This is a genomic window from Brevibacillus brevis (assembly GCF_031583145.1).
Classification (GTDB): Bacteria; Bacillota; Bacilli; order Brevibacillales; family Brevibacillaceae; genus Brevibacillus; species Brevibacillus brevis_E.
Map to the genome: position 1 here is coordinate 5,828,185 of NZ_CP134050.1, position 57,319 is coordinate 5,885,503.

At 56.6% G+C, this 57,319-nt stretch carries 54 protein-coding genes and 1 riboswitch (2 of these 55 running past the window's edge); of the genes, 11 read left to right on the plus strand and 43 right to left on the minus strand.

Translation table 11 applies throughout. From position 1 onward, the window contains the following. From RGB73_RS28680 to mnmH, 8 genes are all read right to left on the minus strand, one after another. Positions 1–970, minus strand: the 5' portion of a protein-coding gene (locus RGB73_RS28680) for an efflux RND transporter periplasmic adaptor subunit (RefSeq protein WP_310766922.1). It extends 263 nt beyond the left edge of the window; only the first 970 of its 1,233 coding nucleotides appear in the window; the start codon lies at positions 968–970; the stop codon falls past the left edge of the window. Between the two features lie 22 nt (positions 971–992). Beyond that, positions 993–1,628, minus strand: a complete 636-nt coding sequence (locus RGB73_RS28685; protein WP_310766925.1) for a TetR/AcrR family transcriptional regulator — start codon at positions 1,626–1,628, stop codon at positions 993–995. 188 nt (positions 1,629–1,816) lie between these two features. Further along, a complete protein-coding gene (locus RGB73_RS28690; protein ID WP_310766927.1) occupies positions 1,817–2,539 on the minus strand; it encodes a polymer-forming cytoskeletal protein in 723 nt (240 codons plus the stop codon). 19 nt (positions 2,540–2,558) lie between these two features. Then, complete coding sequence (locus tag RGB73_RS28695; RefSeq protein ID WP_310766928.1) at positions 2,559–3,182, minus strand: YhbD family protein; 624 nt, start codon at positions 3,180–3,182, stop codon at positions 2,559–2,561. Between the two features lie 251 nt (positions 3,183–3,433). Next, positions 3,434–4,408 carry an RluA family pseudouridine synthase gene (locus RGB73_RS28700; RefSeq protein WP_310766931.1) on the minus strand — a complete coding sequence of 325 codons (975 nt, stop codon included), beginning with the start codon at positions 4,406–4,408 and terminating at the stop codon, positions 3,434–3,436. A 74-nt stretch (positions 4,409–4,482) separates the two neighbouring features. Next, entirely contained in the window at positions 4,483–4,653 is a 171-nt protein-coding gene (locus RGB73_RS28705) for a hypothetical protein (RefSeq protein ID WP_310766933.1), read from the minus strand. A gap of 136 nt (positions 4,654–4,789) precedes the next feature. Continuing rightward, positions 4,790–5,902 (minus strand): aminopeptidase, encoded by a 1,113-nt coding sequence (locus RGB73_RS28710; protein WP_310766935.1) that lies wholly within the window; start codon positions 5,900–5,902, stop codon positions 4,790–4,792. Positions 5,903–5,944: 42 nt separating this feature from the next. Further along, entirely contained in the window at positions 5,945–6,991 is a 1,047-nt protein-coding gene (gene mnmH / locus RGB73_RS28715; protein ID WP_310766936.1) for a tRNA 2-selenouridine(34) synthase MnmH, read from the minus strand. 107 nt (positions 6,992–7,098) lie between these two features. Here mnmH and selD point away from each other — a divergent pair, with 107 nt between their 5' ends. The 3 genes from selD (at position 7,099) to RGB73_RS28730 (ending at position 10,645) form a co-directional block, all read left to right on the plus strand. Beyond that, the gene (gene selD, locus RGB73_RS28720; protein WP_310766937.1) at positions 7,099–8,160 is read left to right on the plus strand and encodes a selenide, water dikinase SelD; all 1,062 of its coding nucleotides are present in this window, start codon (positions 7,099–7,101) and stop codon (positions 8,158–8,160) included. A 437-nt stretch (positions 8,161–8,597) separates the two neighbouring features. After that, a complete protein-coding gene (locus RGB73_RS28725; RefSeq protein WP_310766939.1) occupies positions 8,598–9,848 on the plus strand; it encodes an MDR family MFS transporter in 1,251 nt (416 codons plus the stop codon). 161 nt (positions 9,849–10,009) lie between these two features. Further along, positions 10,010–10,645 (plus strand): hypothetical protein, encoded by a 636-nt coding sequence (locus RGB73_RS28730; protein ID WP_310766942.1) that lies wholly within the window; start codon positions 10,010–10,012, stop codon positions 10,643–10,645. A 72-nt stretch (positions 10,646–10,717) separates the two neighbouring features. On the opposite strand, the gene RGB73_RS28735 is transcribed toward RGB73_RS28730, so the two are convergent. Together RGB73_RS28735 and RGB73_RS28740 are read right to left on the minus strand one after the other, a co-directional pair. After that, on the minus strand, positions 10,718–13,468 hold the full coding sequence (locus RGB73_RS28735; RefSeq protein ID WP_310766945.1) for a DUF4855 domain-containing protein: 2,751 nt from the start codon (positions 13,466–13,468) through the stop codon (positions 10,718–10,720). A gap of 48 nt (positions 13,469–13,516) precedes the next feature. Next, positions 13,517–14,674, minus strand: a complete 1,158-nt coding sequence (locus RGB73_RS28740) for a THUMP domain-containing class I SAM-dependent RNA methyltransferase (RefSeq protein WP_310766948.1) — start codon at positions 14,672–14,674, stop codon at positions 13,517–13,519. Positions 14,675–14,872: 198 nt separating this feature from the next. Between RGB73_RS28740 and RGB73_RS28745 the strand changes: the two genes are divergently transcribed. Further along, positions 14,873–15,682: an Fpg/Nei family DNA glycosylase gene (locus tag RGB73_RS28745; RefSeq protein ID WP_310766951.1), complete on the plus strand. Its 810-nt coding sequence runs from the start codon at positions 14,873–14,875 to the stop codon at positions 15,680–15,682. Between the two features lies 1 nt (position 15,683). Here the strand turns inward: RGB73_RS28745 and RGB73_RS28750 are convergent, their stop codons facing one another. Then, positions 15,684–16,604, minus strand: coding sequence for a GNAT family N-acetyltransferase (locus tag RGB73_RS28750; protein ID WP_310766953.1), 921 nt, complete (start codon positions 16,602–16,604; stop codon positions 15,684–15,686). A gap of 146 nt (positions 16,605–16,750) precedes the next feature. Here RGB73_RS28750 and RGB73_RS28755 point away from each other — a divergent pair, with 146 nt between their 5' ends. Together RGB73_RS28755 and RGB73_RS28760 are read left to right on the plus strand one after the other, a co-directional pair. Further along, the gene (locus tag RGB73_RS28755) at positions 16,751–17,164 is read left to right on the plus strand and encodes a 2Fe-2S iron-sulfur cluster-binding protein (RefSeq protein ID WP_310766956.1); all 414 of its coding nucleotides are present in this window, start codon (positions 16,751–16,753) and stop codon (positions 17,162–17,164) included. Between the two features lie 14 nt (positions 17,165–17,178). Further along, positions 17,179–17,820, plus strand: a complete 642-nt coding sequence (locus RGB73_RS28760; RefSeq protein ID WP_310766959.1) for a thiamine diphosphokinase — start codon at positions 17,179–17,181, stop codon at positions 17,818–17,820. 19 nt (positions 17,821–17,839) lie between these two features. Here the strand turns inward: RGB73_RS28760 and RGB73_RS28765 are convergent, their stop codons facing one another. After that, on the minus strand, positions 17,840–18,526 hold the full coding sequence (locus RGB73_RS28765; protein WP_310766962.1) for a uracil-DNA glycosylase: 687 nt from the start codon (positions 18,524–18,526) through the stop codon (positions 17,840–17,842). 284 nt (positions 18,527–18,810) lie between these two features. On the opposite strand from RGB73_RS28765, the gene RGB73_RS28770 reads away from it, so the two are divergent. Continuing rightward, positions 18,811–19,326: a stalk domain-containing protein gene (locus RGB73_RS28770; protein WP_310766965.1), complete on the plus strand. Its 516-nt coding sequence runs from the start codon at positions 18,811–18,813 to the stop codon at positions 19,324–19,326. A 56-nt stretch (positions 19,327–19,382) separates the two neighbouring features. On the opposite strand, the gene RGB73_RS28775 is transcribed toward RGB73_RS28770, so the two are convergent. From RGB73_RS28775 to RGB73_RS28805, 7 genes are all read right to left on the minus strand, one after another. Beyond that, on the minus strand, positions 19,383–20,366 hold the full coding sequence (locus tag RGB73_RS28775) for an ABC transporter ATP-binding protein (protein ID WP_310766967.1): 984 nt from the start codon (positions 20,364–20,366) through the stop codon (positions 19,383–19,385). Between the two features lie 15 nt (positions 20,367–20,381). Next, a complete protein-coding gene (locus RGB73_RS28780; protein WP_310766969.1) occupies positions 20,382–21,344 on the minus strand; it encodes an ABC transporter ATP-binding protein in 963 nt (320 codons plus the stop codon). A gap of 12 nt (positions 21,345–21,356) precedes the next feature. Continuing rightward, positions 21,357–22,283, minus strand: a complete 927-nt coding sequence (locus RGB73_RS28785) for an ABC transporter permease (protein WP_310766971.1) — start codon at positions 22,281–22,283, stop codon at positions 21,357–21,359. A 15-nt stretch (positions 22,284–22,298) separates the two neighbouring features. Continuing rightward, positions 22,299–23,216 (minus strand): ABC transporter permease, encoded by a 918-nt coding sequence (locus tag RGB73_RS28790; RefSeq protein ID WP_310766974.1) that lies wholly within the window; start codon positions 23,214–23,216, stop codon positions 22,299–22,301. 83 nt (positions 23,217–23,299) lie between these two features. Continuing rightward, a complete protein-coding gene (locus RGB73_RS28795; RefSeq protein WP_310766977.1) occupies positions 23,300–24,892 on the minus strand; it encodes an ABC transporter substrate-binding protein in 1,593 nt (530 codons plus the stop codon). A gap of 46 nt (positions 24,893–24,938) precedes the next feature. After that, positions 24,939–26,144, minus strand: a complete 1,206-nt coding sequence (locus RGB73_RS28800; RefSeq protein ID WP_310766983.1) for a M20 metallopeptidase family protein — start codon at positions 26,142–26,144, stop codon at positions 24,939–24,941. Between the two features lie 4 nt (positions 26,145–26,148). Beyond that, positions 26,149–27,507: a M20 family metallopeptidase gene (locus RGB73_RS28805; protein WP_310766986.1), complete on the minus strand. Its 1,359-nt coding sequence runs from the start codon at positions 27,505–27,507 to the stop codon at positions 26,149–26,151. A 210-nt stretch (positions 27,508–27,717) separates the two neighbouring features. Between RGB73_RS28805 and RGB73_RS28810 the strand changes: the two genes are divergently transcribed. Beyond that, positions 27,718–29,046, plus strand: a complete 1,329-nt coding sequence (locus tag RGB73_RS28810; RefSeq protein WP_310766989.1) for a M20 family metallo-hydrolase — start codon at positions 27,718–27,720, stop codon at positions 29,044–29,046. A 29-nt stretch (positions 29,047–29,075) separates the two neighbouring features. Beyond that, entirely contained in the window at positions 29,076–30,200 is a 1,125-nt protein-coding gene (locus RGB73_RS28815; RefSeq protein WP_310766992.1) for a M20 family metallopeptidase, read from the plus strand. 83 nt (positions 30,201–30,283) lie between these two features. Here RGB73_RS28815 and RGB73_RS28820 read toward each other — a convergent pair whose 3' ends face one another. The 3 genes from RGB73_RS28820 to RGB73_RS28830 form a co-directional block, all read right to left on the minus strand. Then, positions 30,284–31,735 (minus strand): sigma-54 interaction domain-containing protein, encoded by a 1,452-nt coding sequence (locus RGB73_RS28820; protein ID WP_310766995.1) that lies wholly within the window; start codon positions 31,733–31,735, stop codon positions 30,284–30,286. A 24-nt stretch (positions 31,736–31,759) separates the two neighbouring features. After that, positions 31,760–32,971, minus strand: coding sequence for a trans-sulfuration enzyme family protein (locus tag RGB73_RS28825; RefSeq protein WP_310766998.1), 1,212 nt, complete (start codon positions 32,969–32,971; stop codon positions 31,760–31,762). 286 nt (positions 32,972–33,257) lie between these two features. After that, entirely contained in the window at positions 33,258–34,016 is a 759-nt protein-coding gene (locus tag RGB73_RS28830) for an SDR family NAD(P)-dependent oxidoreductase (protein WP_310767001.1), read from the minus strand. Between the two features lie 186 nt (positions 34,017–34,202). Here RGB73_RS28830 and RGB73_RS28835 point away from each other — a divergent pair, with 186 nt between their 5' ends. Beyond that, complete coding sequence (locus tag RGB73_RS28835; protein ID WP_310767003.1) at positions 34,203–34,796, plus strand: TetR family transcriptional regulator; 594 nt, start codon at positions 34,203–34,205, stop codon at positions 34,794–34,796. Between the two features lie 199 nt (positions 34,797–34,995). On the opposite strand, the gene RGB73_RS28840 is transcribed toward RGB73_RS28835, so the two are convergent. Both RGB73_RS28840 and RGB73_RS28845 read right to left on the minus strand, forming a co-directional pair. Further along, entirely contained in the window at positions 34,996–36,714 is a 1,719-nt protein-coding gene (locus tag RGB73_RS28840; RefSeq protein ID WP_310767006.1) for a GMC family oxidoreductase, read from the minus strand. Positions 36,715–36,729: 15 nt separating this feature from the next. Further along, complete coding sequence (locus tag RGB73_RS28845; RefSeq protein ID WP_396136152.1) at positions 36,730–37,491, minus strand: gluconate 2-dehydrogenase subunit 3 family protein; 762 nt, start codon at positions 37,489–37,491, stop codon at positions 36,730–36,732. A 141-nt stretch (positions 37,492–37,632) separates the two neighbouring features. Here RGB73_RS28845 and RGB73_RS28850 point away from each other — a divergent pair, with 141 nt between their 5' ends. Next, positions 37,633–38,424 (plus strand): hypothetical protein, encoded by a 792-nt coding sequence (locus tag RGB73_RS28850; RefSeq protein WP_310767013.1) that lies wholly within the window; start codon positions 37,633–37,635, stop codon positions 38,422–38,424. A 46-nt stretch (positions 38,425–38,470) separates the two neighbouring features. On the opposite strand, the gene RGB73_RS28855 is transcribed toward RGB73_RS28850, so the two are convergent. From RGB73_RS28855 to RGB73_RS28945, 19 genes are all read right to left on the minus strand, one after another. After that, positions 38,471–39,268 carry an alpha/beta fold hydrolase gene (locus RGB73_RS28855; protein WP_310767016.1) on the minus strand — a complete coding sequence of 266 codons (798 nt, stop codon included), beginning with the start codon at positions 39,266–39,268 and terminating at the stop codon, positions 38,471–38,473. A 46-nt stretch (positions 39,269–39,314) separates the two neighbouring features. Beyond that, complete coding sequence (locus RGB73_RS28860; RefSeq protein ID WP_310767019.1) at positions 39,315–40,649, minus strand: APC family permease; 1,335 nt, start codon at positions 40,647–40,649, stop codon at positions 39,315–39,317. 154 nt (positions 40,650–40,803) lie between these two features. Beyond that, the gene (locus RGB73_RS28865; protein ID WP_310767022.1) at positions 40,804–41,229 is read right to left on the minus strand and encodes a universal stress protein; all 426 of its coding nucleotides are present in this window, start codon (positions 41,227–41,229) and stop codon (positions 40,804–40,806) included. A gap of 159 nt (positions 41,230–41,388) precedes the next feature. Further along, on the minus strand, positions 41,389–43,056 hold the full coding sequence (locus tag RGB73_RS28870; RefSeq protein WP_396136153.1) for a glutamine--tRNA ligase/YqeY domain fusion protein: 1,668 nt from the start codon (positions 43,054–43,056) through the stop codon (positions 41,389–41,391). A gap of 98 nt (positions 43,057–43,154) precedes the next feature. Beyond that, the gene (locus RGB73_RS28875) at positions 43,155–43,754 is read right to left on the minus strand and encodes an SET domain-containing protein (protein WP_310767024.1); all 600 of its coding nucleotides are present in this window, start codon (positions 43,752–43,754) and stop codon (positions 43,155–43,157) included. Positions 43,755–43,956: 202 nt separating this feature from the next. Then, complete coding sequence (locus RGB73_RS28880; protein ID WP_310767028.1) at positions 43,957–44,676, minus strand: glycerophosphodiester phosphodiesterase; 720 nt, start codon at positions 44,674–44,676, stop codon at positions 43,957–43,959. Positions 44,677–44,706: 30 nt separating this feature from the next. Continuing rightward, positions 44,707–46,035, minus strand: a complete 1,329-nt coding sequence (locus RGB73_RS28885; RefSeq protein WP_310767031.1) for an ABC transporter substrate-binding protein — start codon at positions 46,033–46,035, stop codon at positions 44,707–44,709. 29 nt (positions 46,036–46,064) lie between these two features. Next, on the minus strand, positions 46,065–46,892 hold the full coding sequence (locus RGB73_RS28890) for a carbohydrate ABC transporter permease (RefSeq protein ID WP_310767033.1): 828 nt from the start codon (positions 46,890–46,892) through the stop codon (positions 46,065–46,067). A 28-nt stretch (positions 46,893–46,920) separates the two neighbouring features. Beyond that, positions 46,921–47,877 carry a carbohydrate ABC transporter permease gene (locus tag RGB73_RS28895; protein ID WP_310767035.1) on the minus strand — a complete coding sequence of 319 codons (957 nt, stop codon included), beginning with the start codon at positions 47,875–47,877 and terminating at the stop codon, positions 46,921–46,923. Then, positions 47,877–48,944 carry an ABC transporter ATP-binding protein gene (locus tag RGB73_RS28900; protein WP_310767038.1) on the minus strand — a complete coding sequence of 356 codons (1,068 nt, stop codon included), beginning with the start codon at positions 48,942–48,944 and terminating at the stop codon, positions 47,877–47,879. Before RGB73_RS28900 ends, RGB73_RS28895 begins: the two co-directional genes overlap by 1 nt. A 4-nt stretch (positions 48,945–48,948) precedes the next feature. Next, positions 48,949–49,614: an HAD-IA family hydrolase gene (locus tag RGB73_RS28905; RefSeq protein WP_310767039.1), complete on the minus strand. Its 666-nt coding sequence runs from the start codon at positions 49,612–49,614 to the stop codon at positions 48,949–48,951. Beyond that, positions 49,592–50,191: a glycerol-3-phosphate responsive antiterminator gene (locus RGB73_RS28910; RefSeq protein WP_310767043.1), complete on the minus strand. Its 600-nt coding sequence runs from the start codon at positions 50,189–50,191 to the stop codon at positions 49,592–49,594. The genes RGB73_RS28905 and RGB73_RS28910 overlap by 23 nt, the downstream gene beginning before the upstream one ends. 320 nt (positions 50,192–50,511) lie before the next feature. Continuing rightward, on the minus strand, positions 50,512–51,231 hold the full coding sequence (locus tag RGB73_RS28915) for a nucleoside phosphorylase (RefSeq protein WP_310767046.1): 720 nt from the start codon (positions 51,229–51,231) through the stop codon (positions 50,512–50,514). A 1-nt stretch (position 51,232) separates the two neighbouring features. Next, entirely contained in the window at positions 51,233–51,895 is a 663-nt protein-coding gene (locus RGB73_RS28920) for a sulfite oxidase-like oxidoreductase (RefSeq protein WP_310767049.1), read from the minus strand. Positions 51,896–51,939: 44 nt separating this feature from the next. Beyond that, entirely contained in the window at positions 51,940–52,851 is a 912-nt protein-coding gene (locus RGB73_RS28925; RefSeq protein WP_310767052.1) for an ABC transporter permease, read from the minus strand. Next, positions 52,838–53,908 (minus strand): ABC transporter permease, encoded by a 1,071-nt coding sequence (locus RGB73_RS28930; RefSeq protein ID WP_310767055.1) that lies wholly within the window; start codon positions 53,906–53,908, stop codon positions 52,838–52,840. Before RGB73_RS28930 ends, RGB73_RS28925 begins: the two co-directional genes overlap by 14 nt. Further along, positions 53,883–55,412, minus strand: coding sequence for an ABC transporter ATP-binding protein (locus RGB73_RS28935; protein ID WP_310767058.1), 1,530 nt, complete (start codon positions 55,410–55,412; stop codon positions 53,883–53,885). The genes RGB73_RS28930 and RGB73_RS28935 overlap by 26 nt, the downstream gene beginning before the upstream one ends. Positions 55,413–55,504: 92 nt before the next feature. Next, complete coding sequence (locus RGB73_RS28940) at positions 55,505–56,536, minus strand: BMP family lipoprotein (RefSeq protein WP_310767061.1); 1,032 nt, start codon at positions 56,534–56,536, stop codon at positions 55,505–55,507. Between the two features lie 189 nt (positions 56,537–56,725). After that, a riboswitch (SAM riboswitch) is annotated at positions 56,726–56,837 on the minus strand. A gap of 83 nt (positions 56,838–56,920) precedes the next feature. Further along, a protein-coding gene (locus tag RGB73_RS28945; protein ID WP_310767064.1) for a methyl-accepting chemotaxis protein crosses the window boundary here: on the minus strand, positions 56,921–57,319 show its end. 1,074 nt of this gene lie beyond the right edge of the window; only the last 399 of its 1,473 coding nucleotides appear in the window; the start codon falls outside the window, past its right edge; it ends in the stop codon at positions 56,921–56,923.

A 57,319-nucleotide genomic window follows, 5' to 3' on the forward strand; every position in this document is an offset into this window, starting at 1 on the left:
CTACCTGCCCGGCGAACCAATCGTGCCGCGGATTCGCCACCTGCACTTCCACCCCGATCGTACCCGTGCTCTGATTGGTGGCAGGGAAGATTTTGCTGACCTTTGCATCCCGCTTTTGCCCGTACAGATCGAGGGAAACGGTCTCCCCTTCCTTCCAGGAGGAAATTTCGCGGTCCGGCACAGGCAGAACAACTTTCAACGTATCAATATTCCCCACCTGATACACCGGAGCGCCCGGGCTGACCAGCGTGCCTGTCGACGACAGCTTCGCCAGGATGGTCCCGGTGAACGGAGCGCGGAGCTGTGCCTTTGCCAGTGTCGTCGCTGCCAGTTCCTTGGCTACGACGGCCTGATTGTAGCTGGCGCGAGACAATTCCTTGTCCTCTGCCCGCGCTCCCTCGGTGACGAGCGAGTAGGCTTGCTTGGCGTTTTGCAAATCCTTCTCCGCCAGCGTCAGCCCGTTTTGCACGTTTTCAAAATCGCTTTTGGAGATGGCATTTTCCTTGTACAGCTGTTCGATTCGCTTGAAGTCATCCAGCGCTTTCTGATACGCTGTCTGAGCCTTCTCGACCAGAAGGCGGGCTTGCACGACCTCCTCGTCACGGGCCCCGTTGTTGACCTTGCTCAGACTCGCCGCCGTTTGCTGGACGACGGCGTTCGAAGAGGCTACCTGCAGCGAATAGTCCTGTGCATTGAGCCGGGCGAGGACGTCCCCTGCCTTGACGTTGTCGCCTTCGTTTCGGTTCAATTCGACGACACGGCCGCCCACTTCAAAGGAAACGACAGCTTCCTCCAGCGGCTGCAGGGTGCCGGAAAGTTCCGACACAAACACAGCTTGCTCCTGCTTCACCGTTTCCATCCCGACCTGCTTGACTTCTTTGACTGGCTCTGCTGCCTGCTTTTCCTGGCTGCAAGCCGATGTTGCCAACAAAACGATCATCATTGCAGAAACAAGCCATTTCTTTTTCATGACGCCCTCCGCTCCTATTTGCCTAGCGATGTGAATTCATTTTCCCCATGATCCCGTTGATCAGGACCTCTGACGCATCTTCAAACAGCTGGTCTTCCGTAAATTCGAGCTCGAGATTGGCCCGGTATTTCGCCATAAACGCATAAAAGCACGTGGAGACAAACATCAGCGCCGCTACGCAAGCGTCTTTCCTCGGTAAATGGCCCTCATCCTGGAACGCCTGGAGCTTGTTGCAGAGGACCTCGACCGCTGTCATCGGCAAGCTGCTGATCAGCTTCATCACTTCCGGGTGATTGTCTGCCTCGATCATGCAGATCATCATGATTTCCTTTCGCTCGACGAGCATTTCGTAGTACGCCCGCGCGTAGCGAAGCAGCATGTCTTTCAGCTCGGAAAAATCCCCGTGAAGACTGTCCTCCAGCTGCTGGCGGACGTTCATGATTCCTTTCAGCAGCTCCTCGAGAATCGCATCCTTGTTTTTGAAGTGGCGAAAGATCGTGACTTCATTGACGCCTGCAAGCTCGGAAATTTTGCGCGTCGTCGCCCCCTTGTACCCCTTTTGGGCCATGAGCTGGCTGGCCGCTGCCAATATGCGCTCCCGCGTCTCCTGCTCTTCCCCTTTTCCCCCTACTGACGTTTCTCTGTCTGAATGATCCATGCCGCTCCTCCTTTCCATGCAAGTGCTTGCTAACACCCCTTCTTTTTCCAAGGAAATTATATCCTGCACCCCTCTGCATGTAAACACTTGCATGCGCTTTCAGAAAAAATATTTTGAAAAGCTCCCCATTTGCGCCAGCTACGAACAAAGACCCAAGCAATTCTGCCGGGTCTTTGTTCATGAGTCGCTTACCGCTTCGTATGCTCTTTTACTTGCGCGCCATTGTCCTGTCGATACTCTCCCGTGTATTCCACGAGGTCGATTTCGCATCCAGGGCCGATTGCGATATTGTTTCCGCGCACCACCTTGGCCCTCGTGTACTCCAAATAAATCTCGTCGCCTTCGACCGTGTCGACGGTCAGCGTGGTATTGAAAATGTGCTTCAAAATCTTGTTCAAAGTGCTGCTGCCGGCCTTGCGCACCTCGATATGCTCCCCGCCAATCTCTCTCGCCTGGCAGTTTCCATGCAATTGAATTTCGACCTGGCCCGCATTGAGCAGGCCTCCAATGGTGAACGCTCCTTCAGCCTTGAACACTTCGGCCTCGCAATCGCCTGAGGACTTGAAGAAGCCTTTGACCTGGATCTCATCGCTCGTCAGGCTGCCGTGCACCTTCGCGTTACCTTTCACGAGCAAGCTGGTAGTCTTCACATCGCCGTTGACGTCGATCTGGCCGTAGATCTCCATCGTATCGGCTTTGACCCCTCCACGCACGGAAGCATTTCCGTCTACCCTGACCGAAGTCGCCAGCATGCTGCCGTCAATGCTGACGTGGCCCCCGCATTGCAGCTCATGACATTCCAAGTCTCCCTTGATTTTGCCGAGCCCCTGTACGTTTACTTCCCGGTAGACGCCTCCCGACGCATTTACCGAGCCTTGAATGACCAGATCTGGCCGATTGTCCTGATTCATCGCCGCAATCCTCCTTGCGTTACTTGAGTTTTGTTTTCAACTCTTCCAGACAGGCGGCTACGTTCAGCCTGCTGACTACTTTCACACTGCCCTCGAAATACAGCTCAGCCGAACTCGAAGCCAGGGCAAATGCGGAAATCCCCATTTTCCGGATGAAAATCAGCTCGCACGGCTTTCCTTGAAATTTGGGGTAGTGGCTCTCCATCGCGTGCAGCAGCCCTTTGCCTTCTTCCAGGCTCATTTCCCCCGTCGCCAGCAAACGCTCCGCCATGTAGGCGTACAGCACGTGCTCAAACGGGTACGCCTCTTCGTCGCCGAAGTGCTGGACAAACAAATCAAACGTCGGAATCGAAACAATGTTTTGTTCGACAAGCTCCTCCCGTTTGACCATCGACCCGAAGACCTGGGGGGAAAACACATCCGCCAGCTCATCCAGGGACAGATCGTCCTTCATGTGTATGATCTTGTCGATCCGGGCCAGTATTTGCTCTCGCGGAAAAAAGGTCTCCTGCCCCGTGTACGTGGAGCGGCGAATAAACCAATCCTCGGGTATCAGGTTTTTCCTTTTCCAACGGTACAGCTGGCCGTAGGATATGCCGGTAAGCTCCAGCAGCTCCTTTTTCGAGATGAAATCGCGGTCCATGAAAAGCACCTCCGAAAACAATGTAACATAACACTGTTACGTTATCAAGCGGTAAAAAAACCGAGGCGCGCCCTTTTTGACAGAGACTGCCTCGTGACAAGTATGGCGAGATTTCCTGCGGGGAAGCTTTGGGCACGAACGCTTGGCGCAAGGGCTTTTGCCAGAAGCGCGAGCATCCGTGTGGAGGTCCCGAACATGAATCCCTGTACGAAAAAAGACTGCTCGCGGCAGTCTCTTCCTTTTGAATCCGGTCAGTTATCCTCAAACTCCGCCTGGACCAGCCGCCGAAGATCGGTCGGCATCGGCGCTTCTATACGAAGCTCCTTTTCCAGGAGCGGGTGGCGAAATGCAAGGGAAGATGCGTGAAGTGCCTGTCTGCGCAAAAGTCCCCTCGCTCCCCCGTACAAAGTATCTCCGGCGAGCGGGTGGCCGATGTGGGCAAAGTGAACCCGAATTTGATGGGTGCGCCCGGTCTCCAGCCAGACACGGACCATCGTCATGTAAGGGGAGCGCGCCATCACCTCGTAATGGGTAAGAGCCGCATCCCCTCCTTCCGTCACCCGCCGCCTCGTCGGATGGTTCGGATCCCGCCCGATCGCCGCGTCGATCATTCCGCGTTCATCAGCCAGCCGTCCCCCGACGACGGCGACGTATTCCCGGTGAAGCCCTCCTTCCCGTAGAAGTCGGTCAGCGAGCTGGTGGCCGTAGCTGCTCTTGGCCACCAAAATGGCCCCGGAGGTGTCCTTGTCCAGACGATGCACCGGGTGGACTCCTGCCCTCTCCCCTCTTTGGGCGAACATCTCCGCTAGCGCATGAACGAGCGTGCCGTCCTGTTCCTGCTTGACCGGGTGCACCATCATGCCCGCCGGTTTGTTGGCAACGAGCAAATGGTCGTCTTCGTACAACAATTCAATGGGCAAAGCCAGCCCCGATTGGCTCATCCGTCCACCGGCTGCGGATGCTTGAGCTTGCCGCTTTTCCCCGGGCGCATCATGCCGCGGCTGTCTGTCCGGCTGTCGCTGTGCGACTCGGACAGCGATCTGATCGCCCGTTTTTACCTGGCGCTGCAAAAACGGCTGCTTCCGGTTGAGCAGGATGCCTTTGCTTCTCGTCAGCCGCTGCATCATACGCCCGGATACGTTCAGCCTTTGCCGAACGATCTGCTCTACGTTCAGCCCCGCATCTTCTTCTTTGACGATGTATTCCATCCATTCTTTGCCGCTCACGTCTGATCCCTCTGTTCCATGCTTTTTTCCTATTGTAGCAAATTGCGGGCCGACATGCCGGACTGGTATGCCTGCTATCGGCAGATCCACAGCTCGTTCACGCTTTGGTCGAAATCGGCAACTGCCGAATGCTGCCCCATCTCCAGCAGCTGCGTCACGAAGCCTTCATCGGCCAAATACTCGCATCCGAGCAATCTCCCTGCGAAAAAGGCGTGCAAACGATGCTTCCATCCCAAGCGAATCATGATCCATTCCCCCCAGCTACTTTTTAAACTTATTTGTATAATAAGTATATGGTAAGGAGTGGCATTTTGTAAACATTTTTGTTTAGAAAATAAAAAAACCACCACGCTAGGCATGATGGCTTTTCTGATGGGCGGTTTACCCTTTTAATTGTTCCGGATTCAATCCTTGCAGCTCCGGCAGGACGAAGAGGCCGTCTTTGCGGATCAGCACGTCGTCGAACCAGATTTCACCGCCGCCGTACTCTGGGCGCTGGATGTTCACCATGTCCCAGTGGATTTGGCTGCGGTTGCCGTTGTCCGCGTTGTCGTACGCGCGGCCCGGCGTGAAGTGGAAGCTTCCCGCGATTTTTTCATCGAACAAAATATCGTTCATCGGATGCAAAATGTAAGGGTGGACGCCGATGGCAAACTCCCCGATGTAGCGCGCCCCTTCATCCGTATCGAAGATTTGGTTGAGCTTTTCGGTGTTATTGGCCGTCGCCTTCACGATCTTGCCGTTTTCGAAGGTCAGGCAGACGTTTTCAAATCGGGTGCCCATGTAGCTGGTCGCCGTGTTGAACGCGATCGTCCCGTTAACAGAATCACGGACAGGAGCGGTAAAGATCTCTCCGTCGGGAATATTGCGCAGTCCCGAGCAAATGATGTTCGGAATGTCCTTGATGGAAAAGCGAAGGTCGGTACCCGGGCCGACGAGCCGTACCTGGTCCGTGCGATCCATCAGTTCCTTCAGCGGCAGGAACGCCTGATGCATCTTTTCGTAATCGACAGAGCAGACATCGAAGTAAAAGTCTTCAAACGCTTCCGTAGACATGTTTGCGCTCTGCGCCATCGCGGCAGTCGGATAGTTGAGGAGAGTCCAGCGCACGTTCGCGATCAAATAGTCGTTGAGCTCTTGCATCACCCTTTGATGGGCGCGGCGACGCTCCACGGGCACGTCTGCCATCTCGCTGTCGTTGGCCGGGCCATTGATGACGATGTACGCATCGAGATTTTTGAACATCGGCTCTTCCCATTTCGCCAGATGGGCTGCCCGCTCTTCGCTTGCTCCCATCATCAGCTCGCGCTGGATCGTCTGATCGATGATGCGGACAAAGGGAAACGCCCCCTTGGCGTAAGCTTGCTTCACCAGCTCCTTGGCCAGCGCATGGCCCTCTCCCCGCACCTCAATCAGCAGCGTATCCTTCTCTTTCAGGCGAACCGAATGACCTAGCAAATTCCCGGCAAGTTTGACCAATCGCAAATCCAGCATGCGTTTCTCCCCCCACGTTCGAAAATATAAGTAAAATATATTTTACCGAATGGGCAGACTTTTTTCAATTATCGCCTCGATTTCACTTGCCGCCTTTTCCAGGTCCGACGCATCCACGAGATGTTCCCATCGATCCACGTATTCGTCTTGCTTGTTCTGGTAACGCGGATCGTAATAATGAACGAGCAGCGAAGCGATCGCCGACCGATAGTCTCTTTCTGCGAGGGCCGACCGCAGTAGTGCAGCCTGCTCCGTCGGCATCCTTCTGGCGATCGACGCATACGCCTGCTCGACTTTTTCGGCGAAGTCCGGTCGCCACGAAAACGGAACGACGTATTCCTCGTACACCCTTTGTACGCGTACCTCGAGCGATGCCGTGAGCTGGATGTGGACCGCCTGCCGCTTGGCGTCCATCAGAAAGGACGGCAGCACTGCATTGCCGATCCGCTTGCTCTCTGCCTCCATGATGAAAAAGGGGGCGTCCTGGTTTTTTCGGAGCGTTTCAAACAGCCTCGCGTCAAACATCTTTTGGTTGGCCGGCTTGCCTTTGCCGATATGCCCGAAAACCGAGCCCCGATGCCCAGCCATCCGCTCCAGGTCGAGGACCGGATAGCCTCGGTTTTCCAGCTTTCTGAGCAGTTCTGTTTTCCCCACGCCGGTCATACCGTGTAACAAGTACACAGGGACACGCAGTTCGTACGGCTCGATCGTCTCCAGCACGTGCTGGCGGTAGGCTCGATACCCGCCCTGCAAGCGGCGGACACGCAGTCCCGAGAACGTGGCAAACGTGGCCATTGCCCGGCTGCGCATCCCGCCCCTCCAGCAAAAGATCGTGGGCGGCTCCCCCAAATCTTCCGCTCGTTGCCGAATCGCCTGCATCAACGTCTCCATTTTTGGGGAAACCAGCTGCATACCCAGCCATTGCGCTGCCGGCTGTCCTTCCCGCTTGTAGGCCGTCCCTACCTTGGCCCGTTCTTCGTCGCTAAACAGCGGGATGTTCACCGCTCCCGGAATCGATTCCCTGGCGAACTCTCCCGGTGAGCGAACGTCTATCAAATTCGCGTACCCTTTGACCAACAATTCCTGCACAGTTATCTCTTGCAATGTTATGTCACCCTTACATCTGTTATGCTAGAACTATCTATTTTCATTTTCTGTATTCTATCATTATTCCTCACAAGTCAGGAGGCCATAACATGTCAGAGAGTGTAAAGCTTACTTCCTACACGACGAAAGGCGGATGCGGATGCAAGATCAGCCCGGATGCCCTGTCCTCGGTCCTGAAGAACTTGCCCGCTCCTGCTTCGCGCGACCCGCGCCTGCTCGTAGGCGTAGAAACGTCGGATGACGCCGGCGTGTTTCAGTTGACGGACGATCTGGCACTTGTGCAGACCCTCGACTTTTTTACGCCGATCGTGGATGATCCGTACTGGTTCGGCCAGATCGCAGCGGCCAATGCGATTAGCGATGTTTTTGCCATGGGCGGAAAACCGGTCACGGTGCTCAACATCGTCGGCTTTCCCATCACCAAGCTGGATCCGGGCATCCTGACGGAGATTTTGCGCGGAGCTGCGGACAAAGTGGCGGAAGCAGGCGCTGTACTGGTCGGCGGACACTCCATCGACGATCCCGAGCCAAAGTTCGGGCTGGCTGTGACCGGCACCGTTCACCCGTCGCGGGTCCTCACCAATGCAGGGGCAAAACCGGGAGATTTGCTGATCTTGACCAAGCCGATCGGTGTCGGCATCCAGACGACGGCGATCAAGCGGGATGCCTTGTCGCCGGAAAAAACCGAGCGGGTCATGACCGTCATGGCGACATTGAACAAATACGCGGCCGAATGTATGGAGGGATATCCGGTCCATGCCTGCACGGACGTCACGGGCTTTGGCCTGTTGGGGCATGCGCTGGAAATGGCAGAAGGCAGTCAGGCTGGCATCCGCATCTTTGCGGACGAGGTCCCCGTTCTCGACGGAACTCGCGAGTTGGCGAAGCAGGGAATCATTCCCGGCGGCAGCAAGTCCAATTTCCGCTGGGTATCGGATCGCGTGCAGTTTCCGGATGAACTGGATGAGGTCGGCCGCCTGATCTTGTGCGATGCCGTGACCTCCGGCGGGCTTTTGATCAGCCTCCCCGCAGAGGAAGCGCCTCGCCTGCTGGATGCTTTGCACGGCCAAGGAATCTCATGGGCGCGGATCATTGGGGAAGTCGTTTCCGACCATCCCGGAACCATTCAGGTTGTTTCCAAAAAATCGTAAAATTCTCTTGCATCGCCAGCGTTGTTTGAAGTATCCTAGTCAACAAGAGTTGATCCTTACAAAAATTTTGAAAGACGGGAGTGTAGGTTCATGGTGTTTTCTGTAGTTATCTTCGCCTAGGTGGGCCTCTGATAAGAGGCGCTGCCTCTTTCAAACCCCATCGTAAGCAAGTAGCTGCAGGACGCCAATAACCGCTTCCGTCTTTTTCCCGATCGGATTTTTGGGCACCCGTCTTCGAGGACCCTACTTTCCCAGGTAGGATGGCCGTTTTTTGGCCTCTCGACACAACGGCGGATTTTCGCCCTCTCCGTATATCGTCAGGCAAAGCGCAAGCGGAAGAGCTGCTGTCTCTCCCCGTTTGCGCTTTTTCTTGTGCAGCAGTGGCAGGCAAGGCTCCTGCAGACAAAGAAGCAGATCGGAATGGAGGATTTCTTGTCATGTACTGGCGTTCGTGGGATACCAACCTGAAAGTGCGCCTCTTCGGCGAACTGATCACACACACGTTTTTCTGGATGTACTTTCCCTTTATGGCCTTGTATTTCAGCGATTCATTCGGAAAGGACGTCGCAGGGATTCTCCTGATGGTTCCACCGCTTTTGGGCATGCTGTCCAACCTGTTCGGGGGCTATCTGGCGGACAAAGTCGGACGAAAGGCGACGATGCTGCTTTCGCTCTGCACATCGTCCACCATGTTTGCCATCTTTGCCTTCTCGGGCTCCCCGTTCATTGACTATCTGGCATTCATCGGCATCGGCATTGCCAGCTCGCTTTACTGGCCGGCCAGCTCCGCGATGGTGGCGGACCTTACGACGGAGGAAGACAGACGTATCGTCTTTGCCACGTTTTACACGGCGATGAATATCGGGGTCGTGGCAGGACCGGTGCTAGGCTCGTTCTTTTTTGTGCATTACCGCTTTGAGCTGCTGCTTTTCTGTACGGCAGTCGAGCTTTTGTTCGCCTGTGCGGTCTTTTTCCTGATCAGGGAGACCTTGCCTGCCGAGGTACGGGCGCAGAAGGCACAGGAGCGTTTCTCGATCTCCCAGCAGTTCAAGAGCTACTCGGTTATCTTCCGCGACAAGGTGTTCGCTCTGTACATCGGCGCGGGCATTCTGGTGGCCATCGCCTTCATGCAGCTCGATTTGTACATGTCGCTGTACGTAAAAGAATACGTGCACAATCAACGGCTCATTTGGTGGGGAGACTGGTCCCTGAGCGTCGGAGGCACCAGCGCATTCGGCTGGCTGATGGGGCTCAACGGCTTGCTCGTCGTCCTGCTCACCCTCCCTGTGACTCGATGGTTCCAGCACTGGAGCGACCGCAACAGCCTGGTCATCTCCTCGGTCCTGTACGGGTTTGGCATGTTCCTGATGGCGTTTACGGCGAATATCTGGCTCTTGTTTGGCTGCATGGCCATCCTGACGCTGGGCGAGCTGATTCGCACGCCGGTCGCGCAGAGCTTCATCAGCAAATACTCGCCGGAAGATGCCCGCGGACAGTACATGGGTGCTTCCTCCCTGCAGTTTTCAATCGGGCGCTTCATCGCACCCTTGGCCATCGGAGCTTCCCAGTGGCTTTCGCCGGTTGGCGTATTTGGCATTATCTTCGCGGTAACGCTAATCAGCGCAGCTTTGTACGTCCGCTTGTTCCGCATGATCCCGCAAGAGGAACAAACCCCTTCCCAACCGTAAAACGTATAAAGACGACCCGCACACCTGTATGTGGGTCGTCTTTTTTTTACAAGCCTCTCCCTGCCTCACCGGGTACTCTCGCTCCGTTCGTACTAGCCAGCCAACTCTAGCATATAGTGAATAGTAGCAAGGAGAGTGACGCGCCAGAAGGAGGCCAAGCCATGTACCAACCCGCCGCATATGCCACGTTTCAAGCAAAGGGGGAGCACGTCTACCGGACTTCCGCCTACATCCAATGGGGGACGTCGCCCGTCTCCCTGGGCAGCTGTCTGCTGTTGAACCCGGGAGCAGCCACCTACTTCCGGGAAAGGCCAGCCCCCCATCATGCTACGATGGCTCAGGCCACGCTCGATCCGGCCATGCGTCAGCTGATCAAGCTGACCGAGGCCATATACGCAGACGAAGCCGCCGACGGGAAGCTGGAGGGAAGACTGCATATTTACAATCTGTTTTCCTTGCAGCATCCGCAAGCCAGGGAAGCGATTCGGCTGTTCGAAGGGCTCCTGAAAGACGGTAAAACGACGCTGGAGGAACAGGTCACTCCGGCCCGCCAGCTGCGCGACCATCCGTGGATGCTGCTCGGATGGGGCTGTGTGGCCCAATCGTCACGGCCGCTTGCTACCCTCAAAAACATGTGGCAGAAGCAAATCTCGGCCGCCGGCATCCCGACGTTCGGCAAACCTTGCGCGACCGGGAAAAACTACTACCATCCTTGCCCGCAATTGCAGGCCATGAGAGAGATGGTTCTCCGGGACCTGATCCTTCTTTGCGAAAAGTGTCGCCACCATGCAGGATAGCCTTTCTGCGAAAAAGAGCCCGTCTCCCCGTGTCTGGGAAACAGGCTCTCTTCTTTCGCTTGCCAATGGCCCTTACGGCAGTTCGTTCGCCTCGTAATACTCTTCTCGATCGAACTTGCCGCGCATCCATTTGTACGTATCGTCGTAAATGGCCCGTACCACCGGATCCGTGCTGGTTGCTGACTGGATCAGTGTCTTGGAACCGTAGTAATACGCGTGGACGTTGTTTTTGTCCATTCCCAGCTTGTGGGCGGCCACGAGCTGGTTGTAGTACGTCTGGTAGAACTTCGGATCGCGGTACATCCGCTCGTCACCTTCGATTTCGACGCCCATTCCGTATTTGCGGATGGTGTCCATGACACCTTCGATGCGATCGAGCTGTACCGGCTTGTCGCTGTAATAGTTCGGCTGCAGGAACGCGTAGTCAAAGTACATGGATTTCCACTCCCCGGCACCTGGTGCGCCGTAGTACGGGATCCAGTAGAAGCGCAAAGCCTCGTCGTGTACCATGCTGGCCATGCTTTGAATCAAGTCGCGCTCTTTGGGAGCAGCGTCCTCGATCAGCTCGTGGAACCAGTAAATCCCCTCCAGCTGCAAATACTGGAAGTCGGCCTTTTTCCAGCGCTTCTGCAGCTCCTGGAAATACCACTCCAGGGCCTTCTTGCGATTCTGGTACGCTTGCTCCTCGCCGACCCCTGCCGGGTTGAACGAAAGCGACGGCTGATTGTCCGCCAGCTTGCCGAAGCTGGTCTGGTTCATATTCGGATACGGCAGCGCCAGGACGACCTTTTCCTGTGTAGGCGTAGTGTACAAGGTCCCTCTCAGGCGATTGTACTCCCGCATCGCCTTGTTCAATGCGTCGAGCTGGCGGTCCGTCCCGAACTGATCGTTCAGATAGCCCTGCCAGCCTTCCTTGGTAGCCGGCATATCCTGGTACGGCAAAAAGAGGATCGTGTCAAACATCTGATCGCGCATATAGCCGTCTACGGTACGGTAGCCGACCATCGGCAGGAAGTCGTCTTTCGTCCAGTTGCCGCGGTCCCCGTACGCCCCGGAATACGCGAGCAGCATGTTTTCCACGCGATTGCCCGCTTTTTTGTCTTCCATCATCTGCGTCGGGCTAGGCGGCGGAAGCAGCACCGGTCCGCCTTCCCACTGGCCGTCCTCATTCGCCCACACTTCGAGCTGCCTTGCAAAAGCGAACACCTTGACCGGGAAAGAGACGCGAACGTAGCGAGCCTCCACATCCGGCAACGTCACGGCCAGCGTGCGAATGACCTGCTTTTCCTCGGAGGCAGGGACGTCGTGGAGCGCCTTGCCCGCATAGGACCAGGCCTTTCCGTCGCGCGACACCTCTACGTCCATGTATTCCGGAAGCGTAATGCCGGACGTCTTTTGCTGTCTGAAAGTCAAGGCCACTCTTTCCAGCGGCTTTTCTTCAGACAGCGTGACCGTCACCTTCCGGCCAAACTGGCGGTTGTAGCCTGTCCACTCTTCCGACGGCGTGACCAACCCGCCTACCGGGCCAGGATATTGCTTTTCCACCGTCTGAAAGTAGGAGTCCGGAGGCCCAAACGTCTTGACCGAGGTAAAGCTGCCGGGGGCTACGTTGACCAGGTCATCCTGCTCGGCTGATGCTTCCCCTTTTGCTTCCTCATCCGCCTGTTGCTTATCTCCAGTCGCGGAGCCCTGACTGTCCACCGAAGACGCATCTGTGCCAGCTGCATCCTGGCCTGCTGTGGCAGGCGCATGCGCCGCATCTGCGTTTTGCGAAGCGGTGTCATCTTCGGACGACTGGTCCTTCGGCTCTTCCTGCGGCGTCGCATTGGTGATTTCGACCGGAATGGTCTCGGTGTGGTATCCCAATGTCACCGTCACATTCCCTTTGCCAGGCGTGGGACCGGCAACGAACGTACCGTCTGGCAGAATCATCCCCAGCTCCGGTCGGTCAAAGGCAAAGATCGGGGTGAATGCGAGCTTTTGCCCATCCGCGCCAGTCACTTTCACTTGTTGGCTGTCTCCTGCCATCACGCTGAGCGTTTTGGTGCTCAAAACAAATTTCGCTTGTTCCGCTTGCTGGTAACGGGCGTTCAGCACGCGCTCGGCGATCACGGCCGCTTCCGCGCGCGTCACGGTACCGAGTGGATTGAATTTTCCATTCGCTCCCTGCATCCACCGTTGGCTGGACACTTCCGCGATCGCGTCGCGGGCGTAATCCGCCATATCCTGCTCGTCACTGTACTCCACCGCATTCGAGCTTGCCGCTTTGGCCACGTGGCTCGCGTTCATCAGGCGGGAGAGCAATACAGCCAGCTCCTGTCTCGTGAGTGGATCCGTCGCTCCCACCGTGTTGTCGCTGCGGCCGTTCATCACCCCCAGCTCGGACAATCCGTACACATAGGGTGCGTAGGGGCTGCCGGCCGGAACATCCTCAAATTTCCCCTCTTCTGCGGTCTTCGGCTGCAGGCCGACCACTTTGCTCAGCAGGACGGCAATGTCCTGGCGGGAAATCGTATTTTGCGGGTGAAAGAGTCCGTCTCCCTGGCCGTTGATCAGTTGAAGAGAGGCCAATCGGTTGATGGAATCCTTCGCGTAGCTGTTTCCCAGATCGGTGAATGTGACAGTTTCGTCCTGTTGCTGGGTTTGACTCTGGGATTCGGCCTGCGGTGCAACCTGGGATGGCTCCTGGACAGGCGTCTGGTTTTTCATCTCGCTGCTGCCCGCTCCTGATGCTGCGCCAGCCATCGGGGCCGCTGCCGTCAACAGTGTTGCAAACGCCAGACAAGCAACCGCGACCCGTCCTCCCATTCTCTTCTTGCTCATTCGTATTCTCCTCCAATTACCCCTTCTCTTTTTCCTCGGCAGAGGCTGTTATTCGGCAGGGGAAACCTTCGTCGGGCGAGGCGGCTTCGGCCCGAAAAACTGATAGTAGTCGACCTTGATATTTCCGTTGTACAGCTTCCGTTTTTTGCTCGCCGTCCGTCCAAAATGCTCTTCAAACAGTTCGTCTGACGTGATGATGTAGAAAGACCACGTGTCCATGGCGGCAAAGGTCTGGCCCATTTCCCGGTACAGCCTGCTCACCTGCTTCCACTCGCCCAAGCGCTCCCCATACGGCGGATTGCAGATCAGGTATCCGTACTTTTTCTTGGTGCGGACATCGCGGACATCCATGCGCTGAAAGTGAATCAGGTCATCGACGCCAGCTTCTGCCGCATTTCTGCGGGCGACCTTCAAGATCTCCTCATCCGCATCCGTACCGATGATCTCCAGCTTCTGGTCGTACCGGGCAAGATCGTGCGTCTCCGCGCGCGCCTCCCTCCAGACCGACTTGGGAATCACCGGCCAGCTCTCCGACACGAACTCGCGGTTCATGCCCGGCGCGATGTTTTGGCCGATCAATGCGGCTTCGATCGGGATGGTGCCGGAGCCGCAAAACGGGTCCATGAACACCCGGTCGGGCTTCCAGCGGGACAGCAGGATCATCGCCGCAGCCATGGTCTCCTTGAGCGGAGCGGTACCGATCAGGCCGCGATAGCCGCGTTTATGTAATCCCGGTCCGGACGTGTCGATGGTCAGCGTGGCCACATCCTTATGTAGGGCTACCTCAATCTTGTACATCGGTCCTTTTTCCTCGAACCAGTCCCGTTTGTACGTCTTCTTCAGACTTTCCACCACGGCTTTTTTCACGATGGCCTGGCAGTCGGGCACGCTGTACAAGGTCGACTTGACGGACTTGCCCTCTACGGGAAACGTCGCGTCCTCCGTGACCCAGTCCGCCCACGGCAAGGCTTTGGTCTTTTCAAACAGCTCGTCAAACGTAGTCGCTTTGAACTCCCCAATCTTTAGACGCACCCGGTCGGCCGTTCGTAACCACAAATTTGTGCGGGCAATCGAAGAAATATCGGCGGAAAAGGTCACCTTGCCGTTTTCCACCTGCACATCGGTGTATCCGAGTCCTTTTACCTCTTCCGCTACCACCGATTCCAATCCAAATGTCGCCGTCGCGATCAATTCCACTTTTTGCATCCTGTAATCTCCTGTCCGTACGTATGGCTTGGGGCTACACCCTTATACTATATTACCCGATTTCGGCATGGCGTTGGAAATCATGTCCGCAAATCGGAAAACGCTGCCGGGGCTGATAGGGCCGCCCCCAGCATGCTTGCGGGATCTTCTGGAAAACCTATGTGAAGAAAGCACAACCGCCAAAAGGAGGACAGCGCCATGCCGGAACTGCCGGAAATGGAGACCTACCGCCGCCTGCTTCAGCAGCAAATCCAGGGCAAGATTATTGCCGACGCCCTCGTCGAGCGGGAAAAGACGATCAATATGCCGCCGCAGCGCTTTGCCCAGATCCTGCAGGGCAATCGGCTCACACTCATCGACAGGCGCGGAAAGCATCTGCTGTTTCATCTGGAAAACCGCTATGTCCTGCTGCTCCATCTCATGCTGGGCGGCTTTCTCTACCTGGGTGCCTCCGAGGACAGATTGCCTCGCACTGCCCAGGTGACGCTTTCATTTGGTGACCGAATCCTGTATTTTCACGGCTTGCGACTGGGCTACCTGCACTTGCTGACCCCGGATCAGCTGGACGAGCGCCTCGGAGAACTGGGGCCGGAACCACTGGCACCTGCTTTCACGGCATCCCAGCTCAGCCAGATGCTGGCAGGCAAACGCGGCATCCTCAAGACCGCATTGGTCGACCAGCACTGGCTCGCCGGAATCGGGAACTGCTACTCCGATGAAATTTGCTTTCGCGCCCGAATCATGCCCACACGGCGCATCCCGGCGCTTGCTCCCGGCGAGATCGCCCGACTCTACGATTCCATGCAAACGGTGCTAAACGAAGCTGTGGCCCACGGCGGATACATGGAAACCCCGCTCTACCAAGGCGACCGACTCACGGGCGGCTTCGACGAACGCTGCCTGGTCTACGACAGAGGAGGAGAGCCTTGCCCACGCTGCGGACACGCAATCGTAGGGGACAGGCTCTCCTCCCGCAAAGTCTTCTACTGCACCAGCTGCCAATCGTAATTCAGGACGGCTTGATCGAAGCCGAGCTCTCCGACGCATTCATTTTTTTGACCATGTACACTTGCTCCGTCCCCGACGAACTGAATCCCGCTTCCTCCAGAATGCCCAGCAGTCTCTCTTGGGAAGCCGGCAGATTGAAGGTCGAGCGACGGCATTCCAGCTCGCTTGGCCCGTACAGCTCGCGCAGAGCCGCTCGCAGGATCGCCTCCTCGTCGCCGTGTCCGGGCTGGGCCTCGCATTGGCGCAAGACGATGGCCGCGATTTTCCCTTCCTCGTTCACCGCCCGCTTGTACATGGCGTAACCCACAGCCTGCCCCCGTTCGTCCTCGACCAGGAGAGCCTCGCCGTCCCGCATGCTCTGCCACTGGTTTTGCCAAGGAGCATCCGTTCGGTAAAAGGGCAGGACAGATACTTCCTGGGCGAGGATCGGCCGTACGCGGTACGCTGACTCCCTTCCCGTTCCGAACAGGTCGCCGGGCAAGGCATCTGTCCGCTGCCAAAACACAAGTCGATCCACGATCTCATAGCCCAGCTGGCGGTAGAGTGCAATGGCTTTGTCATTTTGGCTGATGGCCTCCAGGATGGCGTCGTCCACTCCTGCTTCCCGGTACAGCTCCAACGTCGCCGCCATCAGCTGGCGTCCCACACCTTGCCTTCGGTATGCGGTGGCTACCCCAGTGCCGCCATTCCATGCGATCTTCCGTCCATTGACCGTGCGCAGGCCGCTGGCGACCAGACCGATGGGCTCCTCGCCGTCAAAGGCGACGACGGACAATCCGAGCGAATACCCTTCCGCTCCCAGACGCTGCACCAACAGCTCTTCCGTCAGGGCGACCGGGAAAAAATAGCCTTCAAAACCTCTGTTCCAAGCCTTGGTCACTTCCGCAAACGTGCAGTCACTCATCCGCTTGATGGCAATCATGGAATCACCTTCCAGGGTTATTTGATAAAAATATTTTAATCGATAAAAACTAAAAATTCAATCACTTTTCTGAAAGAATCCCCTTCTCTGTCCCGAAGTTCCCGGGCATGGTAAGATGAAAAAAAGTTTGTACCCTGGAGGTTCCCATGCGCAAACCGCTCACAGTCGGTTCATTGATTGCCGGGCGCACCGGCTCCGTCCCTATGCAGACAGCTCCCCTGCCAGTAAAAGCGGAAGCTCCAAAACCGCAGATGGCCAGCCGGCCGGTCGCACGCCCGCAAGAAAGCACTCCAGTCGTATTGGTGCGGCAGAACGGCAGACAGTTCGCCGTGAAGGCCGTGCCTTCCCAGACGCTTTTGTCTGCTGCCCTCGCTCAGGGAGCAAATCTTGCTTACAAATGCCAGCAAGGATCTTGCGGAAAATGCACCGTGCAGCTGCTCGCAGGCGGCACCTGTCTGGCCGCTCCCACGACCCAGGAGCAGGACAGGCTGGGCGGCAAGCTGGTCCAAGGCTATCGCCTCGCGTGCCAAAGCAGCTTTCGCTCTACGATACCGAAATAAAAGGTGGCTACATCATGAATCCGATTCGCATCTTACTGTTTGCCGGCGGCAGTCTGGGGCCCTGGGCATTGCGTCAGATCCGTCCCGACGATTGGCTGGTCGGCGTCGACCGCGGGGCTCTGTATCTCGTTCAGCAAGGCTATTCCCCCAAGCTCGCCATCGGAGACTTTGACTCTGTGAGCCTCGCGGAAAAAGAGGAAATCGAGCGGCATAGCCAGCTCGTCTCCTCCTGTGATCCGGTCATGAAGGATTTGACCGACACGGAAATGGCGCTCGCCTGGGCGCTGGAGCAGCACCCCGCCGAAATCGTGCTGCTGGGGGCATTGGGCTCTCGCTTCGACCATACGCTAGCCAACGTGCACCTTCTGAGGAAAGCGCTGAAAGCCGGTGTCCCTTGCAAAATCGTCGATGAAACCAACGAAATCCATCTGACAAGCAGCACCCTGAAGGTAAGCCGGGATCATTTTTCCCATCTGTCTCTGCTTCCTTTGACCGCTGAAGTGACCGGCATTACCTTGGATGGCTTTCAGTATCCGCTGGACAATGCCACGCTCACCATCGGAGATACGCTTGGGATCAGCAACGTGCTTACAGCCGAAACCGGAACCATTTCCGTTCGCTCCGGACAGCTGCTCGTCATCAAAAGCAAAGATTGACCGAAGCCCCCGTGCTCCATTACGCTTCTTCCGGGTCAAGCGGCAGCTGCCAGTCGATTTCCGCGATACCCCTGGATCGCAAAAACGCATTCGCCCGCGAGAATGGTCGGCTGCCGAAGAAGCCACGGTTGGCGGAAAATGGGCTGGGGTGCGGGGACTGGATGATGAAGTGCTTTCGGGTATCGATGAACGATGCCTTCTCCTGGGCATGCTTGCCCCACAGAATAAACACCAGCGGCGTTTCCCGCTCATTGAGAAGCGTGATGATCCGGTCGGTAAACATCTCCCATCCCAGGCCTTTGTGCGAGTTGGGCATGCCGCTTCGCACCGTCAGCACCGTGTTGAGCATCATCACGCCTTGCTTCGCCCAGTGAGTCAGATAGCCGTGTTCCGGAATCGTGCAGTTCAAGTCGCTTTGCAGTTCCTTGTAAATGTTTTGCAGGGAGGGCGGCGGCTTGATGCCCGGCTTGACCGAAAAGCTGAGGCCGTGGGCTTGTCCCGGCCCGTGATACGGGTCTTGGCCCAAAATAACGACTTTGGCATTTTCGTACCCGGTCAAATGCAGTGCCGTGAAAATATCGTACATATCGGGATAGATCGTCTTCGTCTGATACTCTTCCTTCAGCGTTTGCCGCAGCTGCAAGTAGTACGGCTTCTGAAATTCCTCTGCCAGCACCTCGGCCCAATCATTGTGCAGAATTGCCATTCACTCTCACCTTGTCTGATAGTTTTGCTTCTACCTTATCATACTGGCTGCCTTCCCTGATGGAAAGTCTGCATCCTTCGACTCTCGCATCACTTCGTTCTCCGGTGCCCCGGATCCCTCGAACCAAGACAGTACGCCTACTGTGCCATTCCTGTCCAGTCCCATTTTTACATCTTTTTCTAGTCTTTGTTTCCTAGTACCCTTGCTTGATAGCTGATCCCGTCGAATTTTGCCATAATATGTCCTGGGAAGATATAGATAAAGAAAGGGAAGAGGATTGCTACATGAAATGGGATATCAAGTCATTCATCGGGGGCATCGTCGTAGGTTCGGTGCTTTTCTCCGGGATTGCCATCGCCGCTCCCGCTTTTCCAGATGTGGCGGAAGGAACGAAGACGCCGTTTACCTACTACTTTGAAGGAGTGCCGAAATCTCCCCAGAGTGACGTGCAAGGCATTATGTACAAAAATTCTGTATACGTACCCATCCGCTTCGTCGCGGAAAATCTGAACAAGCCTGTCATCTACGACGCGAAGACGAAGTCCATCTTCATCGGCAAGCTGCCGGTATCCAAGATGTACTCCAAAATGGAAGCCGTAGAGCTCGTGAAAAAGAAACTGGCAGGCAGCCTCACTCCCTCGCACGTAGTCGAGTATGATCACGACGACGAAAAAGGCCATTATGTGATCCAAGTTTATCAAACCGTCGTGAACAACTTCCAATCTGGCGACAGCTACACAAACACGTATGGCTGGTTCGTGGTGAATCCGAATACAGGCGAAGTCAAATCGTTGCTATAATCGGCAAAAAAGAACAGCAGGCATAGGGAGCCCGCTGTTCTTTTTTCTTGGACCGCTCACACATTCAACGGAAAGTGGCAGACAGCGACATGGCCGTTCGCCCCCTGCTGCACGGGCGGTTCCGCTGTGCGGCAGATGTCCTGCACATACGGGCAGCGCGTGTGGAAATGGCAGCCGGACGGCGGATTGGCCGGATTCGGCAAATCCCCTTGCAGGACGATCCGCTCTTTGCGCTGCGTCGGGTCAGGAATGGGGACTGCGGACAGCAGAGCCTCCGTATACGGGTGCATCGGTCTGGCGAACAGCTCGTCGCGCTCGGCCATTTCCACGACTTTCCCCAGGTACATGACGGCGATCCGGTCGCTGATGTGCTTGACTGCAGGAAGCCCGTGGGAAATGAAAATGTACGTCAGCTGCAGCTCTTTTTGCAGCTTCTTGAGCAGATTCAGGATTTGCGATTGAATGGAAACGTCCAGCGCAGACACCGCCTCGTCGCAGACGATCAGACTGGGGTGCAGCGCGAGTGCCCTCGCGATCCCGATGCGCTGCCGTTGACCGCCGCTAAACTCGTGCGGATGCCGGCTCAGGTGATGGGCATCCAGCCCGACGAGCCGAAGCAGCTCCACGACCTTTTCCCGGATTTCCCCGCCCCGTCCGATGCCGTGCACGCGCAGCGGCTCGGCCACGATGTCCTCTACCCGCATCCTTGGATTCAGCGAGGAGTACGGGTCCTGGAAAATCATCTGCATGTTCCGGCGAACGGCCTTTTCCTCCTCCTTGGACAAGTTGGCCAGCCGTTTGCCCTCAAACCAGATTTCCCCCTCCGTCGGCTCGAGCAGGTGGAGGATCATCTGCCCGGTCGTCGATTTGCCGCAGCCCGATTCTCCCACGATTCCCAGCGTTTCCCCGCGATATACCGTAAAGGTGACCCCATCCACTGCGCGCACGTGGCCCGTTTGCTTGGAAAACATGCCTTGCTTGTACGGAAAGTACTTTTTCAGCCCCTTTACCTCCAGGAGCGCCTCTTTTGTCTGATTCATGGTCCCGTCTCCTCCTTAGGCATATAAGCAACGCGCAAGATGGTCCGCCGCCACTTCGACGAGGGCCGGATTTCTTTCCCGGCATTGTTCGGTTGCCACGGGGCAGCGGGGATGAAACTTGCAGCCTGCCGGCATGTCCAGCGGATTGGGTACGGCTCCCGGTATCGATTCCAGCTCCTCCCGCACCTCGTCCAGCTTGGGCAACGAGCCGAGCAAGCCTTTTGTGTACGGGTGCTTGGGGTTGGCAAACAGCTCGAACACATTGGCCTGCTCCACGATTTCTCCCGCGTACATGACGACGACCCGATCCGCCATTTCCGCCACGACTCCGAGGTCATGGGTAATCAGGATGACACCTGTCTCGTACTCTTGGTTCAGCTTTTTCAACAGCTCCAATATTTGCGCCTGGATCGTGACGTCGAGGGCTGTGGTCGGCTCGTCGGCAATCAGAAGAGCCGGATTGCACGCCAAAGCCATCGCGATCATGACCCGTTGCCGCATTCCTCCCGAGAGCTGATGAGGAAAGGAATCGACCACCTTATCGGCGCGGGGAATCCCTACCGTCTCCAGCATCTCGATGCTTTTTGCCCGGGCCTGCTGCTTGTCCAGCTGCTGGTGCAGGCGGAACACTTCGCCCAGCTGGTTGCCCACCGTGAAGACGGGATTGAGCGAGGTCATCGGCTCCTGGAAAATCATCGACATCTTGTTGCCGCGCAGCTTGCGGAGCTCTTTTTTGCTCATACCCAGCAGGTTTTGGCCATCCAGCAAAATTTCTCCGCCCACGACCTGGCCCGGCGGAGCGACCAGCCCCATGATGGAAAGGGAAGTGACGCTTTTGCCGCAGCCGGATTCGCCCACGATCGCCAGCGTCTCTCCCTTGGCGACCGAAAAGGAAATGCCATTGACGGATGGAGCGACGCCATCTTCAGTTTTAAAGTGCGTTTGCAGGTTTTTTACCTCGAGCAATTTGGCTTCCATTGGGCCACCTCCCTACTTTCTTGCCTTCATCCGCGGATCCAGCACATCGCGCAGCCAGTCCCCCAGGAACATGATCCCCAGCACCGTGACCGTGATCGCGATTCCGGGAAAGGTGGCGATCCACCAGCTTGTCGCCAAGTACTGCCGGCCATCGCTGAGCATGCCGCCCCACGAAACGGTCGGCGGCTGGATGCCCAGGCCGAGAAAGCTGAGCGAGGCTTCGGCGATGATGGTGGTAGCGACGCTCAAGGTGGATACGACGATAAACGAAGAAATGACGTTGGGTAAAATGTGGGTCAGGATGATTCTCCGGTTGCTTGCGCCTACGGTACGGGCCGCTTTGACATAGTCCCGCTCCTTTACCCCCAGCACTTCGCTGCGGATGATCCGCGCGTATTTCACCCAGTTGGTGAAGCCAAGCACGAGAATCAGGGTCATCAGGCTCGGTCCCAATACGGCCAGGATGACGAGCATGAACAGGATGTTGGGGATCGCCAGGAAAGCGTCGACGGTCCGCATGATCACACTGTCAATCCATCCTCCGTAATAGCCCGATGCCAGCCCGAGAATGACCCCGATCAGCCCGGCCAGGATTACGGCGCACACTCCGACCAGGAGCGATACCTGCGAGCCGTAAATGATCCGGCTGAGCACATCCCGTCCGAGGTTGTCCGTACCCAGCGGATTCGCGGAGGAGCCTCCCTCCATCCACATCGGCGGTTTCAGGCGCTTGGCCGCTTGTGTCTTCGCGGGGTCATGCGGAGCGATCGCGCCCGCGAAGACCGCCATGAACGTGACGGCGATGACGATAATGAATCCGATCGTCCCGGTTTTGCTCTTGAAGAGTAACCGGGCAAAGCGCCCGAGCCGTCCCGTCTGCCGTGCCGTTTTTCCCATCCCCTGCAGCTGCGGGGCTTGCGTTTCCAATGATGCCGACACATGGATCACCTCCGTTTAGTTGTACTTGATGCGTGGGTCCAACACCCGGTACAGGATATCCGCGATCAGATTGCTGATAATGACGAGAAAGGCGACCACGAACACGGCTGCCTGTACGATCGCCATGTCCCGGGCATTGACCGCTTGAATGATCAATTGTCCCATCCCCGGCCAGGAAAAAATCGTTTCCGTGATCAACGTGCCGCCGATCAAGGTAGAGGTCTGCAGCGCCATGATCGTGACCACGGGAATCATCGAGTTGCGCAGGGCGTGCTTGTAGACGACGATGCTCTCCAACAGCCCTTTGCTGCGTGCCGTCCGAATGTAGTCCTGATTCAAAATCTCGAGCATGCTGGAGCGGATCAGGCGTGTCATCTCCGCAGCAATCCCTGTACCCAGCGTAAAGGCAGGCAGCACCAGATTCTCGAAGGAGCCCCGGCCGGAGACCGGCAGGGCCTTCATTTCCACCGCGAACAACAGGATCAGCATGATTCCGAGCCAAAAATGCGGCATCGCTTTGCCCAGCACCGAACAGCCGGAAAAGAAAATGTCGAGAAAGGAATTGCGCTTCGTAGCAGAGAGGATGCCGAGCGGAATGGAAATGACGGTCGCGACCAGCATGGAGGCAATCGCGAGCTCAAAGGTCGCGGGAAGCCGCTCCAATACGATCGGGAGGGCCGGCATATCGTAGCGGAACGAGGTCCCGAAGTCCCCTTGAAGCATGTGGCCGATGAAGGTGAAGTACTGGACGTACAGCGGCTGGTCCAACCCAAGCGCCGCGATCAGGATGGCCCGGTCTTCGTCCGTCGCCGTATCGGCAAGCATCAGGGAGACGGGATCTCCGGTGCAATAGACGAGGACAAACACGATGATCGAGATCAGAAACAGGACAGGGATGATCTGAAGCAACGACTTCAGCAAATACTGCCTCATGGTGTCACCTCCGGATATGTCTTTGTAGCAGGAAGAGGTCTCGCCTTGAAGAGACCTCTCCTGGGAAATATTCGAGTTTTTCGTTACTTCAGGGTGATCTCGTCGGCGAACAGCATTTCGTCGAGACGCGGTTCAAAATTGATTTTGTCGCTGACTCCGTAGTTGGCGTTCATTTGGTACATGTAAATGTGCGGGCGTTCTTCCGCGACGATTTTCTGCACCTGTTGGTATTGCTTCGCGCGCTCTTCCAGGTTCATGTTCTTTTCTGCTTCCTTCAAAAGCTTGTCGACTTCCGGATTGGAGTAGTCGGACTCGCCTTTGGCGCGTTCCGTGGTCAGGCGGTCGAACGCCAAGGAGCCGTCAAACATCGAGTTTGCGTACGAAATCATGAACATCTCGCCAAACTTTTTCGCCTTGTACGTCTCATTGAATTTGCTCCACTCCATCAGGTCCAGCTTCGCACGGATTCCCACCTCGGCCAGCATCGCCTGGATCAGCTCGGCGGTCTCCTTGTCTTTCAAATAGCGGCCGCTCGTCGCGCTGAAGTTGATGTCGATGCCGTTCGGATAGCCGGCTTCCGCCAAGAGCTGCTTCGCCCGCTCGGGGTCGTACAGGGAGGTGTTGTAAAGCGATGGCTCCGCCCCGAAGTTTCCTGGCGTCACGCGCGTACGAGTCGGCGTGCCGCCTCCGGCCAGGATGCTGTCTACGATGGCCTTTTCGTCGATTGCCAGATCGATTGCCTCGCGCACCTTCGGATTCTCCGTCACGGTTCCTGGCGTCATTCTTAGCGTGAGCTGCATGACCCGCTGGGTAGGGCCTGTCGCCGTATGCGTGCCTTCGTTGCTGTCGATTCGCTCCAGATCGCTCGGCGGGATATTGACCGCGATGTCCACTCCTCCGGTCAAAAGCTCGGCCACGCGAGTCGCATCCTCCGGAATGGCCCGGAATACGAGCTTGTCCCACTTCGGCTTGTCCCCGAAGTACTGATCGTTTTTCACCATGATCAGACGATCGTCGCGCTCCCATTTCTCAAACTTGTACGGCCCGGTTCCCACCGGATTTTTGAGAAACTCATCCCAGCCTTTTTCTTTGATGTATTTCGAGGGCAGCATCCCCGAGCCCAGGCGGGACAGCCTGTTTAAGAGGACCGGCTCCGATTCGTTCGTGACGATCTCGATCGTATGCGGGTCGACCACTTTCACTTCTTGTATCTGCTTGTAGTTCCCGTATTCGAGGAGCTTCTGGTCTTTGGCGACCCGCTCCAGCGTAAATTTCACATCATCGGCGGTAAACGGGTCGCCGTTGTGGAAGGTGACGCCTTCACGCAGCTTGAAGCGCCAGGTCTTGTCGTTGACGATCTCCCACGACGTGGCCAGATCAGGCTGCACTTTCTGGTTTCTGTCCTTTTTCACCAAATAGTTGAACATGTTGACGTGGACCGCTTCCGTCGACGTGTTGTTGTGGTCGTGGATGTCGAAGCTGACGATGTCGTTGCCGCTTGCGATGGTCAATACTTTCTCGCCGGAATTGCCGCCCGATGCAGGAGCCGTGCCTGATGCCGCTTCCTGCTGCTTCGGTGCCGGTGTCGTCGTCGAGGACTGGCTGCTGCAGCCGACGAGCGCCGCCGACAGAGCCAGCACGGCAGCAAGTCCCATACCCGCCAAACGCTTTTTCATGGATGAATCCCCCTCTTCTATTCTCTCGTAGATCTATCTTTTGTCCTCAGTTGCTGCTCAGGTAGTTCAAGGCAAACGCAGACAGCATAGCGATCCCGATAGGAAGCGCATCTTCGTCGACATCGAACATGGGGTGGTGCAGCGGATACGTCGTCTGCTTGTCCGTATTGCCCACTCCCAGGCGGAAAAACACACCGGGCACATGCTCCGTGTAATACGAAAAGTCTTCGCCGCCCATCGACGGCTTGGTCAGCTCGTGCTTGTCCCCGCCCAGCACCTGATCCGCTGTCGCCAATAGCTGGTCTACCATCCGATCGTCATTGACGATGGAAGGATAGCCGAAATGGTAGTCAAATTCGTACGAGGCTCCCAGGGCCATCGTCACTCCTTTGACGACAGTCTCGATCCGCTGCGGCATCTGCTCCCTGAGCGCCGGATTCAGCGTCCGCACGGTTCCGAGCAGCTCTACCTCGGGAGCGATGACGTTGCTGGCGCTTCCTCCCTGGATCTTCCCGATGGTGATCACCACCGAATCGAGAGGATCGACTTGCCGGCTGGCGATATGCTGCAGCGCAGACAGCACTTCAGCTGTGACCGAGACGGAATCGATCGCCTGGTGCGGATGCGCCGCATGGCCGCCCCGTCCGATAATATTGATCCGGATCCGGTCGGCTGCCGCACAGCTAACACCGCGCACCGCCGTGATGCGCCCGGTAGGTACGCCGGGATAGACGTGGAGCCCCGCCATTGCGCCTATGCCAAAGTCCGTCAAAAGGCCGTCCTTGATCATCTCGTTCGCCCCTCCGAGCCCTTCTTCGGCAGGCTGGAAGACGAACGCGACATTGCCCCTCTCCGGCTGTCCCAGGCCGCTCAGAAACTGGGCCGCCCCCATCAGGATGCTGGTATGGGCGTCGTGGCCGCACGCATGCATTTTTCCTGCTACCGTGGAGCGGTACGGCGAGTCCTTTTGCTCGTGAATCGGCAAGGCGTCCATATCGGCCCGCAGGCCAATCGTCGGGCCCGGATTCTTGCCTCGCAAAAGGCCGACGACTCCGGTCCTTCCTACACCACGCTTTACCTCCAGCCCCAGCCTTTCCAGATGCCGAGCGACGATGTCCGATGTGCGCACTTCTTCAAAGCCGAGCTCCGGATTTTGGTGAAAGTCCCGGCGCCAGGCGGTCACCTCTTCCTTCAGCGCGCTGGCTTTCGCGAGAATATCCGAGCTGCGGTACAGCACGGGAACTTGGTCCATGCCCCTACACCTCCTTGGCGAACTCTTCGAAAATGGCGGCCATGTGCTTGATTCCCTGGATATAGTCCTCGACGATGACGTTCTCGTTCGGCGCGTGATTGTTGGAAGCGAAGTTGCCCACGCCTACCGATACGGCCGGGATGCCGAGGCTTTGGCACAGTATGTACATCGGTCCCGTGCCAGGCGACATCGGCATGATCGTCGGTTCCATCCCGTAGATGTCTTTGACCGTATTCACCACAGCCCGTGTCAGCGGATTGTCGAACGGGGTACGAGCCGGATGCTCCAGCGTAAAGCCCTCCATCTCGATATCGGAGAAGCCATGCTCGTCCAGATGCTTGCGCAGCAGGGTGAAGATTTCATGCGGGTCTTGGTCCGGCACCAGGCGGAAGTCCAGCTTGACCCTCGCTTCTGCCGGCAGAACCGTCTTGGAGCCAGGCCCGGTATACCCGGAAACCAGTCCGCATACGGTACAGGTCGGCTGGAAAATCAGCTTTTCCTTCAAGGGAACGCCTGTCAAATCGAGCAGGAACGACTTCAGCCCCAGCTTTTCCAGCGTGCTTTCCTCGTTGTAAATCATGTTTTCGAGCATGGCGACGTCATCCTCGTTCAGAGCTGCCACTTTGTCGTAGAAGCCTTTGATCTGGATTCTTTCGTCCGGCGTCTTCAATGTCTGAAGCGCCCACAGCAGCCGCCATGCCGGGTTTTCGATGATCGCCGCATTCGCGGAATGAAGGTCGGTGTTGGCGCCGCGGCACACCAGCTCCACGTAGCACATGCCCTTGACGCCGAGGCTGACCTGCGGACGTCCATCCGCGTTTTTATAGCCGAACTCCCAGATACAGCCGTCCGCTTGGATCATCTCGCGGTACTTTTCCACGAACTCTTCCAGGTGGACGCTGCCGATCTCTTCTTCCCCTTCCACGATGAACTTCACCCGAGTCGGGAGCTTCCCTCTCACCTGCTGATAGGCGTGAACGGCAGCCAGCCGCGCCATGAGATTTCCCTTGTTGTCCGCCACACCGCGCGCGTACATGCGGCCGTCGCGGATTTCCGCTCCAAAGGGCGGGGACTCCCACAGATCGACGGGGTCCTCTGGCTGCACATCGTAGTGATTGTAAAAGGAGAGTGTCTTCTCGCTCTCACCGGCGAATTCTCCGTATACGACGGGAAAACCGGACGTCTCCAGCTGCCGCGATTCCCCGCCGATCTCCTGGATGAACCGCTCCACCATGTTTGCCGTCTCTTTCATGCCACGGTTTTGCGCGGCGACACTGGGCTGGCGGCAAATCTCCTGAAGCCAGCGAATGTACATTTCCTTGTTCTGCTCGATGAATGCGTACACGTCCTGCACAGATGTCATCTCCTTTTACAGAAAAATTCGCTTATTGTTCACTTAGTATCAAAACTATAAAATATTAGAAAAACAGTGTCAACTTCAAATATTCTAAATTTTAAATTCATTTTTTCAGTAATCTTGCAGGTTTTGTTTCATTTGTGAAGAAACGCTTTTGTAAGCTGGGTCAATTTTGCGAATTTTTTTGCCATTTTGCATAGCAAAGGAGCCGAATGTATGGAAAAGCGCATAAACAGTCTCGTAGACCAAATGTATCCCTCCCTTCAGGAGTGGCGGCGGGATTTTCACAAGTACGCGGAATCCGGCTGGGTGGAATACCGCACGGCGAGTAAAGTGGCGAGCCAGCTGGCTGCCTGGGGGTATGAAGTAAAGGCGGGACGTGAAGTCGTGGCAGAGGATGCTCGTATGGGAGTGCCGCCCCAGGAGTTTCTCCGTGCACAGGAGCAGCGTGCCTTGTCTCAAGGCGCCGTCGCAGAATGGCTCCCGCAATTGTCGGGAGGCTTCACCGGAGTGGTCGGCATTCTCGACACCGGCAGGCCGGGACCTACCGTCGCCTTTCGCGTCGATATGGATGCCCTTGACTTGCAGGAATCCGGGGAGCTTGATCATCTGCCCGCAGCGGGAGCGTATGCGTCTGTCAACCCCAACATGATGCACGCCTGCGGTCATGACGCCCACACCGCCATCGGCCTGGGGCTTGCTTACGTCCTCAGTCAGTGCAAGGACGAGCTTCACGGGCGGATCAAACTGATCTTTCAGCCTGCGGAGGAAGGTGTCCGCGGAGCAAAGGCAATGGTCGAGGCTGGAGTCGCAGACGATGTCGATCGCTTGTTTGCGAGCCATGTCGGCACCGGCGTCCCTCTGGGCGAAGTCGTCTGCGGAGCTTACGGATACCTGGCGACGACGAAACTGGACGTGACGTACAGAGGGGTCGCCGCGCATGCCGGCGGCAGCCCGGAGGAAGGCAAAAACGCGCTGCTCGCAGCCGCTTCCGCCGTCATGAACCTGCACTCGATTACACGCCACAGCGGCGGCAATTCCCGGATCAACGTGGGCGTGCTGGAGGCCGGAAGCGGCCGCAACATCATTCCCAACCGGGCCGCTTTCAAGCTGGAGACGAGAGGCGACACGACCGAAGTCAACGAGTACATCCTCTCGCGTGCTCTCGATATCATCCAGGGCTCCGCGCAGATGTACGGAGTCGAATCCACGATCGAGATCGTCGGCAAAGCCGGCAGCAGCGATCCAAGCCCCGAGCTTTTGCCCTACATCCATGCGCAGGCTGGGAAAGTGCCGGAGGTGACCTCGGTCGTGGAGAGCATCTCGGCGGGCGGATCCGAAGACGCGACTTATTTGATGGAACGCGTAAAGCAAAACGGCGGCCTTGCCTCCTATGTCGTGTTTGGGACGACCCTGGCGGCTGGACACCATAACGAAAAATTCGACATCGATGAAGAAGTCATGAAAATCGCTGTGAAGACATTGGCGCTGTGCGCGCTGAACATCCACGAACTGGCGGCGCCCATCATGGCCGACGCACGTTAGCCACCATACGGATCAGGAGGAATGTCGATATGTCCAGTTTCTTCCATTACCTAAAAGAAAATGAAGCGAACATCCTGGCAGATTTGGAGCGCGTCGTCAAAGCGGAGTCTCCCACCCAGGACAAGCAGGCCGTCGATCGTTGCGGGGAAGAGTTTCAAGCCCTTTTTTCCGAGCGCCTGGGGCTCCATGCGGAAGTCATCCCGATGAGCGAGACCGGCAATCATTTGCGTTTTACCTACGGGACCGGAGAGGAACAAATCCTCATTCTAGGCCATATGGACACGGTCTGGGATATCGGACGACTCTCCTATCGGGTCGAAGGCAACAAAGCTTACGGACCCGGCATCCTGGACATGAAAAGCGGCATCGTCCAAGCGATTTGGGCGGTAAAGGCGTGCAAGGATCTGGGAGTCCCTTTGCAAAAAAGGATCGTGTTTCTCTGCACCAGCGACGAAGAGACGGGTAGCGCCAGCTCTCGGCCTTTCATCGAGGAAGATGCCCAAAAGAGCAGCGCCGTTTTGGTCGTGGAGCCCGCAGTGGCAAACACGGGAGCATTGAAAACAGCTCGTAAGGGAGTCGGCCATTTCACCATGTCGATCAAGGGGAAAGCGGCCCACGCAGGGAATCACCACGAGGATGGAATCAACGCCGTGGAGGAAATGGCCCACCAGATTCTGTTCCTCCAGGGGCTGACCGACTACGGAAAGGGAACGACCGTAAACGTGGGGATCGCTTCAGGTGGCACACGGACCAATGTGGTGCCGGAAAACGCCGTTCTCGACATCGACGTGCGAATCGACCGCTTGACCGAGGCCGAGCGGATTCACTCGCTGATCACACAGGCAAAGCCGCATTTGCAAGGCACTACCCTGCATATTTCCGGGGGAATCAATCGGCCTCCGATGGAGCGAACGGCTCAGACAGAGCGACTGTTTCAGCTGGCAGCGGACTGCGCGGAAGAACTGGGTATGACGCTCACGGAAGCAGCGGTCGGCGGCGGAAGCGACGGCAACTTCACCGCGGCTCTGGGTATTCCTACGCTTGATGGATTGGGAGCGATGGGGGAAGGGCCGCATGCCGAATACGAGCATATCCTGATCGATCAGCTGCCGGTCAGGGCGGCACTGTTGGCCGGATTGCTGTCGCGCCTGTAAGGATAAGCAAACGCGCGAGGCATATCGGTACGCAAACAGCCAGCCCGGATTTTGGCTTAGTCGCCGAATCCAGGCTGGCTGTTCTAGGTCAAATCGTATTTTTCCAGCTTCCGGTACAGCGTGGACAGGCTGATCTGCAGCTCGCTCGCAATTGCCGCCTTATCCTGGGCGTAGGGACCGCTCTCCAGGAAACCTGCCAGCACGGAACGTTCGAAGTCAGCCAGCATTTGTTCCAGCCCTTTTCCCTGCCGCTCTGCTGCCGACTCTCTTGCGGAAGGCAGCAGATAGTCCGGCAGATCGCCGCAGCCAATCGTCTCGCCATCCGCCATATTCACCATGTACTCGACCGCGTTTTCCAGCTGGCGGATGTTTCCCGGCCAATCGTAGGCCGCCAGCTTCTGCGCAAGCCCGGCATCCAGCTGGAGCTTGCCCTTTTGCAGCACTTTGGAATAGCGGTGCAAGAAATGATTCAGGTAGAGGGGAATGTCCTCCCGGCGCTCCCGAAGCGGGCGAAGCCGCAGCGGAATGACATGGAGACGGTAGTACAGGTCTTCCCGAAACGTCCCCTCCCGTACCATTTGCTCCAAGTCGCGATGCGTAGCTGCAATTACCCGCACGTCGACGCCGATCGTTTTGATGCCTCCTACCCGATCGACGGTTTTATCCTGCAGCACGCGCAGCAGCTTTGGCTGGAGAGACAGCGGAATGTCCCCCACTTCATCGAGGAAAATGGTGCCCTTGTGCGCCAGCTCGAACTTGCCTGGCTTGCCCTCGCGCCGCGATCCCGTAAAAGCGCCGCCTTCGTAGCCGAACAGCTCGCTTTCCAAGAGGGTCTCCGGAATCGCCGCACAGTTGATGGCCACAAAAGGATATCGGCTGCGCGGCCCTTCGCTGTGGATCGCCTTTGCCAGCAGCTCTTTCCCCGTCCCGCTTTCTCCCCGGATCAGCACGGTCGAGATGCTGCCGGCGACCTTCTTCGCTTTGGCGATCACATCCCGCAGTCCCGTCTCCGCCCCGATCAGCTGGGCGAAATACACCGGCCGCAGTGACGCTTCCGGGACTTCCTCCTGCATGTGGCAGCTCTTTTCCAGCTCTGCATCCAGCTCCAGCAGCTTGTGCTCGATCAGCGAGCTTATATGCTGCAAAAACGGCATCCACTTTTCCGAATGGTGGAGCATCTTTTCCTTCTGCTCGGGGGAAAAACCGATGATTCCGATAACGCCTACCGTCTTTTCCCGTTTGTGCACGGGAAAGCCGATGGTCGCAAGCTCCCGGCATTGCTGCAAAAACTTGCAGTTCATACACTCCGACTCGTTTTTTTTCATGTCAAAAATCATCCCCGGCTGTCCGGTCTGCAAGATCATCCGGAAAAACGAGCCTTCCGGGGCAGGCAGTCCCACGAGCTCCTGGTAGTAGCCAGTCCCGCTCACCCGGATTCCTTGTTCGTCCAGAATGGTGACGTCCAGTCCCAGCACATGGGCGATATTGTCCGCGTACGATTGGATGAATTCTTCGATGCGGGAAAATTCGGTCATGATCGGTCCTCCTGCACTTCGCTCCTACGCTTGGTCCGCCAACGCTCCTGCCCGCAGCAGGGACAGAGCTTGTTCCAGATCCCCGATGATGTCCTCTGCGTCTTCCAGGCCGGCAGACAAGCGAATCAGTCCATCCGTGATGCCAAACCTCTCACGCTCCTCTGGCGGGATGGAGAAATGGGTCATCGAGGCCGGATGCTGCACCAGCGTTTCCGGATCTCCTAAGCTAAACGATATCATAGCAAGGCTGAGGCCGTTCATGAAAGTTTTGGCTGCCTCGCAGCCGCCTTTCACTTCAAACGACACGATGCCGCCCATTTTTGCCATTTGCCGCTTGGCCAGCCCATGCTGCGGGTGATCGGGAAGTCCCGGGTAATAGACTTGCGAGATAGCCGGATGCTTCGCCAAATAGCAGGCGATCGCCTCTGCGTTTTGGCAATGCTGACGGACCCGCAGGCCGAGCGTTTTCAGTCCGCGCAGGATGAGAAAAGCGTCCCAGGCATTCAGATTTTGCCCGAGATCCCCCATGATGTGCTTGCGCATGAACTGGATATGCTCGCGCTTCCCGACGATGAATCCCGCGATGACGTCCCCGTGTCCGTTCAAATACTTCGTGGCGCTGTGCACCACCACGTCCGCCCCAAGCTCCAGCGGACGCTGCAAGTACGGGGTCATGAACGTGTTGTCTACGATCACCGTGAGGCCGCGAGCGTGCGCCAGCCTAGACAATGCTTCAATATCCAGCACGGTCAGGCATGGATTCGACGGCGTCTCGATGTACAGCACCTTGGTCTGGGGCAAAATCGCCCGCTCAACCGCCTGCAAATCGGTGCAATCCACAAAATCGGCCGCAATTCCGTACCTCGGCGCAAGCGTCGTCAAAAATTTGAAGCTGCCTCCGTAGACATCCCGGGTACACACGACGTGATCGCCTTGCCGCAAAAAGGCAAGCAGCGCCGCCGAAATCGCGGCCATGCCGCTGCTGACTCCCAGAGCTGCTTCTCCGTTTTCCAGGGCGGCGATTTTGGCTTCGAGTATCGAAATCGTAGGATTGCCGTAGCGTCCGTAATACGTCCCTTCCGTTTCCCCTGCTACGCATGCAGCTGCAGCAGCCGCGTCGGGAAATGCGTAGGCGACAGCGGGCACCACCGCCGATACGACCGCCCCTGTTTTCGGGCAAGGCTCCTGCGCCGCATGGATTGCCGCTGTATCCCATCCCCATTTCTTTGTCGACATCGTCTGACTCTCCCCTTTTCCGTTTTACCCATTGGCTTAAGCAAAAAGCGTGCCACGTGCAAAATGCAAGCAGTGACGCCGATTTCGAGTCTGGAAGCCGAATCGTTTTCGCATGGCTGCAAAAGCATCTTGTCATTGCTGCGAAAGTGCTTTGGGAAATACGGACGCGCTCGGGGAGCTGTGAAGCCTAGGGTGCAGAGATAATAAGGCAGCTGCGTAAAGCCCCGAATTGCCGCGAGCGCCGCAGCACCGTTCCCGGAAGCTCGCGCCGACGGTTACCGATAGTTTAGATCAACATGCCGCCAGAGACCTCGATGCGTTGGGCATTGACCCAGCGATTCTCGTCGGAGAGCACCGAAGCGATTGCCTCGCCGACGTCGTCGGGTTCTCCGACGCGGCCGAGGGCCGTCATCCCCGCAATCATCTTTTTCAGGTCTTCATTGGTACGGAGTCCGCTGAAGTCGGTCGCGATGGCTCCCGGGGCGATGGTATTGACCGCAATCCCGCGAGGACCCAGCTCTTTCGCCAGATAACGAGTCAGGACCTCGATCGCGCCCTTCATGGAGGCGTAGGCGCCGCTCTCCGGTATGGTCATGCGAGTAAGACCCGAGGAAATGTTCACGATCCGGCCACCGTCATGGATAAGCTGCAGCAGCTTCTGGGTCAGAAAGAACACGCCCTTGAAGTGCACTTCATACAGCTGGTCCAGCTCTTCCTCCGTGGTCTTCTCGAAGGCTCTGTGATGCGAGATGCCGGCGTTGTTGACGAGATAGTCAAAGCGCTCGGCACCCAGCTTTTGAAGCGTCTTGCCTACATCTTGCACGAAGGAATCGAATGTGCCGACAGCGCCGGCATCGAGCTTCAAGGCAACGGCTTCGCGCCCGGTATCGCGGATCAGAGAGATGACTTTGTCCGCTTCTTCTTGATTTGACTTGTACGTGAAAATGATGTCAACACCACGGCGCGCAAGGCTCAGCACAGTGCTTCGGCCGATGCCGCGGCTTCCTCCGGTAACCAAGGCAATCTTGCGGTTCGGTTGCGTCATGGACATTTCCTTCTTTCGTTAAGGATTTACCAATCAGTATATAACCATCTGGTTAGTTATAAAATATATCTAACTAACTGGTTTGTCAAATAAAGAATTGGTGTGATATATTTTTTGTACACCGCGGCCTCGCCAAAAGCATGGCGACTAATGGGAAAGGTATAGATATGGCAAGGAGGGACATGCGTGAGGAATGCCGAGGCAACAAGAGAACGCATACTAGAGGCGGCACTGGAGGAGTTCTCCTCCTATGGCGTCGCGGGTGCTCGCGTAGATCGCATCGCCAAGAACGCCGGCTGCAACAAGAATATGATCTACGTGTACTTTGAGAATAAAGAAACGCTGTTTAAGACGGTCCTGCAGAAGCACCTGGCACGCGTCTATGAAGAGAATGAGTTTACGCCCGAGGATCTTCCCGGCTATGCGGCTAGAGTGTTCGAATACGCCATGACGCATGCTGATCTGTTCCGGTTAATGGCCTGGTATGGTTTAGAGAAGAGTGTAATAGGCGACTTGGCAGACCGTTCATCTGTCCAGGAGAAGAAGCTGCAAATGATCGCAGACGCGCAAGACGCCGGACAGGTAGGACAGACGTTCGCCCCGGGCTTCCTGATGACTGCCATCATGGCCCTGGCTACCGCATGGACGGCGACCAATCCGTTCGGTCCGTCATACGACCGCAATGCCGTGGAGAGGCTGGACGAGACAAAAGAAGCCGTCGCCACGGCCATTCGTTTATTGGCCAAAGGCGAGGAAGGCAGCGCAAAGCCGACACGCTGAACTTATGTTCAAATACGTGGTGATTTGGAAGACCGGGATTCCTTTTACTGTAAGGGGTTCCGGTCTAAAACTTTATTATCACTGAAAGGCCGACCAGGCACGATAGCCATGTTGGATACCCGGCTTCGCCATGCCTTTTGGAGGAGCCGCGCAAAAAGACCGCCGGATTGCCCGACGGCCTTTGCCTTTGCTGCTGCGGTTAGACGACCATGCCGCCTCCGCTCTTGTGGTACTTCAGAATGCCCTCCGCACACCGGTACGACAGCGCCCCCATCGTTCCGGTCGGATTGTATCCGCTGTTGTGGCCAAAAGCGGAAGCTCCGACTACAAACACGTTTTCCGCGTCCCACATTTGCAGATAGTTGTTCACGGCCGACGTATCGGGCGAAGCTCCCATGATGACGCCACCCGTGTTGTGCGTGGACTGGTACGGAACGATATCGTACGGCCCCAGCTTTCCGTTCACTTCCACCTTGCTGGCCCCCATTTCCTGGAGCAGCTCTCCGCACCTTTCCGCCGTGAATGCAGCCAGCTGCCTGTCCTGCTCCTCGAAGTCGAAGGTGATGCGGATCAGCGGATCCCCGAACACGTCCTTGTATGTCGGATCGAGGTCGAGGAAATGATGGCGGAAAGGCATGGACGCGCCTTGTGCGCCTACACTTAGCGTTCGATTGATGTATTTGAGGGAGGCTGCCTTGAAATCTTTGCCCCAGCTCGGCGTTCCCTGCGGCACCGGGTTCGTCTGAATCGGCCGCTGACCTGTCATCGTATGGCTGATGCTGGCGCCGTGAATGAATTTCAGGTCTTTGTGATCGAAGTTGTCGCCATTGAAATCGTCCAGTACGATTCCGAGCGCCCCTGCCCCTGCATAGTAGTTGAATTCCCGATCCTCGAAGAAGCCGGTCGCACCGCCGCGGATGACCTGATAGGCGTAGTTTTTGCCGATGACGCCTTTGCCCGTATTCGGATCATAGGGACGGCCGAGCTTGGACAACAGCAGTAGCCTGGTGTTGTTGAACACGTAGCTGGTCAGCACGACGATGTCCGCCGGCTGTTCGATTTCCTCGCCCGTGGTGACATCGGTGTACAGTACGCCTGTCGCTTTGTTGCCGGTATGTAAAATGCGGCGAACCTGTGAATGGGTGCGAATCTCGAACTTTCCTGTTTTTTGGGCGACGGGGATGACGGTAACGACCGGGTCTGCTTTTGCCCCGTATTCGCATCCGAAGCGCTCACAGAAGCCGCAATACTGGCAAGCTGCCCGCGAGATTCCATCCGGATTGGTATAGGCTTCGGAAAGATTCGCCGATGGCAGCATGTACGGATGCCAGTTTTTCTTCTTGGCGGCTTCCTCAAACATCTTCATGCTGGGCATTTTCTTCATCGGCGGAGTCGGATACGGCTTGGAGCGCTTGCCGGCAAGCGGATTTTCCTCGCCCGAAATGCCCGCCATCCGCTCGAATTTGTCAAAGTACGGCTCCAGTTGATCGTATGTAATGCCCCAGTCCTGGATGGTCATGTCCGCCGGAATTTTCTTTTCGCCATACCTCTCGACGGTCTTGCTGCGAATCTCAAAATCGTACGGAAGGAAACGGAAGGTATGGCCGTTCCAGTGAACGCCAGCTCCTCCCAATCCGGTACCGAGCAGAAACGAGCCGTACGACCTCATGGGAAGCGCACGGACGCTGGTCTTGCTGCGAAACGTGATCGTTTCCTTGGACAAATCCTGCATCAATTCATAGCGCAGCGCGTAGCGGAGCTCGTCGTGCACCATGAAGTAATCTTCCGTTTTTCTTTCCTTGCCTCGTTCCAGGCCCACTACATTCAGGCCTTGCTTGGTCAGCTCCGAGGCGATGATTCCTCCGCCCCAGCCTACCCCAACGATGACCACATCGACTTTTGGCAGTTTTTTGGCCATATCTGTCAGTCCCCCTTATCCGTGTTGATGATCCCGCAAACTCAGGGGAGCCATCTTCACAAACTTGTCCTGCTCAATGACTTGCGAATACGTCATCTGGTTACCCGGATAATTTTTCAGCTTCCAGCCGTCCATGTTTTTGTTTCCGCCGTAGAGCGGATCCGAGTAAACGCCTTCGAGGGTGCTCGCACGGAGCATCTTGAAAAAGGCACTGGCAGAGATCGTGGTCAATTTCACCTCATCGGTTTCAAACGCCTTGAGCACCTCATCCTGCTGCTCGGGCGCGAGTTCGTAAAATTTCTTTTTTTGCGTGCTGTTGCTGTAGTTGTTCATTTCCTGGATGCCGATATCAAAAATTTCGCGCCGCTTCAGCCTGCCTTGATAGCCTTGGGTAGCTTCGCCCTGATAAAAAGGTCCCTGCATGTAGTCGCGCGAGTTGAAGCCCCAATCGCCCGCCAGCTGGTGATCGATAAAATAAGCCGCGCCGAGCGCCTTGGCTCCCGGCCCGTTCTCGTCCTCGGGAAAAATCCGTTCGCAGGCTGCATCCACCACCTTGAACTGTTCCGGAGTGAAGTACATCAATGCCTGATTGAAGTCGGCTGTCGGAGCGGGTGTCGCTCCCGGTTGCGTCGGTGCTGGTGTTTTCGGTTTGGCGAGCAGGCTGCCAGCCACTCCACCGACAACCAGTCCACCGATCACAAGGCCAGAGTTTTTCAGAAAGTTCCTTCGTGATACGGGTTGATCATTCTCATTGTTTGTTTGTGCCAACACTACCACCTCCTGATGTCTCTATTCACCTGTTTGTGCATATTTCTGCCAAGTTAAACAGCACTCCTTACATTTTTTCCAACAACCTCCTTAAATACTCAAAGATGTGCGGGCGCACGATAAAGAAAACAGCATAGCAGGAGGGATTTCATGAAACAGGTTGGAAAATGGGTCGGTACAGGGCTGGGATTGGTTCTTCTGCTGACCGCTTGCAACAATCAGGCGGCCCCTAATAAACAGAATCCATCCCGGACACAGTCGTCTCAACAGGGTGCACAATCGGCTCAACATGGCGCACAATCAGCTCAACAGGGCACCCAAACAGGTCAACATGGCACTCAAACCGGTCAACAAGCTACGCATACGGCCCAAACGCAAAACCAGGCGGCAACCGGTACGGAGACCGTCATTCCCAGCGTAGACCGGGAAAAGAAGCTGACCACGAACGCACAAGGCACTACGCATAGCGGAATGGGCACAAACGTGTACAGCACCATCGGCAGCTCCCACCTCCATGGCGGCGGCCCTTCGACCAAGCTGGAAGCGCAGCTGAATGCGGCCGGAATCCACGGCGTGCAAGCGCTGATCGTCCAAGACGCTGTCGTCCTCTGCCCTTCCACAGCCGGCAGCCAGTCGATCAACCAAATGGATCCGATGCAGTCCCATCTCATCAGCCATCTCTCCGGCAGCTCTTACCGCGGGAGCGAAAATACGTCCTACCGACAGCCGGGGACCACGGGTACGAGTGACCAAAACACGCATTTTCAGCAGGCACGTGCGCACATTCACCGTCTGTACGGGACCGATACCCGCGTGCTGACCGTTTCCTCCAAGGCAGGGATCACCGCCTTCGAACAAGTGAAAAAACAGCTGCGCGCAAACAAGCATGACGCAAAAACAGCCGAGGCCATCAACAAGGTCCTGCGAGAAGCAAAGCGGTAAACATACTTTTCCCCGTACAAAAAGGGACAAGCATTTCGCTTGTCCCTTACTTGTTCCATACGTTTTTGATTTCTTCCACGATGTCATCCGGGTTCGTCACCATCAGCAAATGAAGGGAGTCCGGAATCGTCCGAATGACGGCATGCGGCACCAGTCTTGCGTAATCGGCGGCAGCTTGCCGGAAAAAGCCTCGCTGACCGTCGTCAGCTAGCCCCTTTTCATCCGCCAAGAGCAACCGGACCGGGCAAGACAAGGACGGAAACAGCTCTTCTTTCGGAAAAGCCGAGTACTCCCGGAAATACGCAGAAAAAGCTTCTCGCGGCAGACGATACCCGTATTTCCCGTCCTCCTTGCGCTCCAGCTCGGTTGCCATCCATCCGGGTGGAAGCTGCCCGTCTCCGTATCTGCGGGCAAATTGGCTTTCCGCCTCCTCTACAGAAGAAAACCTTGCTGCAGCCAGCCTCTCCACCGTAGATTCCAGCTCAAACCCCGGCATGTCCGCCAGCCGGTAAAAGCCACCATCCAGCAATACCAGCCCCGTGACGCGCCTAGGCTCCCGGACTGCCAGCATCTGTGCCGGCACGGCAGAAAACGAGGCAGCCACGACTGTCACCTGCTCCAGTCCTTCCGCATCCAGCAATCCGCTCAAATCTTCGACGATGTCGGCAAACGTGTACGAAGCCGCATCGGTCGATTGCCCGTGTCCGCGCAGGTCGACGGCCACGACTCGATAATGCTCGGCCAGAGCAGGGACGATCCCCGCAAACAGCATCCGCGTATTGCGGATCGCGTGCAGGAGCAGGAGGACGGGGGCATCCTCATTCCCCGCCATTCCGTACGACATGGCGAATCCGCCTTTTGACAATGTTTTGACGATAGGAAAAACAGGCTTACTCTTCAAATCGCATCCGTTCCAATCTTGTTCGTTTGACTTTTACCAAGTATAGCAGATAAACGACCCCAAGACAGGTCCAGACCAGACCCAAAACCATCGACTTTACGTCCAGATGGACCCACAGGAAGCCGACAAATGCCGCGCCGATCAAGGGAGACAGAAGATACCGCCACCAGTCTGTCACCTGTACACGCTTTTGTCTCCATACGTAGTAAGCGATGACGCTGATATTGACGAAGCTGAATGCGATCAGCGCCCCGAAGTTGATGAACGAGGTAGCCGTCAGCAGATCCAAAAACAGGGCCGCCATCATCAGGAGCCCGACCAGCAGGACGTTGAACAGTGGGGTTTTCAGCTTGGGATGCACGTAGCCAAACCACCTTCTGGGCAAATAACCGTCGCGGCCCATGGCGTACAGCAGCCGCGTCACACTGGTCACGGAAACGAGACCGGACGCCAATGTAGACGACAGGGCCGCCGCCAGAAACACGAGCTGAAAGATCGTTCCCCCGATGGACAGGGCGATTTCGGCCGATGCCGCTTCCGGATCGGAAAAAACGGACGCATCGGGAAACAGCGACTGCGAGAAGTATGACGCAGTGATGAACAACGCCCCTCCCCCCAGAGCGACGAGCACGATGCCGCGGGGGATCGTCTTCTTCGCATCCACGGTTTCCTCCGTCAGGGTAGTGACCGCATCAAAACCGAGGAATGAAAAACAGAGAATCGAAGCGCCCGAAAGCAAGGCTGCCATCGACAAGTCCGGAGAAATGAACGGACGCGCGGAAAAGACGTGACCGATTCCGCCTTCGTACAGCAAGCCGCGAATCGCCAAAGCCGCAAAGATCGCCACGACGCAAATTTGAAACAGCACCAGGAATGAATTCACCGACGCCGTCACCGTTACCCGGAACACATTGAGCGTCGTAATCAAAAGAATGAAGCCGATAATCCACCAATGCGTCGGAACATCGGGGAATACAGACGACAGGTACACACCTGTGAGAAGAGCATTGATCATAGGTAAAAACAAGTAGTCCAGGAGGGATGCCCATCCCACCAAAAACCCTGCGTACGGATGGATCGTCTGCTGGGTATACGTATAGGCAGTCCCAGCCGAAGGAAACACCCGTACCATTTTTCCGTAGCTCGCCGCCGTAAACAAAATGGCGAGAAGCGTGACCGCATATGCAGCGGGAACATGCCCTCCCGTCTCTTCGGCCACGATCCCGAACGTATCAAAAACGGCCATGGGAGCCATATAGCCCAGTCCGATCACCACGATATGCCACAGTTTCAGACTGCGTTGAAGCCCGGTACTTCCATTCACTGCCTGTCCTCCTCTCTTGGAACAACATGAATAATTATACATGGCTTTCGGAAAATATCCACAACTTCGATGGTTGGAAAAGCCTATTGCGTCAAACGGCCGGCCTTTCTTTCTTCTCTAAAAAAAAAAAAGACCGCCCAAAAGGCGATCCCCTTTACTTTACAAGCAGCACCGGAATCGGCGAGTGGTGAACGACAGAGTGGCTGACGCTGCCGAGGAATTCCCGAAGTCCGCTCAGCCCCCGGTTGCCCATGATGATGAGGTCGCTGCCGCTTTCATTGGCAAGCTTCAAAATGACGGGAGCAGGGTGACCCTCCAGGAGAATCGCTTCCGTGCGGTTGGGAAGCCCGGCCAAAGCCTCCTTGGCCTCCGCGAGGACAGCCTCCCCTTCCTTGAAAATGTGCTCCTCCAACGTTTGAATGACGGTCACTGCCGGGTCGGGCAAGGCAGGAATCGTCACGACATGGGCGACGACGATCTCGATCGCCGGATCGGTCTGTGCCAGCTTCACGGCTTTTTCGAGCGCCTTTTTGGCTAATGCGGATCCATCGTACGGAACGAGTATTTTGCTGCAGAGCATAGGATCACAGCCTTCCTTCTGCGTGTAGTTTCATATCTCACCATCAGTATACCACAATCAAACATTTACGTTAACGTTAACGTAACGTAAAGCCAAAAAAAACGCTGCCGCGCACAGAGAGTCGTGCGGACAGCGTCCGTAGGTGCATCTATTTTTTCGTTATTTTTTCGGCAGTTCAAACGAGCTTTTCAGCGAAACGATGCGGTTGAAGACCAGCTTGCCGCCCTTCGTATCTTTCGGATCGACGTTGAAGTAGCCGTGGCGGAAGAATTGGTATTTGTCTTGCGGCTGCGTATCCTTCATGTTTGGCTCTACGAAGCCGTTCACGACTTCAAGCGAATTCGGATTGATGTTGTCCAGGAACGTTCCTTCGCTCTCTTCTTCCTCGAGAATCAACGGCTCGTACAGGCGGAATTCGGCCGGTACCGCTTGCGTAGCCTCGACCCAGTGAATGGTCCCCTTTACTTTGCGGCCGGTAAAGCCGCTTCCGCTCTTGGTTTCCGGGTCGTACGTGCAGTGCAGCTCGATGACATTGCCGTCCGCGTCCTTGATCACGTCGTTGCACTTGATGAAGTACGCGTGCTTCAGGCGCACTTCATTGCCAGGGAACAGACGGAAGTACTTGCTCGGTGGATTTTCCATGAAGTCGTCGCGCTCGATGTAGATTTCGCGGGAAAACGGGATTTGGCGATTGCCCATCTCTTCGTTTTCCGGGTTGTTTTCCGCATCCAGCATTTCCACCTGGCCTTCCGGATAGTTGGTGATAACCACCTTCAGCGGATTCAGGATCGCCATGGTTCGCGGCGCCTTCAATTTCAGGTCCTCGCGGATAAAGTGCTCGAGCATCTTCTCATCCACTGTGCTGTTGCTGCGCGCTACCCCGATCTCGCGAGCAAACGCGCGGATGGATTCAGGTGTATAGCCTCGGCGGCGGAAGCCTGCGATGGTCGGCATGCGCGGATCGTCCCAGCCGTCCACGATTTTCTCGTCCACCAGCAGCTTGAGCTTCCGCTTGCTCATGACGGTGTTGGTCAAATTCAGACGGGCGAATTCATACTGATGAGGCACGTGCTCCATCTCGCACTCCGCTACGACCCAATCGTACAGCGGGCGGTGGTCTTCAAACTCCAGGGAACAGAGCGAATGCGTCACGCCTTCGATCGCATCCTCAAGCGGGTGGGCGAAGTCGTACATCGGGTAGATGCACCACTTGTCCCCCGTGTTGTGGTGCGTCGCATGGGAGATCCGGTACAGGACCGGGTCGCGCATGTTGAAGTTCGGGGAAGCCATGTCGATCTTCGCGCGCAGCACTTTTTCTCCGTCCTTGAATTCGCCATTGCGCATGCGTGCGAACAAATCGAGGTTTTCCTCCACCGAGCGATTGCGGAAAGGACTCTCCACGCCAGGCTCCGTCAGCGTTCCTCGGTATTTGCGCATATCTTCCGCAGAGAGGTCGTCGACGTACGCTTTCCCCTTCTTGATAAGGAGCACGGCACGGTTGTACATCTCTTCGAAGTAGTCGGAAGCAAAAAAGAGCCCGTCCCATTTGAAGCCGAGCCAAGACACATCCTCTTTGATGGCGTTGACGTATTCCGTATCTTCCTTGAGCGGATTGGTGTCGTCAAAGCGCAGGTGGGCTTTCCCGGAAAACTCGTGCGCCAATTCGAAGTTCAGGCAGATGGCCTTCGCATGTCCAATATGGAGATACCCGTTCGGTTCCGGGGGAAAGCGGGTAATGACTTCTTTTACTTTGCCTTCTTGCAAGTCATCGATCACGATATTGCGGATAAAGTTGGATGACGCTACCTTGTTTTCCAATGAAATCAACCTTTCACTTCACCTTTACATTCCATAATACTGATTCTCCTGCGTAAGTTCAACAAAATCGGGCCGCAGCAAGCCGGCCCGATGCTTCTCGCTCTTGGCTATTTTCCCGATCGTGGCTGGCAATAGAGCTGAATCACCGAATCCAGCGGCATATGATGCTCGAGAATGGCGCTCAACTTTTTTTGGTGCTCGGGGCGGATCAGATGCCGCAGAGGCTGCTCGACATGGTTGAAGCGTTCGAAAGCGCCTGCCGCTATTTCATCCCACCGCCGATAGTAACGCAAGAGATCGTCCGGCATCACACGCGAGCGGTCTGTGCCTTCTTCCGGGAAACAATCGAACGGTTCATCCAAATTCAACGTTCCGTAATCGTCCGTCAGTTCTTCGCCCGGGTGAATGTCTCTCGCCGCCAGCTCCATATCGTAGACGGTCGCGACGCAGGTCGCATGGAAGCTGTGATTCACGTAACGGGCCTTATCCCAGCAAAGGATGTACTTGCCGAACTGATTTCTGAACGAATACTTTTGCACGTCCTGTTTTCTCAGTGGGTCCAGTGTTTCCACAAAAGCAGGATCCAATACCTGGTCCAGGTCATCCTGCACCCACACGATCGTTCCTTTGGGAATGAACTTGGTCGCAAACACGCCGTACCCGATTTTCTCGTTGATGAAGCGCAATTCGGTATCGGGATGCATCATGGTCCTTTGTCACTCCTTGGCAAAGCTGCCCTTTTTCTTATCATAAGCAGGTCGGCCAGCGAAGGTGTACGAATAAGTGCAAAATCCGATGAATTTGGTTGGTATTATCTTTTGGCACGGAAGGGACATGGGACATACATAGTTCCCCAAACCAGAAAAAGCCGCACGAAGCGCTGCTCCGGCGGCTCTTTATCCATTTCCTTTACACGAACTCCAGCATCCGATCCGGATGGTTGGTGCAGATCTCCACGCCCGGGTGCCACGACATGACTGTCCGGATATGCTCCGGGTTGTCAAGCGTCCAGGCGATGACCCGGTAGCCCCGCTCAAGCGCTTCCTCTGCAAGGTCGCGAGTCAGATACGGGTACTCCATCGACAGGATGTTGGCACCTGCCTCCTCTAATTGCTCCAGCATCAATACGGGGCGTCCGCAGACGATCAGTCCTGTCAGTACGGTGTCATCCAGCGTCCGTACATGGCGGATCAGTTCGTGGTCAAACGACGTGATGTAGACCTCGCTCTTCATATCATACTGCTCCAACAGCTCCAACACTTTTTCCGCGATGCCGGGATACATGTCGCTCGTCGCTTTCAGCTCGATGTTGAGAGTGCACCGGCCTTTGACCGCTGCCAGCGCCTCCGCGAGCGTCGGGATGCGCTCTCCCGCGAATTTCCGATCCAGCCAGCTGCCTGCATCCAGTTCGCGCAGCTCCGCCAGTGTGTGATCCTTGACCAGCCCTTTTCCGTTCGTCGTTCGCTCGAGCCTGAAATCGTGGATCAGTACGGGAACTCCGTCACGCGAAAGCTGGACGTCTACCTCCATCGCCCGGATCGCGGGCTCAGCGAGTGCGAGACGAATCGCTGTCATCGTATTTTCCGGCGCCTTACCCGACCATCCCCGATGTGCCATGCAAATGTTCATGTGGCCTCCCTCTTTCCTGGCGATTTCTGCTTATTTTTTCAGCAGCTTGCTTCCTTTTTCCGTCGCCGATTGCAGCGCTTCATCTACGCTGGCTTGGCCGAGCATGGCACGCTGCAGCTCCTTCTGGATAATGTCCTGCAGCTCTTTGTAACCAGGAGCCATCGGACGCGGATAGCCGTATTGCAGCTGATCTACCGCTACTTTAAAGTTCGGTTCTTTTTCGTAGAAAGCCTTCATCTCCGGAGAATCTACGGCCGCTGTCGTCACAGGCATGTACCCGGATGCGATCGACCAGGAAACCGTCTGCTCCGTGTCTGTCATCCATTTTATGAATTCCCACGCCGCTTTTTTCTCCGCATCCGTCGACTTCGCCAGCATGACGAGGTTGGCGCCTCCCGTCGGCGTACCGAGGTTTTTGTTGGCTGGCAGGAATGCCGCACCCATGTCAAATTTGGCGTTTTTCTTCAACTCCGTCAAAGACCCGGTAGAGGTGAAAATCATGCCCACTTTTTGGTTCAGGAAATCCTGCTCGGCAACGTCCCAGGCATTGTAGTTTTCGCCAGGAGGGTTTTTCATAATGCCCTCTTTCACCATCTTGGACCAGAGCTCAAGCGGTGCCTTGCCCGCTTCGTTGTTGATGGTCAGCTCCTTGCCGTCATCGCTGAGAATGGAGCCTCCGCTTTGGAATACGAGCGCCTCGTAGAACCAGATGTCAACAGGCGTGGAGAAGCCGTAGCGAGTAACTTTGTCGCCTTCCTTTTTCGTCAGCTTTTGCGAGAAGCTGACCAGCTCATCCCACGTTTTCGGGCCGTTCGGATCGAGACCCGCTTCTTTCAGCATGTCCCGGTTGATGTACAAGAGAGGCGTAGAGCGGTTGAACGGCACTGCGTACAATTTGTCTTTCCAGTAGGAGTTTTTCATCAGCCCCGGAATGTACTTCTTCTCGTCTCCATTGGCGTACGGCGTCAAATCCTCCAGCACCTTCGCATCCGCAAACGCGGCGATCGAAGCGATCTCTACCATGGTGACGTCCGGATTGTTGCCCGCCGCGACGGCCGCCAGCACTTTGGAGTGGTTCTCCTGGTACGCTCCCTGGTACGACGGTTTTACGATAATATCCTTATGTGTTTCGTTGAACTTTTTGACCATGTCTTCGATCGTTTTCGCGCGAACCCCGCCCAGCGCATACCAGAAGTCGATGGTCACAGGTCCGTTGCCAGTCGAAGCCGCTGCTGGGGCAGAAGTATTGCCGGTCGCGGATGATTGGTCTTTCGTCGTCGAGCCGCAGCCAGCCAGTACTCCGGACAAGCCGATTGCCAATGCGCAAAGAATGGTTCCTGTCTTTTTCATAGAAAGCATGAGTACGTGTCCTCCCATAAAATCATGTTTTATTTGGATTGGTAGACAAACGCTTGGATGATATGGCGCTGGGCCACAAAGAAAACCACGAGAATCGGCAGGATGAGAATCATATTGCCTGCCATCATGACGTTCCACAGGGTCCCGCCGTCCGACATGTGGAGACTGGAGATTCCGATGGGCAGTGTGCGAGCTTCGTCGCTGTTGGTCATGATCAGCGGCCAGAAGTAGTCGTTCCAGTGATAGATGAAGCTGAACAGCCCAAAGGTGACGAGAACCGGCTTTGCCATCGGCACCATGATCGTCCACATGATCTTCCACTCGGAGGCGTCATCCAGCCGCGCTGCCTCGATCACTTCATCGGGCACCTGCATGAACGCTTGCCGCAGCAGGAAGATTCCGAAAGCGCTGGCGGCGTAAGGCAGGATGAGAGACCACAGAGTATTGACCAGCCCCCAGCCGCTCAGCTGCACGTAAATCGGCAAGAAAATCACCTGTCCGGGGATCATCAGGACAACCAGCACGAGGCCAAACAAGAGATTGCGCCCCGGAAACTTGTAACGGGCGAAGGCGTATGCCGCAGGGACCGCCGTCAAAAATTGCAGGATCAGAATGCCGACCGCCACCAAAATGCTGTTCCACGTATACGTCAGGAACGGGCCGGATTGCCAGGCCTGTGCAAAGTTGCCCCATTCCCACGTCTGCGGCAAGAGCGTCGGGGGAAATTGCCGGACCTCCGCCATCGTCTTGAAGGCGGTGGACGCCATCCACAAAAACGGAAAGACAAACAGGAAGGCGACGATCAACAGCCCGATCCATTCCACTGTCTTGAGGGAAGCCGTACCCACTCGATTCATGCTTTTCCTCCTTTCTCGCTATTGGTCGTCATCGATAATGCACGCGTTTGGACATCACCAGGAAGTGCACGGCGGTCAGGATGGCTACGAGGATCAGCAGAATGACGGAAGCGGCAGAGGCAAGCCCGCCATTGTAAAAGTCCATGCCCTGCTCGTAAATGTAGTAGACCAGCATGTTCGTGCTGTTGATGGGACCTCCCTGGGTCATGATGGCGATCGTGTCAAACGCCTGGAACGATGTAATCGTATTGATGATGAGCAAAAAGAAGATTGTCGGCGAAAGCATCGGGACCGTAATGCGGGTGAGGGTCCGCCACCATGGCGAATGGTCCAGCGCAGCCGCTTCGTAGATATCGCCCGGAATGCTTTGCAGCCCGGCGATGAAAATGAGCGTATTGTACCCGACACCCTTCCAGATGCTGACGATGATCAGAGATAGAAGCGAGCTTTTCGGGTCGGTCAGCCAAGTGTACCCGGGCAGCCCCACCGCTTCCAGCGCTGCATTCAACAGTCCGAACTGCGGGTCCATCAGCCACATCCACAGCATCGAGACGGAGACCAGCGAGATGATGTGAGGGCTGAACACCGTCGCCTGAATTACCCCGTAAATCCTGGCCTTGCGATTCAGCCACAGAGCAAGCAAGAACGAGATCACTAAGCCCAAGCCTACGGTTGCCGCCGTAAATACGGCCGTGTTCCCCAGGACCTGGCGGAAGTCTTTGTCCGCGATCAGGTCGCTGTAGTTTTGCAGTCCGACCCATTCCATTTCGTCCAGATTGATCAAAGACCAATCCTGAAAGCTCAAATAGATGATGGATCCGATCGGATAAAAGAAGAACAGGAGAAAGCAGACCATTGCAGGGGCCAGGTACAGATACGGGCGGAGCCGCGACACGAGAGCAAGCCATGCGGATGGCGTCTCGTCCGCTTCTGTTTTCAACCGGCGTACGCCCGGTAGCGCCTGTGCAGTTGCCGCCTTTCGCATCAGACCACCCCTCCTGCAAGGGTCGAGACATGCTCTCGTCCATTCAGACGGCCCACTCGTTTTCCGCTGGCGCGATCGAAGACGTATATGTCGGGCCGTTCAACAGTGACGGTCACGGACGTTTCAATCTGGATGGTCAGGCTGGTATCGGCTTTGACGATGACCTTTCCTTTTTCCGTGTTCACATGGAACAGCGTTTCCGAACCGAGGATTTCCCTGGAGACGACCTGGCCTTGCGCCGCCCACATATCCAGGGATGTCACCGGGGTGACGGAAGCCGGCAATAAAACGGCCTTTTCCGGGCGGAAGCCCCACAGATGGTCCCCCTTTCCATCCGCCTCTACGATGTTCATCGCCGGCGAGCCGATAAACTGGGCGACGAAGAGATTTTCCGGCTCCTGGTACAAGTCCATCGGGGCGGCCACCTGCATGATGTCACCGTCGTTCATGACGACGATTTGATCGCCCATCGTCATGGCCTCGACCTGGTCGTGAGTCACGTAGATGAACGTGCTGCCCAGCTGCTTGTGCAGGCTCGTCAGCTCGACGCGCATCTGATTGCGCAGCTTCGCGTCCAGATTGGAGAGCGGTTCGTCCATCAGAAACACTTTCGGCTTCTTCACCATCGCGCGCGCCAGAGCCACGCGTTGGCGCTGGCCGCCAGAGAGCTGGGAAGGCTTGCGTTTCAGGTACGAGGTGAGGCCGACGATTTCCGCGATTTCCTCCACGAGCACCTTGCACTCTTTTTTCGAGGTCCCGCGGTTTCTCAGGCCGTAGGCGATGTTGTCATAGACGCTCATCGTCGGGTACAGGGCGTAGTTCTGGAAGACCATCGCCACGTCCCGCTTTCCCGGCGGCAATTGATTGACAGTCTGTTCCCCGATCACGATCTCTCCGGCTGTCGTCGTCTCCAGCCCAGCAATCATCCGCAGCGTGGTCGATTTCCCGCATCCCGAAGGTCCGACCAAGACGGTGAACGATCCATCGGGAACCATCAGGTCGATCCCTTTGACCACCTGCTGGTTTTGAAACGTTTTGGTCACCTGCTTCAGCAGCACTTGTGCCATCTGTTCACGAGCTCCTTCCCTGAATGTGTACAGCCAGCATGTCAGCCACAAACGACTGAAAATCGGCGTAGCGAAAATCGGGAACCACATGGGGCCATTCCTCTGCCCCGTACCATTCCAGGACAACGGAGGTCACCCCCGCTCCGGCGGCAGCCAGCACATCGTACCGGCTGTCCCCGATCATCATCGCTTGCTCCGGGCGTCTGCCCAGCTCTGCGAGCGCCTTTTGGACCGGCTCAGCGGCAGGCTTTCCCCGGGATACATCGTCGACCGTGATCACCGCTGCAAACAGATGGTCAATTCCGGCCAGCTCCAGGCCGGCCACGGCGAATTCCCGCTGCTTGTTGGTGACGATCGCCAGTTCATAACCGGCTTCCCGCAGCTTTTCGAGGCCTTCCCGGACGTAGGGAAACAGCTTCACATGCTGCTCGTGCTGCTCCCGGACGAAAGCGAAATAGCCATCGATCACTTCCCGTTTGTCGGGCAAACCGGCTCCTCCCGCTACCTCTGCGAGGAAGTCGTCGAACGATTCCCCGAAGCGGGCCAAAAGCTCCTGGCGGCTGAAATGACCGGGCGCGTACCGTTCCGCTGTGTGGGCGACCGCATCGATGACCGCATCGCGGCTGTCCAGCAAAGTACCGTCGAGGTCAAACAGTAGAGATTGAATCATGTGCCAAACACTCCTTCCACAATAAGGGACTGCCTACGGATACGGCTGTCGCTCCATGCTGCAAGACTTCCTCCATCTGCTCCCGCTTGCGGATCAGGCCTCCCGCAATGATCGGAGTATCCAGCGCACTCCGGTACTCTTCGATGAACTCAGGCAAGAGACCGGGCATCAGCTCCACGGCATCGGGCTGCGTCTCCACGATGGACTGCAATCCCGATTTGTGCGCGTCGCTATCTACCAAAAAGTGCCGTTGTATGGTCAAGAGTCCTTGCTTTTTCGCCAGCTTGATCAGTGTGTTGCGCGTCGTCACGACTCCGTCGGGCTTGACGTAGTGGGAAAGGAAGGCGATCCCTTCCCGGTCGTGGCTGATTCCCCCGATCCGCTCCAGATGCAGAAATACGGGAATGTGACGGCTTTTGAAAAAATCGACGTACCCCTTGATGACCCCGATATTTCCGACGGAAAGCACGACTGCGCTCAGATCGGCCTCTGCGGCTTTTTCCAAATGCTTCGCTTCCTTGATCGAGGCAATCAGCTTGTACTGGTCGAGTCTTGCGAGGAACTCCTTCTGATGCAATTCATCCGCCTCCTTTGCGCATAGCAAAAAACCCTGCGACACGGCATTGCCAAAGAACTCTCGAGGAAAGTGCTTGGTAAGGCTGTCGGGGGTTTCTCCAGGGCTCCAACCGAGGTAGCTGTTCACTTGTCACTTTGAATGGTACCGTGTCCGCATTAAGGGAACGTGAAGCGGATGTTAAAAAAGGGAAAAGGAAATGTGAATGTCCGATGCGATCTCGATGCTTGGCCGTTTTCACGAAGAACAACAGCGCCTGAACGTAAAAAAAGCCCGCGAACGCAGCCTATCGTCGTCCACGGGCTTTTCGGTTGTCATCCGCTTTACACGGCTACGAGGGCGTCCAGGGCAATCAAAGCTTCCGCCTCGACGGCTTTGGCCAGCGTCTCCGTATGCGGATTGTAGTCCTGCAGCAAATCCGCATCGGCGAATCCGTCGATCGCCAGGATGGCCCCTGCCTTCATTCCCCTGAGCGACGCGATCACGAACAGGGCGGAGTTTTCCATCTCGACGGCGAGCACGCCGGCTTTTTGGTACAGCTTGTGCGGGAATTCCAACACGCCGCTGTAGAACACGTCCAGTGTCAACGTGATTCCTTCGGCGATGGAAAGGCCGCTGTCGCTCGATTGTGCCGCTGCCGCCAAGGCATCTGCCACCCGACGATCCGCGACGGCAGGAAATCCTGGAGGTACGAGCTGGCTGGTGAGCCCGTCTTGGCGGACTGTAGCGGAGCTGATGACGAGACTTCCCGGCTGAATCTCCTGTTGGTACGACCCCGCTGTCCCTACACGAATGACGACCTCCACGCCGCCCTTGGCCAGCTCCTCAAAGCAGACGGCCGCTCCGGGCGAGCCTACTCCGTGGCTGACTACCGCCACCTCCGTACCCTTCCATGCCCCGGCATAGCTGTGGTATTCCCGGTTTTCCGCGAGCTGGCGATGGTTGTCCAGCTTGGACGCGATCCGCGCAGCCCGCTTGGGGTCTCCGCACACGATGACGCGTTTCGGCAATTCCTTTGGATCAATCTTTAGATTCGTCAGCATCTCAATCAAACTCCTTTTTCTCCCACTCGTTTTCAGGGATCGGCAACGCTTCGCCGGAGAACCGCTCTTCCCGGAAAGGATCGCCCCCCATGTGAAAGCCGTTTTGCTCCCAGAAGCCGGGCTGGTTTTCCTGAATGAATTCAAAGCCGCGCAGCCATTTCACGCTTTTCCAGAAATACAGATGGGGGACGACCAGCCGCAGCGGCCAGCCGTGCTTGTCCGTCAAAGGCTCGCCGTCAAAGGAATGGGCCAGAAGCACATCATCCCGGTCGAGATCGCGGAGCGCCAGATTGGTCGTATATCCGTGATCGCCGTGCAGCATGACGTAGGAGCTGCGCGGCGTGACGCCGATCTCCCGCAGAAAATCGCGGAAAAGCACCCCGGTAAACGCGTTGTCGAAGCGCGACCAGCGCGTCACGCAATGAATGTCGCACGTGACGGTCGTCTGCGGCATCTTCATGATTTGCTCGTACGTCAGCATTACTTCCCGGTCGACTTCCCCGAAAACCCGCAGCGTCCATTCTTTCATATCGTATACAGGCACTTCGCCTTCGTGCAGGATCGGAAAACGTTCCGTCAGCACCTGTCCCGGCGGCAAGCGCAAAGCCAATGCCGGATCGACTGCAGGCACCTTCATTCGTTTGATGCGCTCTGCCTTGTCCATTTCGCATTCCTCCTATGTGATCACCCGGTTGTCGGCAAATGAAATCAGCGGGAGCTCTGCTGATTGCTCCCTGCCCGTGATTTTTCCTTTACAAAGAACATCGCCACGATCGTCAGCAAGTACGGCAGCATGGAAGTAAACTGCGTCGGCAAGGAAAAGCCCTGCAAGCGGATACTGAGGGCATCCATCAAGCCGAACAAAAAGCTGGACGCCAGGATTCCCAGCGGGTGGGATTGGCCCATCATCATCGCTACCAGGGCGATAAATCCACGTCCGGCAGTCATCCCTTCCGTAAACATCGTGACTTGTCCCAGCGACAGCTGCGCGCCAGCCAAGCCGCACAGCACGCCGCACATCGAAATCGCCAGCACTTGCAGGCCGGTCACCTTGAGCCCCAGGCTGCGGGCCGCCACCGGATTCAATCCGACCGCCAGCACGCGAAAGCCCGCAACGGTCCGATAAAAGAACAGGTAGAGCAAAATCGCCGCCAGGAAGGCGAGGTAGACCAGCACGGAATGGCCGGAGAAGATGTCTCCCAGAACGGGAATATCTCCGATCACCGGGATGTCCAGCTTGGGCAGCCCGGCCATTTCCTTGTCGTAAAATGCGCCCTTCACTCCGAAAATGGCGCGCAGCGCGAATGTGGTCAGCCCGAGCGCCAAAAAGTTGATCGCTACCCCCACGACGATTTCATTGGCCCGCAGCCCGATCGTCATGTAGGCAAACAGCCAGGAAAACAGCACGCATACCAGCGCCGCGAACAGTACAGCGAGAAACAGGCTGCCCGTGAAGTGATTGCCGACGATGGCTGAAAAGGCACCGACCAATACCAGCCCTTCCAGCCCTACGTTAAAAATGCCTACCCGCGCGCACAGCGCTCCGCCCAATGCAGCCAGGAGGATCGGCGTGACCATCCGGATGGTCGAGCTAATGAGGGACCAATCAAGCAGCTCCATGTGTCTCTCCCCCTTTTGCCTTCCGCTTTTTCCACCAGTCGTAGCTGAACCTCGCGGAAATGAATAAAATCAGCACTGCTTGAATCACACTGGCCAGCTCCAACGGGACTTCCGTATTTCGCTCCACACCCATCGCCCCTGTCTGGAACGCAGCGAGGAGAATGGAAGTGAAGACGATGCCGATCGGATGGGAGCCTGCGAGCAGCGTCGCCATCATCCCCGTCCAGGCGAAGTTGGGCACCGTCAATGCCCCATCCACGAACCGATAGTGCGAACCCAGCACTTCTACCGTCCCGGCAAGGCCAGCCAGACCGCCGCTGGCAAACATCCCGGCCAGCATCACCTTGATCTGGTTAATCCCGCCGTACCGGGCAAAGAACGGATTTTGACCGAGCATTTTGACCTCGTAGCCAAACGGCGTGTAGCGGATGACCCAGAACAGGATCAAAGCGGCCGCGATGGCGAAGAAAAATCCCGCGTGAACGCTCATCCCTGCGAACAGCTTGGGCAGCCACACGCTTTTGTCCAGCATCACGGTCTGGGCGAGCGCAGCCGAGCCGCTTCTGTCGCGGAACGGTTCGGTCACCAGGTAGCTCGCAAACAACACGGCAATATAGTTGAACAGGAGCGTGGAAATGAGCAGCGGGATCCGGAATTTCGCCTCCATATATCCCGCGAGCAGCGACCAAAGCCCGCCTGCTGCGATGCCAGCGACCAGTCCTGCCAGCATCTTGACCACGCCGGGACCCGGCAAATAGATCGCGACCAGCGCAGCACTGACGGCGCCAAGTACCATCTGTCCCTCCGCTCCCATATTGAACACGCCTGCGCGAAACGCCAGGGCGAGCCCCAGCGCGATCAGCATGATCGGTGTCGCGCGCGCCAATGTGGACGTGAAGAAGTAGAAGCTGCCGAAAGCGCCCTTCCACATCTCCTGGTACGTCCCGATGACCGATTCGCCTACCGCCGCGATCACGACCGCTCCGGTCAACAGGCCGATCACGACGGCCAGGATCGGCTGAACCAACGACTTACACAGCTCTCTGACTGCTGCCATGAACGCTTCCTCCTGCCATCAACACGCTGATTTTTTCTTCGGTCGCTTCCGTTCGCGCCAGCTCGCCGGCAATCCGGCCCTTGTACATGACCAAAATCCGGTCCGACAAGGCGAGGATCTCTGACAGCTCGGACGAGACGAGCAAAATGCCGTCGCCGCTGTTCCGCTTTTCGAGCAGCGCCTGGTGAATGTACTCCATCGCCCCGATATCCACCCCGCGAGTCGGTTCGGCAGCAATCAGCAGCGGCGTTTCCTGTCCCAGCTCCCGGGCGACGATCAGCTTTTGCAGGTTTCCGCCTGACAGATTGCCCGCCTGCTCCTGCAGCTCCCGGGAGCCCGTCTTGATCGCAAAGCGTTCTACCCAGCCTCGCACGACCTTGCGGAACGCGTCGCGCAGGATGACACCTCGCCGATAATACTCGGGCTTGCGCTGATAGCCCATCAAGGCATTTTCCTCGACGCTCTCCTGCTTGGCTGTGCCCCACAGGTAGCGGTCTTCGGGAATGTGCGCCATACCTGCCTGGCGTATGGCTTGTACCGACTTGTTGGTCACATCCTTGCCGCCCAGGATGATCCTCCCTCCCTGGACGGGCATCAGGCCGCTGATCGCTTGCAGCAGCTCGGACTGTCCGTTGCCCGACACGCCCGCGATGCCCACGATTTCGCCGTGGTGGACGGAAAAGCTGACCCGATCCAGCAACGTCTGCTTGTCCCGCACCGTCACCTGGTCTACGTGCAGCAGCCGCTCCCCTTCCAACGGGACACGCTGGCTTAGCTGCTCCAGATCCCTGCCCACCATCAGCCGAGCCAGCTCGTCGACACTCGTCTCCTGCCTGGAGACGGTCCCGGTCACCCGCCCACCGCGCAATACCGTGATGCGGTCCGATACCTCCATCACTTCCTGCAGCTTGTGCGTAATCAGGATGACGCTCTTTCCGCCGGCCGCCAGATTGCGGATCGTCTGCAACAGGTCCTTGACCTCCAATGGAGTAAGGACGGCAGTCGGCTCGTCCAGCACGATGATGTCCGCCCCCTGGTACAGCACCTTGAGAATTTCCACCCGCTGCTGCTCGCCGACCGAGCAGGCCGATACCTGCGCCGTCGGATCGATAGGGATCCGGTACTGCTCGCTCAATGCCCGCACCTTTTCCACCGCTTCCTTGCGCCGGAAAAACCCCGCCTGTCTGGGCTCATAGCCGATGACGATATTTTCCGCCACGCTGAATTCCCCGAAGAGCATGAAATGCTGATGCACCATGCCGATTCCGTTGCGAATCGCATCATCCGGACCGCGAAAGGAGACGGGCTTGCCATTTAGCTGGATTTCGCCCGACGTCGGCTGCTCCATTCCGTACAGCATCCGCATCAGCGTCGTCTTGCCCGCGCCGTTTTCCCCGACAATCGCGTGCACTTCGCCCGCCTCGAGGGAAAATGATACCCGGTCGTTGGCGGTAAATTCCCCGTACTTTTTGGTCATGTTCTTCATTTCCAGGCGATGCGCCATTTCCGCTCCTCCTTTTCTGCTGTTGGCGCCCAATACACAAGCGACCGACTACACAGCGGTAGTCGGTCACCTGAATGCACGAGTGCTGCCCGTTATTCAAACGTGTCTGGCACTTTCCGCGTGCCTGCCACGATCTCGTCGTGGATGGCCTTCACCTTGTCCACCACTTCCTGACCGATGAAAGCGTTCAGCGGTGTCTTGCTTTCGTGGGTCACATAGGTGACGCCTACGCCTTTTTCCTTCAAACCGTACGTCACTACGCCCGGCTTCAGGGAGCCTTCCGTGAACGCCTTCACGGTTTCGTATGCGGCTGCATCGGTGCCTTTCAGCTGGGACAGGACGATGTGCTCGGGATCGATTGTCGTGCGGTCTACGTCTTGCCCCGCTGTGTAAAAGCCTTTCTCCTTCGCCGCTTCGAACACGCCCAAATCGCCGACCGCCGCAGCGCCGTTGATGAAGTCGGCGCCTTTGGAAGCCTGTAGCAGAGCCAGCTCTTTCGCTTTTGCCGGGTCGGAGAAGCTGCCTACGTAGTTGACGAGGAACTCAGCCTTCGGATTCGTCGCTTTCAGGCCTTCCTGGAATCCGCCCGTCCACTTTTTCAAGAGCGGAATGTCCATGGCCACCACCATGCCGACTTTGTTTGTTTTGGTTGCCAGACCCGCGGCCGCGCCCATCAGGTATGCGGCTTCCTGCTCTCGGAAGGTAACGCTGCGGACGTTTGGCAAATCGACTACCGTATCGATGATCACAAAGGTTTTGTCCGGATTTTCCGCCGCCACCTTTTTCAGCGCATCCTCCGATTCAAAAGAAGAGGTGATGATCAAGTCGTAATTTTCCGCCACCGCCACGCGCAGGTTTTCTTCTATCGCTCCATGGTCCGTAGACTCGATCGTCTTTACTTCCGCGCCGAACTCCTGGCCGGCTTTTTTGGCTCCTTCGTCCATCTGTTGGAAGAATGGATTGACGCCGATTTTTTCAGGCAAAACCAGGGCGATGCGCTTTTTCGCTGCTCCCTCTTGTCCTGCCGCTTGTCCTTCTGTTTTTTCTGCCGGCGCATTGCCTCCAGCCGAGCAGCCCGCCGCCAAGACGGCGAATGTAGTCAAAGCCAACAACAACTTCTTCATGATGTTCCCCTCTCTACGCTCACTTTATATTCGTTCTTTTCTGCCCACTTATGTAATGTACGGTTTTTTATCAAAAAAATCAACTAAAATTACGTACATTTTATATAAATCGTAATCGAACGTTCGTTATTATGCCCTCTACAAAAAAACTCTTCCCGGCGGAAGAGTTTTGCGCATGCACGTTCCTCTTCCTCATCTTCCAAGACATTCGCTTGTCTTGTAGGAATTGGCACCAATCTGTACTAGGTACAGTGGTTGCCGGGCTTCATCGGGCCAGTCCCTCCGCCACTCTTGATAAGGCAGTAAATCTATTGGATTATAACCCTTTCTATTCTAGCAGAATGCAGAAAAAATGCAATTGTTGTTTCAATTCACACTGTCCCATTATTCGTGAAATGTCTTCTGCAAACGATGTGACAGCGAGCTCAGCTCGCCCAGCTCTTCTGTAATTTCCCGCACCTTCTGGTGTTGGTTTTCTGCCGTGGCAAACAGCTCTTCCAAGCTCGCCACCGATTCTTCCGTTACCGCCGTGATCGTAGACATCTCGCCCGCGACCTCGCTGGAGCGCATTTTTACCTGATCCATGCTGGAGCGTACCTGCTCGGCCGCTTCCAAAAACGTGACCATCCCCGCACGGACCGCCTCAATCGAGGCTACGGTTTGGACGGCCAGCTCCTGGCCCTTGGCCACGGAAGCTTCCCCGTTGCTGATCTGCTTGACGGCATTTTCGCTTTCCTGATGGAGCGATTTCAGGATCTCGGTGATTTCCTGGGTCGCCGTGGC

Bases quoted from the DNA above. Each gene is read 5' to 3' on its own strand.
- RGB73_RS28685 (WP_310766925.1), bottom strand. From the start codon at position 1,628: ATGGATCATTCAGACAGAGAAACGTCAGTAGGGGGAAAAGGGGAAGAG.
- RGB73_RS28690 (WP_310766927.1), bottom strand. From the start codon at position 2,539: ATGAATCAGGACAATCGGCCAGATCTGGTCATTCAAGGCTCGGTAAAT.
- RGB73_RS28695 (WP_310766928.1), bottom strand. From the start codon at position 3,182: ATGGACCGCGATTTCATCTCGAAAAAGGAGCTGCTGGAGCTTACCGGC.
- RGB73_RS28705 (WP_310766933.1), bottom strand. From the start codon at position 4,653: ATGATTCGCTTGGGATGGAAGCATCGTTTGCACGCCTTTTTCGCAGGG.
- RGB73_RS28710 (WP_310766935.1), bottom strand. From the start codon at position 5,902: ATGCTGGATTTGCGATTGGTCAAACTTGCCGGGAATTTGCTAGGTCAT.
- selD (WP_310766937.1), top strand. From the start codon at position 7,099: ATGTCAGAGAGTGTAAAGCTTACTTCCTACACGACGAAAGGCGGATGC.
- RGB73_RS28725 (WP_310766939.1), top strand. From the start codon at position 8,598: ATGTACTGGCGTTCGTGGGATACCAACCTGAAAGTGCGCCTCTTCGGC.
- RGB73_RS28730 (WP_310766942.1), top strand. From the start codon at position 10,010: ATGTACCAACCCGCCGCATATGCCACGTTTCAAGCAAAGGGGGAGCAC.
- RGB73_RS28735 (WP_310766945.1), bottom strand. From the start codon at position 13,468: ATGAGCAAGAAGAGAATGGGAGGACGGGTCGCGGTTGCTTGTCTGGCG.
- RGB73_RS28740 (WP_310766948.1), bottom strand. From the start codon at position 14,674: ATGCAAAAAGTGGAATTGATCGCGACGGCGACATTTGGATTGGAATCG.
- RGB73_RS28745 (WP_310766951.1), top strand. From the start codon at position 14,873: ATGCCGGAACTGCCGGAAATGGAGACCTACCGCCGCCTGCTTCAGCAG.
- RGB73_RS28750 (WP_310766953.1), bottom strand. From the start codon at position 16,604: ATGATTGCCATCAAGCGGATGAGTGACTGCACGTTTGCGGAAGTGACC.
- RGB73_RS28755 (WP_310766956.1), top strand. From the start codon at position 16,751: ATGCGCAAACCGCTCACAGTCGGTTCATTGATTGCCGGGCGCACCGGC.
- RGB73_RS28760 (WP_310766959.1), top strand. From the start codon at position 17,179: ATGAATCCGATTCGCATCTTACTGTTTGCCGGCGGCAGTCTGGGGCCC.
- RGB73_RS28765 (WP_310766962.1), bottom strand. From the start codon at position 18,526: ATGGCAATTCTGCACAATGATTGGGCCGAGGTGCTGGCAGAGGAATTT.
- RGB73_RS28770 (WP_310766965.1), top strand. From the start codon at position 18,811: ATGAAATGGGATATCAAGTCATTCATCGGGGGCATCGTCGTAGGTTCG.
- RGB73_RS28775 (WP_310766967.1), bottom strand. From the start codon at position 20,366: ATGAATCAGACAAAAGAGGCGCTCCTGGAGGTAAAGGGGCTGAAAAAG.
- RGB73_RS28780 (WP_310766969.1), bottom strand. From the start codon at position 21,344: ATGGAAGCCAAATTGCTCGAGGTAAAAAACCTGCAAACGCACTTTAAA.
- RGB73_RS28790 (WP_310766974.1), bottom strand. From the start codon at position 23,216: ATGAGGCAGTATTTGCTGAAGTCGTTGCTTCAGATCATCCCTGTCCTG.
- RGB73_RS28795 (WP_310766977.1), bottom strand. From the start codon at position 24,892: ATGAAAAAGCGTTTGGCGGGTATGGGACTTGCTGCCGTGCTGGCTCTG.
- RGB73_RS28800 (WP_310766983.1), bottom strand. From the start codon at position 26,144: ATGGACCAAGTTCCCGTGCTGTACCGCAGCTCGGATATTCTCGCGAAA.
- RGB73_RS28805 (WP_310766986.1), bottom strand. From the start codon at position 27,507: ATGACATCTGTGCAGGACGTGTACGCATTCATCGAGCAGAACAAGGAA.
- RGB73_RS28810 (WP_310766989.1), top strand. From the start codon at position 27,718: ATGGAAAAGCGCATAAACAGTCTCGTAGACCAAATGTATCCCTCCCTT.
- RGB73_RS28815 (WP_310766992.1), top strand. From the start codon at position 29,076: ATGTCCAGTTTCTTCCATTACCTAAAAGAAAATGAAGCGAACATCCTG.
- RGB73_RS28820 (WP_310766995.1), bottom strand. From the start codon at position 31,735: ATGACCGAATTTTCCCGCATCGAAGAATTCATCCAATCGTACGCGGAC.
- RGB73_RS28825 (WP_310766998.1), bottom strand. From the start codon at position 32,971: ATGTCGACAAAGAAATGGGGATGGGATACAGCGGCAATCCATGCGGCG.
- RGB73_RS28830 (WP_310767001.1), bottom strand. From the start codon at position 34,016: ATGACGCAACCGAACCGCAAGATTGCCTTGGTTACCGGAGGAAGCCGC.
- RGB73_RS28840 (WP_310767006.1), bottom strand. From the start codon at position 36,714: ATGGCCAAAAAACTGCCAAAAGTCGATGTGGTCATCGTTGGGGTAGGC.
- RGB73_RS28850 (WP_310767013.1), top strand. From the start codon at position 37,633: ATGAAACAGGTTGGAAAATGGGTCGGTACAGGGCTGGGATTGGTTCTT.
- RGB73_RS28855 (WP_310767016.1), bottom strand. From the start codon at position 39,268: ATGTCGTACGGAATGGCGGGGAATGAGGATGCCCCCGTCCTCCTGCTC.
- RGB73_RS28865 (WP_310767022.1), bottom strand. From the start codon at position 41,229: ATGCTCTGCAGCAAAATACTCGTTCCGTACGATGGATCCGCATTAGCC.
- RGB73_RS28875 (WP_310767024.1), bottom strand. From the start codon at position 43,754: ATGATGCATCCCGATACCGAATTGCGCTTCATCAACGAGAAAATCGGG.
- RGB73_RS28880 (WP_310767028.1), bottom strand. From the start codon at position 44,676: ATGAACATTTGCATGGCACATCGGGGATGGTCGGGTAAGGCGCCGGAA.
- RGB73_RS28885 (WP_310767031.1), bottom strand. From the start codon at position 46,035: ATGCTTTCTATGAAAAAGACAGGAACCATTCTTTGCGCATTGGCAATC.
- RGB73_RS28890 (WP_310767033.1), bottom strand. From the start codon at position 46,892: ATGAATCGAGTGGGTACGGCTTCCCTCAAGACAGTGGAATGGATCGGG.
- RGB73_RS28895 (WP_310767035.1), bottom strand. From the start codon at position 47,877: ATGCGAAAGGCGGCAACTGCACAGGCGCTACCGGGCGTACGCCGGTTG.
- RGB73_RS28900 (WP_310767038.1), bottom strand. From the start codon at position 48,944: ATGGCACAAGTGCTGCTGAAGCAGGTGACCAAAACGTTTCAAAACCAG.
- RGB73_RS28905 (WP_310767039.1), bottom strand. From the start codon at position 49,614: ATGATTCAATCTCTACTGTTTGACCTCGACGGTACTTTGCTGGACAGC.
- RGB73_RS28915 (WP_310767046.1), bottom strand. From the start codon at position 51,231: ATGCTGACGAATCTAAAGATTGATCCAAAGGAATTGCCGAAACGCGTC.
- RGB73_RS28920 (WP_310767049.1), bottom strand. From the start codon at position 51,895: ATGGACAAGGCAGAGCGCATCAAACGAATGAAGGTGCCTGCAGTCGAT.
- RGB73_RS28925 (WP_310767052.1), bottom strand. From the start codon at position 52,851: ATGGAGCTGCTTGATTGGTCCCTCATTAGCTCGACCATCCGGATGGTC.
- RGB73_RS28930 (WP_310767055.1), bottom strand. From the start codon at position 53,908: ATGGCAGCAGTCAGAGAGCTGTGTAAGTCGTTGGTTCAGCCGATCCTG.
- RGB73_RS28935 (WP_310767058.1), bottom strand. From the start codon at position 55,412: ATGGCGCATCGCCTGGAAATGAAGAACATGACCAAAAAGTACGGGGAA.
- RGB73_RS28940 (WP_310767061.1), bottom strand. From the start codon at position 56,536: ATGAAGAAGTTGTTGTTGGCTTTGACTACATTCGCCGTCTTGGCGGCG.